This is a genomic window from Donghicola sp. (assembly GCF_025210255.1).
Lineage (GTDB): Bacteria > Pseudomonadota > Alphaproteobacteria > Rhodobacterales > Rhodobacteraceae > Donghicola > Donghicola eburneus.
On record NZ_JAOARZ010000014.1, the window covers coordinates 169,935 to 213,769 of the forward strand.

A 43,835-nucleotide genomic window follows, 5' to 3' on the forward strand; every position below is an offset into this window, starting at 1 on the left:
AGAATTTGCAGGGCACTGTCGTGATGCAGCTGCGTCGGCGTGGCTGAGATGGCGGCGCAGGTGGCAGCAGGGGCATCCTCAATGGTTGCCACGGCGGTCAGTCCCATTTGGGCCAGCTCTGCGCGGCGCGCGTCAGAAGGCTCAACGATGCAGGTCAGATCGACTTTATCCGACGTTTGCGCCACTTCCACGTGACGCATGCCGATCGAGCCTCCACCAATGACGCAAAGTGGTAAACGGGCCATTACATCACCGCGCCAACCTGCCATGGGACGAATTCGTAGTCCCCAAGGCCCAGCTTTTCCGATTTTGTTTGCTCGCCCGAGGCCATGCGGAGCCACATTTCGTAAATTTCGCGGCCCACGTCCTCGACGGTTTTGCCGTCGGAAATGATCGTTCCCGCGTTAACATCCATGTCCTCGTGCAAGCGGTTGTACATCTCGGTGTTCGTCGCGACCTTCATCGAGGGCGAAGGTTTTGCGCCGAAGGCTGATCCGCGGCCCGTGGTAAAACACACGAGATTACAGCCACTTGCGATCTGTCCGGTCACGGATGCGGGGTCGTAGCCGGGGCTGTCCATAAAGGTGAAACCCTTGGCCGTGACGGGTTCTGCGTACTTGTAGACACCGGTTAACGGGGTCGTGCCGCCCTTGGCTGCGGCGCCGAGGGACTTCTCGAGGATCGTGGTTAATCCACCTTTTTTGTTGCCGGGGCTGGGGTTGTTGTCCATGGAGCCGCCATTGCGGTCTGTGTAGCCCTCCCACCATTTGATCAGATCGATCAGCTTGTCGCCAATCGCGCGATCAGCGGCGCGGGCGGTCAGCAGGTGTTCTGCCCCGTAGATTTCGGGGGTTTCGGCCAGAACGCCGGTGCCGCCTTGGGCCACTAGCAGGTCACAAGCGTAACCGACGGCGGGGTTGGCGGTGATGCCGGACCACGCGTCCGAGCCGCCGCATTGCAGGGCGACCATCAGCTCGGAGGCGGGGCATTCCTCGCGTTGTGCCTTGTTCACTTCTGGCAGCATGGCGGTGATTTGTTCGATGCCAATCTCAACCGTTTTGCGCAGGCCGCCGTGGTCCTGAATGTTCATGGTCTGGAACAGCGGGCCGGGGGTCAGACCGTAGGCTTCGATCAGCCAGTCAATCTGCATCATCTCGCAGCCGAGACCCGCCATGAGTACGCCGCCCACATTCGGGTTTTTCGCGTAGCCCCAGAGGGTTCGCTGCAATAGCTCGAAGCCGGTGCCGTCGCCGCCCATGGCGCATCCGGTGCCGTGCACAAAGGCCACAACACCATCGACATTGGGGTAGTTGGCCATCACCTCGGGGGTGAAGTGTTGGGCGATCATGCGCGCCGCTGTGGCCGAGCAGTTCACCGAGGTCAGGACCGCAATATAGTTGCGGGTACCAACGCGCCCCGAGGGGCGGCGATAGCCCATAAAGGTGTCCTGCTGGGGCGCGGGGGCGACAGGGCGCAGGTTGGTCGAGAATTCGTAGTCCGTGTCCACATTCCGAAATTCGAGGTTGTGGGTGTGGACGTGCTGCCCCGCCTGAATGTCGGTGGCCGCGTAACCAATGAGCTGCGCGTATTTCAAAACAGGGGCGCCCGCAGGAATATCACATGTGGCCATTTTATGCCCGCGCGGGATCAGCTGTGTCGCGCCATCTTCGCCGATTTCGAGGGGGGTTTTGGCGGTCACAACGTTGTCGGCTTCGGACAGGCGGACGGTTTTCATGGTTAATTCCTTGACCTTCACAGCGCCGAAACGGCGCGAAAATCGGGGTATGGCTGGCGTCTGGTTCACGTATGGCAAACGTCATGACGTTGCGCCGGTGCTTGCTTTGGGGGTCCGGGGCGGCGTCGTGCGTCGGGCCGGACGAAAATCTGGGGGATCATACCCGATCCCGAGGGGGTAGGGACCGGGGCGGCAGCATGTCCGCCCCGGCCGAGTTTCAAAGACCTCTTCCTAGAGGAACAAAGTCACGATCGGGGGCCAAATCAGGAGGACCGACAGCGCAATTAGCTGGATCGCGATGAAAGGAAGGAAGCCTTTGAAAATGTCGGTCAGCGAGATGTGCGCCGGTGCGACGGACTTCAGGTAGAAGGCCGCAGGACCAAAGGGCGGCGACAGGAAGCTCACCTGCATGTTCATACAGAACACAACGCCGAACCAGATCGCGACGTGGCGGGGTTCGAGGTGGCCAAGGACGCCGATCTCTTCGACCGGAAGGCGCAGCACGATGGGCAGGAACACGGGCATGATCAACAGAACGATACCAACCCAGTCCATGAACATCCCCATGATCAGGAAGATGAACATCATCACCAGAATGACACCCATGGTCGGCAGGTCAGAGCCCACGATCATGTTCGCCACATAGGTCGGACCACCTGCCAGCGTGTAGGCTGCTGCCAGAGCGGCCGCACCGATGGTCACCCAGATAATGGTGCCGGTCGATTTCAGCGTGCGCATCAGGCTGTCCCAGACGATGTCAAAGGTCATCTCGCGGCGGACAAGGCCGATGACGAACACGGCGACCACACCCATACCAGCGGCTTCGGTGATGCCGGTGATGCCACCGTAGATCGAGCCAAGAACCACGCCGATCACGATGATCGGTGCCACGAGGCCCTTGGACATGTCCCAGCCAGCCTTGGAGCGATCTTTGCCAACCAAGAGGTAGACAACCAGCGCCGACAGGACAAAGGCCGCGATCAGGTAGGGCAGGTCCGATACCATCCCGAGGAAGATCGGCTCGACCCCTTCGGTTACGGCGTTGTCGCCGGTGACGGTGAAGAACAGGTTACGGGCGATCAGCACGCCGGTGATCCACATGGACAGACGACCCAAGAAGCCAAGGAACATGAGGCCCTTTTCTTTGCCTTTGGGATCGGTGGGATCTTCGGGCGGCAGGGGCGCCATCTCGGGGTTCATGAGGCTACGGAACAGGATGTAGATCATGAAGAACGAGGCCAGCATGAAACCGGGCAGGAAGGACGCGGTGAACAGCGCCTTGATCGAGGTTTCGGTGACCAGACCGTAGAAGATCAGAACGATCGACGGCGGGATCATGGTGCCGAGCGAGCCCGACGCACAGATGGTGCCGATCGCGAGGTTCTGGTTGTAGCCCAGACGCAGCATCTGGGGCAGGGCGATCAGACCAAGCAGAACGACTTCGCCGCCGATGATGCCGGACATGGCCGCCATGATCACCGCCATCAGCGAGGTCACAAGGGCAATACCGCCACGGGTGCGCGACAACAGCTGGTTCAGGGCCGAGTACATGTCCTTGGCGATGCCGGATCGTTCCAGGAGCGCGGCCATAAAGATGAACAGCGGGACCGAGATCAGGACGTAGTTCGTCATCTGGCGGTAGACCGCCTGCCCGAGGACCGAGAACGGTCCGCGGCCAAAGGTGTTGAACAGGATGTCGACGTCGAATTTGAGGACCAGCGTCACCACCGCAAGGAAGGCAGACGCAAAGCCCAGCGGCATGCCGATCGCCAGCAAGGCAAACATGCCAAGCAGCAGGATCATGCTGAGGGTACCGATATCAACCATAACTTATTTGTCCTCCAGCGTACGACGCAGGGTTTCGATCTCGTGCTCGTCGATATCGTCGTGGCCGTGGTGTTCGGGGGCTTTGTTCCAGTCGGCGATCAGGTTGGATACGGCCTGAACTGCCACAAGAACGATGATGATCAGGATCGCGGGCTTCACGGTGCCCGGAAGGGGCGGATCCCACGCGGTGCCAAAGGTCTCCATCCGCAGCATCCGGGTCCAGGCGTCGTTAAAGCCGCCCCAGACGAGGGTGAAGGTAAAGAGCAGGATCAAGAGGACAGAGATCACATCCGCGGTTTTCTGGAACGCGCGGGGCATCATGTCGTAGATCACATAGATGCGGATGTGGCTGCGCTGCTGCATCGCATAGAGGCCCGCGAGCAGGAAGATGAACGACGCGATCCAAAGGGACAGCTCGTTCGCCCACAGGGTCGGACGGTTGAAGGCGTAGCGCGAGACGACCTCGTAGAACATGACCATCACAACAAAGGCGATCGAGATCATGGCGAGGCGCGAGGCCACAAGCGAAATGTAGTCAAAGAAACCGCTGGGGCGCTCTTCGATCGGGCCGACGGTGTCGGACAAATAGATCGAGGCAAAGAGCAACGCTCCGGCCAGCGAAAAGAGCATCAGCATCGCAAGAGGACGGCCCGCGGGGCGGATCATCTCGTACATGCCGATAGGCTCGGCAGAAACAAACTGGCTGACGATCAGGATGACAAAGGTGAGCAGGGCGAGGCCGGTAAAGCCGATCATCCCCAGTCGCACTGGTCCCCTGAGACCCCCGAGCCAAACGCTCTGGTTCTCCATGTTGAAAACTCCTTGCCTGAATCCCGTTTGAGTAGTCTGCGGGTGGAAAAAAGGCGGGCCATATGGAATAGGCCCGCCCGATTGTCAGGCTATGTTCACGTTAAGTGATTATTCGGCGATCAGGCCGAGCGAGCCGAGGTACTCGCGGTGGCTTGCAACCAGCGCTGCAGCCTCGGGGGTCTTGGCGGCCCAACCGTCCCATGCCTTCTGAGCAGCCTTGCGGAAGTCTGCACGATCCTCAGCGGACCAGTCGTGCAGGGTCACGCCGTTTGCAGCCAGTTCAGCAGCAGCTTCGGCGTTCTTCTTCTCGTTCGACAGAGCAGTGTGCAGGGTCAGTTTCTGCATCGCGGTGTCGATGATGCGGCGGTGCTGTTCGCTCAGGCCGTCCCAGACGTCTTTGTTACACGCCAGGTGGTCCGACGGCATCGAGTGGAAGCCGGGGTAGGTGGCGTGCTTCACGATGTCATAGAGACCCAGACCAACGTTGTTGTAGATGCCCGAGGCGTCTGCACCGTCGATGATGCCGGTTTCCAGCGCGGTAAAGATTTCGGTGAAGTCCATCACGATGGGCGACGCGCCCATTTCGGTGAAGATTTCGGTTTCCAGACCCGGGGGCGAACGGAACTTCCAGCCCTTCAGGTCTTCGGGGCCCGCGATGGGCTTGGACGAGGACAGGGATTCCTGACCATAGAGCCACCAGCCGATCAGCTGCATGCCGTTCGCGTTGTACAGTTCCTGAGCCGCGTCATAACCGCCGCCGTAGTACAGCCACGAAATCTGCTGCCAAGGGGTGTCGTAGCCGCCCATGATGTCGCCAACGAACTGGAACGCTGGGTTTTTACCGGTCTGGTACGCACCGCCGGTCATGTCACAGTCGAGGATGCCGTTGACGGCCGCGTCCCAAGTCTCGGTGGTCGCAACGACCGACGAGCTGTAGAACATTTCAATCGCGATTTCGCCGCCCGACATGGTCTGCACGTCGTCGATGAACTGGGCTGCCAGCTTACCCGAGGGGTGCTCGGTCGCGTAGTGTGTCTGGATGCGCAGGGTTACGTCCTGAGCCGATGCTGCGGTTGCCGCGATTGCGGTCAGGGCAGCAGATGCAAGAAGCTTGCTGATTTTCATAATTATATGTCCTCCCTCGGCGGCCTCCTCTTGCCGCCGTTCCTTCGTATGGTCGGTTCCACCCGACCAGCGAACAGATGGTATACCATCCTGAATCGACGCTATCCAAAGCGAACTTCACTTTCAATCATTTTTGGTATACCAAATTCAAAAAAATCATCTAATGTGATTACGGCCCATAGGATGGGTTCGGTAAGGGCTAGAAATATAAGGGTTTTAAGACGGGGATGGCCGAAGAGACTTTGCCGGAACAGATTGCGCGGCAGCTGCGTCGCGACATTCTGAGGGGGAAACTGCCCCCTGGCACGACGATCAAAGAACGCGACAATGCCGCAGAGCTGGGGGTCAGCCGGACCCCCATGCGCGAGGCGATCCGTATTCTGGCCCAAGAGGGTCTGGTCATCCTGCGTCCGGCCCGAAGTCCGATCGTGGCACAGCCCTCGATCAAGGAGATTTCCGATCAGGTGACGGTTCTGATTGCCCTTGAGAAACTGTCACTGGAACTGGCCTGTGTGCATGCCACCGAGGCCGAGATCGATGATCTGGCGGCGACCATGGATTACATGGATCAGAACTTTGAAACCGCTGATCCGCTCGACATGTTCGAGGTCGACATGGGCTTTCACCATGCTTTGGCGGTCATGTCCCATAACGATGTGATTGCCGAATTGCACCAGACCCTGATGGAACGCCTGTGGCGGGCCCGCTACATGGCCGCGCGCCGCCGCCGCAACCGCGAGCGGGTGATCGTGCAGCACGGCGCGATTGTGGATGCCCTGCGCGCCCGTGACCGCGCCGCCGCGCTGGTCGCGATCGAGGCCCATCTGGGCCATCTGGACCGAGATATTCGGAACGTCCTCGAGCAAGAAGCCGAGGCCGCTCTGGTCACCAAATGATTTGGAGGAGAAATCAATGAAACTTCTACGTTTTGGCCCCGCAGGTCAGGAAAAGCCCGGCATTCTGGACGCCGAAGGCAATGTGCGGGACCTGTCGGGCAAGTGCCCCGATTTCGCGGGTGCGGGCGTGTCTCTGGAGGCGTTGGACGCCATCCGTGCCATCGACGTGGACAGCCTGCCTGTAGTGGCAGAGCCCGGCCGGATCGGATCGTGCGTGGCGTCTGTGCCGAACTTCTTCTGCATCGGTCTGAACTACGCCAAGCACGCCGCTGAAACCGGCGCGGAGCCGCCCAAGGAGCCGATTATCTTTAACAAGGCGACTTCGGCGCTGTCGGGTCCGTTCGATGACGTGGTGATTCCCAAGGGATCGGTGAAGTCGGACTGGGAGGTCGAGCTGGGTGTCGTGATCGGCAAAGAGGCCAGCTATGTGTCCGAAGAGGACGCGCTGTCCTACGTGGCCGGCTACTGCGTGATCAACGACATGTCCGAGCGCGAGTTCCAGATCGAGAAGGGCGGTCAGTGGATCAAGGGCAAGTCGGCCCCCACATTCGGCCCGACCGGCCCCTATCTGGTGACCGCTGAAGAGGTGGGCGATCCCCAGAAACTGGCGCTGTCCTTGGATCTGAACGGCGAGACTGTGCAGGATTCGAATACCGATGACATGATCTTTAGCGTCAAAGAGATCGTTAGCTACATGAGCCAGTTCATGAAGCTGCAGCCCGGTGACATCATCGCGACCGGCACGCCGTCTGGTGTGGGGATGGGCATGAAGCCCCAGCGCTTCCTGAAGCCTGGCGACAAGATGACTGTGCGGATTGAAGGCTTGGGCGAGCAAGAGCAGACAGCTGTGGCCTGCGAGTAAGGGCTACCGGACTGGGAATGGGTGAGGGCGTCCTGCGGGGCGCCCTTATTTGTTTGTGGGGTGTTTGGTTGGCGTTGGTGAATTGGGTATTTTTGCCAAGAAAGAGGGAGCGGTGGCTTATTCGGCAGTGCGGCGCAGCAGGTAGATGTCCATGCACCAGCCGTGGGCGGTGCGGGCGGCGGCGCGGGTTTCGATGATGTCTGCTTGGACCTCGGCAAGGGGGCCTGCGCGGCGGATTTCGTTTTCCATCCCGGCGTAGGCGGTCCAGTAGATTTGGATGCCCGTGGGGTCAAGGTGCTGGAAGGAGCAGGCGCCGTCTAGCATCACGACGGCCGTATCCGAGCCAGCGGGGAAGCCGTTGTCGCGAATCTGGCGGCCGGTGGTGATGGTCACGGGGCCGTTGATTTCATTGAGCGGGATGGCGTGGCCTGCGGTCAGGGTCTGGATCGAGGTGATGCCGGGGATGACCTCGACCGTGATTTCGGTGGTTTTGGTCAGGCGGTCGGCGATGCGCAGTGTCGAATCATAGAGGCTGGGGTCGCCCCAGACGAGGAAACCGACGGTGCCCCCCTGTGGCAGGGTCGCTTGCATGGTTTGCAGCCAGATATCGGCGATAGCGTCGTGCCAATCGTTGACCTTTTGCCCGTAGTCGCTGGTGGATTCGTCGCGGATGGGCAGGGCGAAGTCGGCGATTTTGGGCTGGGTCGTCAGAACTTGGGTACAGATTTCGTGGCGCAGGCCCGCCAGATCGTCTTTGCCCGCGCCCTTGGTCGGGATCAGGATCGCGTCGACACCGTTCAGGGCGTCGATCGCTTGGAGGGTCAGGTGCTTGGGGTTGCCCGTACCGATGCCGACGAGTTTCAGATGATACATCGGTCAGTCCGCCAAGGGGCCATAAAGGATCAGGGCGGGCTGGGTGCTATCGGCCCCTTCGAGGCTGTCGGCGAGGTCGCGGATCGTGCTGCGGGTCAGCTCTTGTTCCGGTTTCGAAACGCCTTCGCACAGCATGGCGGGGGTTTCGGGGGGCATGCCTGCCGAAATCAGCCGATCCACCATTTTCGCGAAGGTCCGTTTGCCCATGTAGACCGCTGTGGTCGCCATAGGATCGGCCAGCGCGTCAAGGTTCAACTGTTCGGGCAGCGCGCCGGTGACATCATGGCCGGTGACCAGTTGCAGGCGGCGCGCGGTCATCCGGCGGGTCAGCGGAATGTTCGCAGCGGCCGCAGCGGCCGAGGCTGTGGTCACGCCGGGCACGATATCAAAGGGGATACCCGCAGCGCGCAGGGCGGTGGTTTCCTCTTCCAGACGGCCAAAGATGCCGCAATCGCCGGATTTCAGGCGGACGACCTTGATCCCTTGGGACGCGTAATCGACCAAGAGCTGGCTGACGTGTTCCTGTTTGGGGCTCGGGCGGCCTGCGCGTTTGCCGACGCCGACGAGTTCGGCTTCGGGCTTCAGGTCCTCGAGAATGGGGGCAGCGCCGAGATCGTCATAGAGGATGGCGTCGGCCTCTTTGATCAGGCGCGCGGCCTTGAGCGTGAGCAGTTCCGGATCGCCGGGGCCAGAAGATACGAAATGGACAAAGCCGCTCATGTGGCCTCCGAAATCAGGTGGAAGAATGTGCCCGTCGCGTTGCCACGTACCGAGCCGGTTTCGGGCACGTCGGCGCCGTTGGCATCGGTGACGCGGGCCAAGGGCGCGTCGGGCTGGTCAAGAATGGTGGAATAGTGGAACTCGTGGCCGCGCAGGCGGGCGGCGGCGGAATAGCCGGGCATTGGCGCAGTCAGATCGGCCAGACGGTAGCCAAGGTGCATCTTGCGCTTTTCATAGCTGGTCACGAGGCCGAGGAGGCCAGCCATTTCGTGACGCTCTCCGGCTTTGTCGATCAGGGCGGTGCCCATGGCCATGTAGCCGCCGCATTCGCCATGGACGGGACGCGTTTCCGCAAATGATTTCAGTCCGTTGCGGAAGGTTGTTGCAGCGGCGATTTTGCCCGCGTGCAGCTCGGGATAGCCGCCGGGCAGCCATGCGACATCGGCGGATGCATCGGGTGCTTCGTCGTTCAGGGGGCTGAATGGCAGGATCTCGGCCCCCGCTTTGCGCCATGCGGTCAGCTGGTGCGGATAGACAAAGCTGAAGGCCGCGTCGCGGGCCAAGGCGATCCGCTGGCCGGGGGGCGGACAGGGGTTCGGGTCGATCGCGGGGGGCGTGGTTTGCGCGGCGGCAGCGCGCAGGGCGTTCAGGTCCACATGCTCGGCCACAAAGGTCGCGGCTGCGTCGAGGATGCGGGTGAGTTCGCTGTGCTCTTCGGCTTGGACGAGGCCAAGGTGCCGTTCTGGCATCTCGATCTCTTTCATGCGGGGCAGCGCGCCAAGGACGGGGATGCCGACTTGGTTCATACCCACGCGTACCAAGGCTTCGTGACGGGGCGAGGCGACGCGGTTCAGGACCACACCCGCCAGCTGGACGTCGGGGCGCATGGCGGCAAAGCCTGCGGCGACGGCGGCAGCGGATTGCGCTTGGCCGGATACGTCAATGACCAGCACCACGGGCCAGCCCATGAGGGCGGCCATGTCGGCGCTGGCGCCGGTGCCGGTTTCGCCGGGGCTTGCCACGCCATCGAACAGACCCATAGAGCCTTCGGCCAGTACCAGATCAGCGCCGTCTGCGGCTTGGACCAGATCAGCCAGCAGGCCACGGGGCATCGCCCATGAGTCAAGGTTCACCGACACGCGGCCCGCTGCGGCGCTGTGGAAACCGGGGTCGATGTAGTCGGGGCCGCTTTTGAAGGGCTGGACGGTCACGCCCGCTTGGGTCAGCGCACGGCACAGGCCCAGCATCAGGGTCGTCTTGCCGGTGCCCGACGCGGGGGCAGAGATCAAAAGGCCCTTGGGCAGCATCATTCGGTCCCCTCGGGGAAGCGGGGATCGGTGCCGATGGGGCGGTAGCGGCGGTCGTAGTCGGCGGCATAAAGGCAGGATTCGTCGAAATCCGTCGCCCCTAGAGCGTGGCCGACCATGATCAGGGCGGTGCGACCGCGCTCGCCCTCGGTGGCTTCGATGACGGTGCCGAGGGTGGCTTTGATGATCTTCTGATCCGGCCACGTGGCGCGCCAGATGATCGCGACGGGGCAATCGGAGCCATAGGACGGGGACAGACGCGCGACCACCTCTTCCAGCACGTGGACCGACAGGTGCACGGCCAAGGTCGCGCCGGTTTTGGCGAAGTTTTCCAGCGTTTCGCCATCGGGCATGGAGCTAGCGCGCCCCGAGGTGCGGGTCAGGACCAGCGATTGCGCGACGCCCGGCAGAGTCAATTCTGCGCCCAAGGCAGCGGCGGCGGCAGCAAAGGACGGGACGCCGGGGGTGACGTCGTAGGGGATGCCTTCGGCCCGCAGGCGGCGCAGCTGTTCGCCCATCGCCGACCAGACCGACAGATCGCCGGAATGCAGGCGGGCGACGTCCTGGCCCGCATCGTGGGCGGCTTTGATCTCGGCGATGATCTCGTCCAGCGACATAGGGGCAGTGTTGATGATCCGCGCGCCTTCGGGGCAGTGGTCCAGCAGGGCTTCGGGCACCAGCGAGCCCGCATAGAGGCACACGGGGCAAGACGCGATCAGGTCGCGGCCGCGCAGGGTGATCAGGTCGGCGGCGCCGGGGCCTGCGCCGATAAAATGGACGGTCATGCGTCTGGTCCTTCAGCAATTGCGGCGGTGGCCATGCCATCGGTCGAAGTTACGCGGCGGTCTAGCAGATGCGCGTTCTCTCCGACAGCGGCAAGCGCGGCAGCTTCGGCCAAAGAGCCGGTGCCGTAGCGTTCCGCCACGCGGGGGGATTGGGTGATAGTGATTTCTTGTTTCAACTCGTCGAGCGGGACGGCGATCAGCGGCACGCCGAGGATCTCGGCGAGTTCTGTGATCTGGGGCGCTTGGGCTTTGTCGGCGGCGGTGGCTATGGCGTCCACTGCGTGGCCCGTCTGGCTCAGCGCATCCTCTAGCGATGCAGTGGGAGCCTCGGCGCGGAAGCCTATGCCGGCAATTTTCATCGGGTGACGCTCCACTGTAGGATCGGGCGGGCGGCATTCCAGCCGCGCATCCGGCCCAAAGGCGCGGTTTCCGAGAGTTCCGCACGGAGCAGGTGCCCGCCCTTGGCCGCGTGCCAGTTCATCAGCAGGCATTCGGTTTCCAGCGTAACGGCGTTGGCGACGATGCGGGTGCCTTCGGGCAGAGTTTGCCACAGTTCGGTCATCAGCATGGCGCTGTTGCCGCCGCCGACGAAGACGGCATCGGGTTTGGCGTGGCCTTTCAGGATGTCGGGGGCCGCGCCGTGGACGGTTTGCAGGCGGTGGGACAGGCCAAAACGCTCGGCGTTCTGGCGGATGTTGGCGCAGCGGGTATCTTTGGGCTCAAAGCTGGTGGCGGTGGCGTTCGGAGCCGCCAGACACCATTCCAGCGCGATGGAGCCGGAGCCGCCGCCGATGTCCCAAAGATGCTCGCCATAGCGGGGCGCGAGGGCAGAGAGGGTCAGGGCGCGGACGGGGCGCTTGGTCATTTGGCCGTCGGACAGGAACATGCTGTCGGGCAGGCCAGAGGCGCGGGGCATCCCCTTGGACCCTGCGCAGTCGATGGCGACGGCGACGGGGGCTTTGATATCGGTTAGGTCGAAAGCTTGGGCTGTGGCGTGGCGCACGCGCTGGCGGGGGCCGCCGAGGCATTCCATGACCGTTATCTGGGACGCGCCAAAGCCGTTCTCGGTCAGATAGGCTGCCAGTTTCGCGGGGGCGTCGCCGTCGCGCACGGTGCAGATGGCGCGGACGCCGCGGCCGAGGGTCGGGGTGAGACGCTCGAACGGGGCCGCATGAAGCCCGAAGCAAAGTGCTTCTTCGAGGCGCCAACCTTGGGTATTTGCCGCCAAGGCGAAGGTGGAAGGGGTGGGCACGCTGACCCACTCGTGGGATTGCAGATGCGGCAGGAGCGAGCCGCCCGCGCCGAACCAGAAGGGATCGCCCGAGGCCAGCACCACCACGGGTTTGCCGCGCATGGCCAGAACGGGAGCGATGCTAAAGGGGACGGGCCACGGGTGGCCTTTGGTGCCGGCCCCAACCAATTCCAGATGGCGCGGGCCGCCAAAGATCGCCTCTGCGCCCGCCAGCAATTTCCGGCTTGTCTCTGTCAGGCCATCCAGTCCATTTTCCCCCAGACCCAGAATGCTTAGCCAAGGTTCAGACATGACACGCATCCTTGTTCTCGGTGGAACGACCGAAGCCATGAAACTCGCCGCGACGCTTTCCGATTGGGGCGTGGATGCGGTGTTCAGCTATGCGGGGCGAACGAACAATCCGACCATGCCCGCACTGCCCGTGCGGATGGGCGGCTTTGGCGGTGTGCCGGGGCTGGTCCAATACCTGTGGGACGAGGGGATCACCCATGTGGTCGACGCTACGCACCCCTTTGCCGCGCAGATGAGCAACAACGCGGTTGTGGCCTGCGAAGAGGCGGGCGTTGAACTCTGTGCCTTGGAGCGTGGTCCGTGGCGCAACAAACCCGGCGACAGTTGGAGCCATGTGGAGGATATGGCGGGCGCGGTCGAGGCGCTCCCGGGTAGCCCGCGCCGGATTTTTCTGGCCATTGGCCGCCAGTACCTGAGCGACTTTGCCCCGAAGCCCCAGCATTTCTACCTGCTGCGTCTGGTGGATGCGCCCGAGGGCGAGCTGCCCTTGCCGAACGCAGTGGCTGTGCAGGCGCGCGGACCGTTCACCGTGGCGGGCGACAAGGCCCTGCTGCAAGAGCATAAAATTGATCTGATCGTCGCCAAGAACTCGGGCGGCGTTGGCGCGCGCGCCAAGCTGGATGCCGCGCGAGAACTGGGTATCCCGGTCATTCTGATCGACCGTCCCCATATCCCGACGCGCCCCATTATGCGGACCGTCACCGATGTGATGGACTGGCTGGATCATGCGCTCTCGGACGAAGTGGGCGCGTAACGCGGGGTATAAACGTGGGGGCCGACGCGGCGCGTGTCGGCGTTCCCTACGATGACCACGGTGCGCATGTCGGCCATGTCTTCGGTGGCCTCTCCGAGCGGGACGGTCAGCAGTTTTTGGCCGTCTTTCGTCACGTCTTTGCAAAACGAAATCAGGACGTTATCCCCCAGTTCTTCACGTAGAATGGTCAGAGCCTGACCGAACTGGAAGGGGCGCGATTTGCTGCGCGGGTTGTAGAAGGCCATGGCGAAACCGGCTTGGGCGGCAAGGCGCAGCCGGCGTTCGATCAGGCTCCAGGGTTTGAGGTTGTCGCTGAGGTTGATCGCCGCGAAATCGTGGCCCAAGGGCGCACCGAGTTTCGAGGCCGCCGCCAGCATCGCGGTGATGCCGGGTAGCACGCGGATGTCCAGAGCGTGGTATTCGGGGTGGTTTTCCAGCGCCTCGAACACGGCAGAAGCCATGGCGAACACGCCCGGATCCCCGCTGCTGACCACGACCACATGGCGCCCTTCGGCGGCCATTTGCAGGGCGTGAGTGGCGCGGTCCACTTCGACGCGGTTGTCGGACCCGTGCAGGGTCAGGCCTTCGCGGGGTTCGACGCGGGCTACATAGGGGAAGTAGCCGACGATGTCCGTGGCTACGTCCAGCGCGGCGCGCACTTCGGGCGTCACGAGGTCTTCGGCGCCCGGCCCGAGGCCTGCGATAACGACGGAACCGGTCATGGGCGTCTCCCGTTGCCGTGGACGATGGCGATGCTAAAATAGGGGACGGTGTCACCGACCTCGGTCAGTTTCTGGACGGTCTGATCGGGCATGGTGCCCCGTTCAACCAGCCACGCGTCTTGCAGTTTGCCAGCGGCCTCTAGGGCGCGTTTGACCTTGAGCAGGTTGCGGCCGATCTTCATGAACACCAGCGCGTCGGAGTCTTTGGCGCGGCGGGTCAGCTCGTCTTCGGGCAGGGTTGCCATGCAGACGGTCAGCACGTCGTCGCCCCATGTGATCGGCTGGCCCGTGGCGGTCCAGCAGCCGGACATGCCGGTGATCGCGGGGATCACATCGACATCGCAGCGCGGTTTAAGTCGCGTGTATAAGTGCATGAAACTTCCGTAGAAAAACGGATCGCCTTCGCACAGGACGACCACGTCGTCGGTGGAGGTTAAGGCGTGCAGGCGGTCGGCCCAGTCGTCATAGAACTCGGCCAGAACGCGGTTGTATTCGGGGTCGCTGAAGTGGATCTCGGTGGTGACCGGATACTCCATGGCGTGCTCGGTCACGGCGTCGGGCAACATGCCTTCGACGATGCGGCGGGCTTGGCCTTGGCGGCCTTCCTTGCGGAAATAGGCCACGTGGGTGGCAGTGCGGATCAGGCGATCCGACTTCACGCTCATGAGTTCGCGGTCGCCGGGGCCGAGGCCGACGCAGATGACCTTGCCCATCGTTATTCCTTCCAGCTGGCCAGCGCGTTCACGGCGGCCACGGTGATGGCAGAGCCCCCCAGACGCCCTTCGACGATCATCGAGGGCACGGGCAGGTCAGCCATCAGAGCATCCTTGGATTCCCGCGCGCCGACAAAGCCTACGGGGCAGCCGATGATGGCCGCGGGGCGCGGGCAGTCGGGGTCTTCGAGCATGTTCAGCAGGTGAAACAGTGCGGTCGGGGCATTGCCGATGGCGACCAGAGCGCCCTCAAGATGCGGGCGCCAAAGTTCCACGGCCGCGGCCGAGCGGGTATTCTGCATCTTTTCAGCCAGTTCGGGGACCTGCGGGTCCTTGAGCGTGCAGATGATCGCGTTGTCGGCGGGCAGGCGCGGGCGGGTGATGCCTTCGGACACCATGCGGACGTCGCACAGGATCGGCGCGCCGTTCGCCAGCGCGGCGCGGGCGATCTCAGCCATGCCGTCGGAGAAGCGCACGTGCTCTTCCAGACCCACAAAGCCAAGGGCGTGGATCATGCGGACCACGACGGATTCTTCATCCTTGTTGAAACGGGCGAGGTTGGCCTCGGACCGGATGGTCGCAAAGCTTTCCTTGTAGATGGCGGCGCCGTTGGTCTCGTAAACGTGGGGCATTCAGGCTCTCTTGGTCGTCAGAAGGTCGGGATGGAGGATCAGCGCGTCGGATGCAAGGCCGGTTGCAAAACTGTTAGCGCTGGCTGTGCCATTGTGGATCAGGTCAAAGGTGTCCGGGGCCGTGGCGGTCAGGGTGATCGGCGCGGCGGAGGGGTGCGCACAGCCCTTGGCGCAGCCGGACACGTGCAAGAGCTGCGGTGTGTGCGGGGCCAGTTGGCGGGCCAAGGTGCGCGTGTCGCTCAGGGCTTGCGGGCAACCGGGGGCACCGGTGCAGGCCACGACATTCAGGCGCGGATCGGTGGGATCGGTGATCAGGCCGTCGATCTCGGGCAATGCGGTCAGGTTCTCGAGCAGCAGCATCCGCCACGGGGTCAGGCGGATGGGGGCCAATTTCGCCAGCGCGGCGAGGGTTTTCGCCTGCATCTGCCCGAATTCGAGGCCCACAAGGGTGCCGTTGCTGGTGCGTCCGATCTGCGGGTTGTGCTGCGCGGGCTGCGCCGGAGCAGTCTGGTATTCAGCGGGTAATTCGTTAGTTTTCAGGTGGCGGGCCATGCGGCCTCGGCCTTCGGGTGCACCGCCAGAGGTCAGGAACCAGCGGGCGATTTCCAGCGCGGTTTCGGCGGCGGAGTCCACGGTCACTGGGATGCCCATGTCGCAGGTGTCGGCGCGGACGATCAGGCCATTTTGGCCCCGCTCGATGCGGATATCGGCGCTGATATCGGTCATCACGGGAGTGTCGCCGCAGTCCACCGCATAGCCGAACTTGCCCGGCGTGGCGGGGGCGTTATCGGACGACAAAGCCAGCATCAAAGTGGTCGCGATGCGGTGGCTTTCATCGCCAGCGGTCCAATAGGGCGTCAGGACGATATTCCGGCGGGTCTCAGTAGCGATGTCGCGGTCGATCAACCCGAGCATGCGCAGTCCGTCGATCAGGGGGGCGTGGGTGGCATCGGTGACGCCCCGGATCTGCAGGTTCGCGCGGTTCGAGATGTCGATCAGCCCGTTCCCGTAGATCTGCGCCAGATCGGCGATTTTGGCGGCCTTGTCCTGCGCCAAGCGGCTGAGGGGGGCACGCACGCGCACCACCAGGCCGTCGCCCGATTGCATGGGGCGCAGGGCACCGGGGCACCAACCTTGGATGATGGGGGCGCTCATGTCAGGGCCTCCAGTTCCGCGATGATCGAGTTGCGGCGCGTGACCCAAAGGCCCGCGTCCATCAGTGCGCGGAAGCGGTCCTTGAGCGCCTGAAGGGCCTGTGGGTTGGCGTCCGCCATGAACTCTGTCAGGTCGGCGCGGCCCAAAGTGGCCTCGAAATACTGGTCGAACAGGTGGGGACCAACGACCCCTGCCAGATGGGCAAAGGCGGCCATGTGGTCGAGCGTGGCGGCGATTTCGGCCGCGCCGCGGAAACCGTGGTTCATCATGCCGTTGGCCCAGTCGGGGTTGGCGGCGCGGGCGCGGACGGTTCGGGCGATTTCTTCGTTCAGGCTGCGCGCGCGGGGGCGGTCCGGTTGGGTCGCGTCCATGTGGTAGAGCGCGGGGGCCTCTTGGCCTAGGCGCTTCATGGCGGCGGCGAAACCGGCCTCGTGGGCGGCGTAGTCGCTGGCCATCAGGACGTCGGTTTCCGGCAGGTCCTGTAGGTGGACAAAGCTGTCGGCGGTTTGCAGGCGGGTTTCGAGGGCCTCGCGGGCTTCGTGGACCTCGCCTTTGGCGTCGATTGCGTGGGAACTGGCGGCGAGCCATGCCTCGCCAGCGGCGGCGCGGGCTTCTTCGCTGTAGTCGTCCAGTGATGCGCCCATGTTGAGGCCGTATTGTCCCGGTTTGGGGCCAAAGACGCGGGGGGTGCGGGCGGCGTAGGGGTTGTCCTCGGGCGCCTCTTCGCGCTCGGCCAGCTTGTCGGCGGCGCCTTCGAACATCTGGGCTAGGCCGGGGAAGACGTCGCGGAAGAGGCCCGAGACGCGCAAGGTCACGTCGATGCGGGGACGGTTTAGCAGGGCGAGCGGGATGATCTCGAACCCGCTGACACGTTCGGAGCCGTCGTCCCATTTCGGCGCGAGGCCCGCGAGGTGCAGGGCCATGGCGAATTCCTCGCCTGCGGTGCGCATGGTGGCGCTGCCCCAGAGGTCGATCACCAGCCCCTTTGGCCAGTCGCCGTGGTCCTGAAGGTGACGGCGCAAGAGTTCCTCGGCCAGCTTGACGCCTTGGGCGTGGGCGGCGCGGGAGGGGACCGAGCGGGGGTCGGTCGTAAACAGGTTCCGGCCTGTGGGCAGGACGTCCGAGCGGCCTCGGTATGGGGAACCAGAGGGGCCAGCGGGGACGAAGCGGCCGTTCAGGGCAGCGTGAAGGCCCGCGTTTTCCTGTGGTCCGTAGTCGCCTGCGCCAAAGATGTGCAGCCCCTCGCCGTACTGGCTTTCTTTGATGTCGCAGACAAAGCGGTCAATGCGGGTAATGGCTTCGGCGGCAGAGGCGTCGTGCGGGATGCCAAGGTCCTCTTCGACGCCAGTGCCTTGGGCCTCGGCGCGGATGTCGGCGATTAGGCGGTCGCGGCGGGCGGGGTCAAGGCCGTCTGCGGTCGAGTATTCGTCCAGCAGGTGTTCCAGGCGCCCCATTCCCACGGGCAGTTTGGTCTGCGCCATGGGGGGCGGCAGGTGGCCGATGGTGACGGCAGCGATGCGGCGTTTGGCTTGGGCGGCCTCGCCCGGGTCGTTGACGATGAACGGGTAGATGACGGGCAGGTCGCGGATCAGCGCCTCGGGCCAGCAGTCACCGGACAGGGCCACGGATTTGCCCGGCAGCCATTCCAGCGTGCCATGGGCCCCGATGTGGACCAGCGCGTCGGATTGGGCGCGGAGCCAGAGGTAGAAGGCGACGTAGCTGTGGCGCGGGGTGCGGGACAGGTCGTGGTAGTCGTCGTCGCGGGTCTGGACGTCGCCGCGCTCGGGCTGGAGGGCGACCAGCGCATTCCCTGCGTCAATGGCGGGGAAATGGAACGCACCATCACGGAACAGCGGGTCGGTGTCGGGCGTGCCCCAAGCCGCGATTAGGTCAGCGCGGAGGGGGTCGGGTAGGGTGTCTAGCGCCTGTTCGTAGGCCGCGAGCGGATAGGTCAGGGTTTCGGTGGTCAGGCGCTGGCCCAGGTTCGACTGGGGGCGTACGGTGTGGCCGCTGGCATTGAGGTCAACCAGGATTTGCTCGGCGCTGGCAAGCGCGTCCATGCCGACCGCGTGGGCGATCTGGTAGGTCTTGCCGGGGTAGGTGGACAGCACGAGCGCGATCCGGTTGTCTGCGGCGGGCAGGGTGGACAGGCGGTGCCACTTCTGCACGCGGTCCGCTAGGGCGTCGATGCGGGCAGGGTCCGCACGGTGGGCAAAGCGGGAATATTCGAGGTCTGGATCCTTCTTGCCCGGCTGTTTGAAGCTGGCGACACCGGCAAAAATGCGGCCGTCGACTTCGGGCAGAACCACGTGCATGGCAAGGTCGGCGGGAGAGAGGCCGCGGTCGGCGTCATTCCAGTCCTTTTTGCGGGCGGTCGAGAGGGCAATCTGGAATACGGGGCAGCCAGCGGCATCGAGGGGCGAGGGTTCGCCATTGCGGCCTTGGGCCGAGAAGGCGGTCGCGTTCACGATGGTGGCGGGTTTCAGGGTCTCGATCTCGGTGCGCAGCCAGTCGGCAGCGGCAGGCGCTTTGAGGCTGCTGGCAAAGGCTCCAAAGGCTTGGAACCCGCGCTGCTCCAAAGCCGCGATCATGGCGTCGATGGGCGAGGTGTCCGCCGATGTCAGGTAAGAGCGATAAAATGTCACCAGAGCCAGCGGGCGGTCGTCGCGCTGCGGATCGGTGACAACGCCCGTGTCGGGCAGGTAAAAGCCCGCATCCGGCACGGTTTTTGCGCCCATCACGGGGGCCGCATAAAGGCCAGCGGCCAGCGCCAGTTGGGCGAGCGCGGCTTGGGCCGCAACGGCGCCGCCAGCGTCGCACAGCTGCTGAAGACGGCGCAGGGTCGAGACGGGCAGGGTGCTGAGCTGGTCCAGCCGGTCATCCTGACGTCCGTCGGCGGGCAGGACGGCCAGCGCAATCCCCTTGCGCCGCGCCAAGTCCTGAAGGGTCGCCAGACCGTAAGACCAGTAGCTTTCGCCGCCGATCAGACGGACCAGAATGCCCTTGGCCCCCTCGAGCGTTTGTTCGGCGTAGACGTCCACGGACAGAGGATGTTTCAGGGCCACAAGGTTCGCCAGACGCACGGTCGGCAAGGTCCCCTTGGCCCGATGGTAGCCCGCCGCGAAAGCGCCAAGGTCCGAGTCCGAGAACGACAGCACAATCAGGTCTGCGGGCGTTTGCCCCAGATCCATCGGCGTATCGCTCTGGTCGAGCCCGTGGCTTTCGCGGAAGACGACGTGCATGGGATCAGACGCCCAAAGCCGCTTTGATTGCGGTCTCGTCGATGTGGTCGTGTTCAGCAATTACCACCAGCAAGGACGCGCGGGGACGGTCGCCCCAAGGCTGGTCGTACTGCGCACGAATGCGCGTGCCCACCGCCTGCACCAGATAGCGCATGGGTTTGCCCTTGACCGCGACGTAGCCTTTGACACGCAAGATATTCTGGTCCTTTGCCATTTTCACAATGGCATCTTGCAACGCCTGAACGTCCTCGACTTCGCCAAGATCGACCACGACGCTGTCGAAATCGTCATGTTCATGGTCATCGTGGCCGTCGTGGTGCGAAGGCCGGTTCTCCAGATCATTCTCGGCAGCCGCCTCGAGACCGAGGATCACGCGGGGATCGACCGCGCCATCGGTGATTGCGATGATCGGCAGTTTGCGGGGGGCTTCGGCCTCGACCACCTCTTTGGCCTTGGCGATGCCAGCCTCACCGGCCAGATCGGCCTTGGACAGCAGAACGATGTCGGCGCAGCTGATCTGGTCTTCGAACACCTCGGACAGGGGTGTTTCGTGGTCAAGGCTCTCGTCCGCCTCGCGTTGGGCCTGAACGGCGTCCAGATCGGGGGCGAACTGGCCACTCGCCACGGCCTCGGCATCGGCCACGGCAATCACGCCATCCACGGTGATGCGCGACTTGATCGCGGGCCAGTCGAACGCCTTGAGTAAGGGCTTGGGCAGGGCCAGACCCGAGGTCTCGATGATGATGTGCTCGGGCGTTTCGGGCAGAGCCATCAGCTGTTCGATGGTCGGGATGAAGTCATCGGCGACGGTGCAGCAAATGCAGCCGTTCGCCAGCTCCATGATGTTGTTTTCGGGGCAGTTTTCATCCGCGCAGGATTTCAGGATGTCACCATCCACACCAGCGGTGCCGAATTCGTTGACCAGAACGGCCAGACGCTTGCCCTGAGGGTTCTGCATCAGGTGACGGATCAGCGTGGTCTTGCCGGAACCGAGAAAGCCGGTGATCACGGTCACGGGGATTTTGGACAGGTTGGACATGGTTACTCCTGCGGGGGTATGCGGGCGATTGATTGTTTGCGAAAGGCCTGAGGGCGCTCGCGCCAGGGGACGATCCCGTCTGTGGTTTGGGCATAGGCCCGCACGCCGGTCAGGATCTCCTCTACCTGTGTGTCGGGGTCCATGTCGCCGTAGACATAGGTCCAACGGGCGGGGCCACCGGTCAGGGCGATCGAGCAGCCGCGCGAGCAGGCGGACAGGCACTCGGCGGATTTCAGGCGGACGTTTTCGGGCAGGTCTGACTGAGTCAGGGTTTCATACAGGCGCGCACCGGGGCGCGGCTCGTCCGCGACAGGCTCTCCGCCCGCGATGCGGCGGCAGGTGGTGCAGACGGTCAAGGTGACCTCGGCCATGGGTGCCTCCCTAAACTGGCTGGGAAAACGGGGGATCACTGGCCATCGGGCACGGGGAAACGCGCCTGTCAAAGCCGGCCGCGACACACCCCGGTCGCCCGTACATTTCATCGTGCTGGCAGGTCTCCCGGCTTGCGGAGCCCGAGGGGATCCTCGGCTGGCCCGATCCTTCCCGGCAAATGGATGCCAGTGGCAACGGGGCCTCTCCGGTCACGGTCGCGGGGGCGGCTGCGTTTCGGCTGCGATTTTGGTCGCAAAGCGGTAGCGCATTCCCTCTTCGCCTGTCATAGACAGGAACCAGCGCCGCCCACCTGAGGGAAGGCACCCCACCTTGTCAAGCGTAAGGATCGTCCTATGAGCGATAAGCCCCAAACCGATGAAGCCCGTCACGCGGCCAAGATGGCCAAGAAGAAAGCGGCGCGGGACAAAATCATGGCCACGAAAGAGGGCGAGAAGGGCCTGATCATTGTCCATACAGGGCCGGGCAAGGGTAAATCGTCATCCGGTTTCGGGATGATCCTACGCTGTATTGCGCACGGGATGCCCTGCGCGGTGGTCCAATTCATCAAGGGCGCGTGGGAGACCGGTGAACGGACCCTGATTGAGGCGAACTTCAGCGATCTGTGCCAGTTTCACGCCATGGGCGAAGGGTTCACTTGGGAAACCCAGGACAAATCGCGCGATATCGAAATGGCGAACAAGGGTTGGGAAAAGGCGAAAGAGCTAATCCTTGATCCCGAGATCAAGTTCGTGCTGCTGGACGAGATCAACATCGCGCTGCGTTATGACTATCTGGATGTCGAAGAGGTGGTGCGCTTCCTGAAGGAAGAAAAGCCGCCCATGACCCATGTTTGCCTGACGGGCCGGAACGCCAAAGAGCCGCTGATCGAGGCCGCAGATATGGTGACCGAAATGACCTTGGTGAAGCACCCCTTCCGCTCTGGGATCAAAGGCCAGAAGGGCGTTGAATTCTAAGCCTGATGGGGGCGCTGCCCCCTCTTGCCGCTCCGCGCCAATTCACCCCTGGGGTATTTGGGCCATGATGAAGATCTGTATGGCCTTCATCTTGGAGATAAATACCCTCGCCGAAGGCATTCGTGCGCAGCGCGGAATGAAAAAGGGCCCAGTTGGGCCCTTTTGTGTGTCCGAAGGTCGAAGCTGTCAGATCGCGAGGTATTCGGCGCGCAGCTCTTCGTTCGCGAGTACTTCGGCGGCAGAGCCATCGTAGACGATCCCACCGGTGTCGAGGATGATCGCACGGTCAGCAATTTGAAGAACGCGGACGGCGTTTTGTTCCACGATGACGGTGGTGATGCCCTGTTCCTTGATGTGCATCAGGGTTTTCTCGATCTCGTCCACGATCACGGGCGCGAGGCCTTCGTAGGGCTCGTCGAGGAGGAGGACCTTGATGTCGCGGGCCAAGGCGCGGGCGATGGCCAGCATCTGCTGTTCGCCGCCCGAGAGGGTCACACCCTCTTGCTTGCGGCGCTCGCCGAGGCGGGGGAACAGGTCATAGAGGCGGTCGATGGACCAGCCGATGGGCGGAGCGATTTGGGCCAGTTGCAGGTTTTCCTCGACCGTTAGGCCGGGGATTATGCGGCGGTCTTCGGGGACGAGGCCGAGGCCAGCCGCGGCTGCCTCGTAGCTGGTCATGTTATGCAGCGGCTGGTGGTCCAGCCAGATCTCGCCGTGGGTGACCTGAGGGCTGCCGGTGCGGGCGATGGCGCGCAGGGTCGAGGTTTTGCCAGCGCCGTTGCGGCCCAGAAGCGCGAGGATCTCGCCTTCGTGGACGTTAAAGTTCACGCCCTGCACGATGTAGCTTTCGCCATAGTAGGCGTGCATGTCCCAGACCGACAGGAAGGCGGGTGCCGTTTCTGCGTGGTTCGAGTTCTTGGAGAAATCGGGTCTTACGTTCATGGGGAAATCTCCTGATTAGACCTGCGCTTCGCCAAGATAGGCTTCGCGGACCTTTGGGTGGCCTTTGATGTTCTGCGGGGTGTCTTCGACCAGCGGGGTGCCTTGGGCCAGAACGGTGATCCGGTCGGCCAAAGAGAAGACTACGTGCATGTCGTGTTCGATGATGCACATGGTGATGTCGCGCTTGGTCTTTATCTCTTTGAGCAGATCGATGGTGTTGTTGGTGTCGGCGCGGGCCATGCCAGCTGTGGGTTCGTCCAGCAGCAGCAGACGCGGCTCCTGAACCAGACACATGGCCATTTCCAGACGGCGTTTGTCTCCGCGGGACAGGCTGCCTGCGTGCAGGTGCGCTTTGGACAGCATGTTCACGTCGTCCAGCATGGTCTCTGCCTTTTGCAGCATGTCGGACTCGTTCACGACAGAGCCAAAAGCATGCATGCGGAACGAACCGTCACGGCGGGCAAAGCAGGGGATCATCACGTTTTCTAGAACCGTCAAATCCGCGAAGATTTCAGGTGTTTGGAAGACGCGGCTGATACCCATCTGGTTGATCTCGTGGGGGGAGCGGCCCAGAACCGATTGACCGTCGAACATGACGCTTCCGGTGTCGGGGATCAGCTTGCCCACGAGGCAGTTGAGCAGGGTGGATTTACCGGCCCCGTTGGGACCGATAATGGCGTGGACGGTGTTTTCCTGAACGCTGAGGTTCACATCACCGAGGGCTTGCAGACCGCCGAAGCGTTTCCCAACCCCTTTGACTTCGAGAATACCCATCGGTTGCTCTCCTTATTCCGCGGGGGTGGTTTTGGCGGCAGCGCCGTCTTTGTCGGACTTGTCTTTCTTGAAGAGGCGCGAGATCCGCTGTCCCCCTTCGACAAGACCGCCGGGCAGGTAGATCACGACCAGCATGAACAGGATGCCGAGGGTCAGGTGCCAGCCTTTGCCGATGAAGGGATGGATGACAAAGACAACGAAGTCTTCGATCCCGTCGGGCAAGAAGCCGAACCACTGGTGCAGAACGTTGTCGTTGATTTTCGAGAAGATGTTTTCGAAGTACTTGATGAAGCCTGCGCCAAGAACGGGGCCGATCAGGGTGCCTGCACCGCCAAGGATGGTCATCAGAACGACTTCGCCCGATGCGGTCCACTGCATACGCTCGGCGCCTGCCAGCGGGTCCATGGATGCCATCAGGCCGCCCGCCAGACCGGCATACATGCCAGAGATCACGAAGGCCGCCAAAGTGTAGGGACGGGTGTTCAGGCCGGTATAGCGCATACGGTTCTGGTTACACTTCACAGCGCGCAGCATCAGGCCAAAGGGCGAGCGGAAGATGCGGACCGCGATGTAGAACGACACCAGCATGATGATCGCACACAGGTAGTAACCCGCGCTGAACTGGAAGTTCCATGCGCCCACGGCCATCTCGTAGGTCGAGCGCATTTCCAGACCGAACAGACTGGTCACGGGGATCGAGCCGTCAGCGGTCGCCGAGACACCCAGAATACGGGGATCGTCGAGGGTCAGCTGCAGGCCGGTTTCACCGTTGGTGATGGGCGTCAGAACCGAGTAGGCGAGGTTGAACGACATCTGCGCGAAGGCCAGCGTTAGGATCGAGAAGTAGATGCCCGACCGGCGCAGCGACACAAAGCCGATGAGCAGTGCGAACAGGCCCGCCACGATGACCGACAGGATGATCGCGGGGATGACGTTCATGCTCAGCAGCTTGAACATCCAGACTGCCGAGTACGAGCCCACACCCAGAAACGCCGCGTGGCCAAAGGACAGGTAGCCGGTCAGACCGAACAGAATGTTGAAGCCCACCGCAAAGATGCCAAAGATCACAAAGCGCTGCATCAGGTCGGGATAGCCCGCGTTGAACTGCGCCAGACCGCTATCGGTGGGGAAAGGGTTCAGGATGAACGGCGCGAAGAGTGTCAGCGCCGCGACGACCAGCAAAAGAGAGGTGTCTTTTTTGTTCAGACCAAACATGGATTAGTCCTCCATCACGCCCTTGCGGCCCATGAGGCCCCGTGGACGGGTCAGCAGAATGATGATGGCGACGACGTAGATAATGATCTGGTCGATACCGGGAATGATGGACTTGATCTCGTTCATCGAGGCAAAGCTCTCGAGAATACCAAGCAGGAAGCCAGCTGCCACAGCGCCGGGCAAGGAGCCCATGCCGCCGACAACCACAACCACGAAGGACAGCACGAGGAAGTCCATGCCCATGTGGTAGTTCGGGCTGTTGATCGGCGCGTACATCACGCCAGCCAGACCGGCGACTGCCGCAGCAAGGCCGAACATGAAGGTAAAGCGCTTGTCGATATTGATGCCCAAGAGGCCAACGGTTTCGCGGTCTGCCATACCTGCGCGGACAACCATGCCAAACGTGGTGAACTGCAAGAAGCTGAACACGCCGCCGATGATCACAGCCGCAAAGCCAAAGTAGATCAGACGCCAGTAAGGATAGATGATCGCGTTGGGATCAAAGCCGAGCAGAACGCCGAAATCAAAGCTGCCACGGAACGCCTCGGGGGCGCCTGTGGGGATCGGGTTCGCGCCGTAGAAATACTTGACGACCTCTTGCAGAACGATGGCGAGGCCAAAGGTCACAAGGATCTGGTCCGCGTGGGGACGCTTGTAGAAGTGCTTGATCAGGCCGCGTTCCATCGCGAAACCGACAAAGATCATCACCGGAATGGCGAACAGAATTGCCAAAGGAACGGACCAGTCGATGATCGAACCGCCCATCTCGGGTCCGAACCATGCCTCGACATAGGGGACTTTGACCTTGAGCGGATTGCCAAGGAAGTCTGTCTGGGTGGCGTCAACCACTTCGTAGCTTAGGTTCAGGATACGCTGGAGTGTCACAGCGCAGAAGGCACCGATCATGAACAGCGCCCCGTGGGCAAAGTTCACAACGCCGAGTGTGCCGAAAATCAGCGTAAGCCCTAGCGCAATCAGCGCATAGGCCGAGCCCTTGTCGAGCCCGTTTAGGATTTGCAGTAGGATCGCGTCCATGGTTCCGACCGTCTTCTCAATAGGATGCTAGGCCGGTCCGAGCGATGTCGGACCGGCTGATCAACCGGCCAGCGCAGAGGCTGGCCGGACCGATTGTGGCGGGGGATTATGCGCCCGGGTTACAGGTACCCAGCGCACCACCCGCGAACATCGGGTGATCGGGTGCGTACTCGACCTGAGCGCGCGGCGTGACCTGAACAACCTCGAGAAGGTCGAATTCCGAGGTCGGGTTCTCTTTACCGCGCACAACCAGAACATCTTTGAAGCACTGGTGGTCTTCGGCGCGGTACAGGGTGGGACCGTTGCCCAGACCGTCGAATTCGAAGCCTTCGAGAGCTTCGGCAACGGCGCAGGGGTTGAACGAGCCAGCACGAGCCACAGCGTCTGCGTACAGGATGGTCTGGACGTAGCAGGTGTGTGCAGCCTGCGACGGCGGGAAGCCGTACTTGGTGCCGAACGACTTGACGAATGCCTTGGAGCCTTCGTCCTGCAGCGACCAGTGCCAGTTGGTCGAACCAAGAATACCCTTGATGTTTTCGCCTGCACCACGTGCCATCAGGCGCGAGAACAGAGGAACAACGATCTCGAAGTTCTTGTTGTTGATGGTCTTTTCACGCAGGCCGAACTGAACCGCGTTGGTCAGCGAGTTCACCATGTTGCCGCCGTAGTGGTTCAGAACCAGTACGTCCGCACCCGAGTTCAGAACCGGTGCGATGTACGACGAGAAGTCAGTCGCTGCCAGCGGGGTCAGAACGTTGTTCACGGTCTCCCAGCCCAGAGCCTCGGTCGCGGCTGCGATCGATTCCTGCTGGGTCCAGCCCCAAGTGTAGTCTGCGGTCAGGTGGTAGGCTTTACGGTCGTTGCCGTAGACGTCTGCCAGCACGGGTGCCAGAGCTGCGCCCGACATGTAGCCGTTGAAGAAGTGACGGAAGCCGTTCGCTTTCTTGTCTTTGCCGGTGGTGTCGTTCGAGTGGGTCAGACCCGACATGAAGATGACGCCAGCTTCTTGGCACAGGCCCTGAACCGCGATCGCCACGCCCGAAGACGAGCCGCCGGTGATCATGACAGCGCCGTCTTTTTCGATCATCGACTTGGCCGATGCGCGGGCTGCGTCCGATTTGGTCTGAGTGTCGCCGGTGACGTACTCGACTTTCTTGCCCAGAATGCCGTTCCCTTCGAGCGCCTTGGAGCTGAAGGTCGGCAGCATGCCGCCGTCGCCGCCGCCGTTCAGGTGCTCGACCGCCAGCTCGTAAGCGCGCAGTTCGTCTGCACCTTCGTCCGCGTAGGGACCGGTCTGGGGCACGTTGAAGCCCAGAGTTACGGTGGACCCTGTGGGTGCGTTAGTGAAACCTTCGTGACCAGCAGCGCGCAGGTAGGTGGGCAGCATCAGGCCGCCGCCGGCAACCGCACCGGTCTTGAGCACGCCGCGGCGTGTCACATCCATCTTCGACATGGATTTCCTCCCAATTTTTGTAGGTGCTCGGTGGGGCTCCTCTTCCCCAGTCGAGCGGCACTATCGTGCAAACTCAGTATCAGGGAGGGTTGTAAAATTACGCAACAACCCTGTTGCTTGTAATGATTATTTTGTAAAGCTATACACAATGCGACTGCATACACTGTAAAGTATTTTTCTCGCGCCTGCAGAAGGGTGCTGAAAAGTAAGGGGAATTTTCATGTCGCGAAGTGCGTTGACAGGCAGCCGGATCCGCGAGCGTCGCAGCATGATGGAGATGCGCCAAGCCGATCTTGCCCGCCATGTGGGAATTTCCGCCAGTTACCTCAATCTGATCGAGCATAATCGGCGCAGAATCGGCGGCAAACTGCTGATGGATATCGCGTCCGCTTTACAGATCGAACCCGCTGCCTTGAGCGAGGGAGCAGAGGCGCACTTGGTCGCCCGTCTGCGCGAAGCGGCGGCAGATGGCGGCAAACGGACTGAAATTGAACGGGTGGACGAGTTCGCAGGTCGTTTTCCCGGTTGGGCAGAATTGGTCGTTGAAAAGCAACGGCGCATCGCCGCGCTGGAACGCACGGTCGAGGTTCTGACCGACCGTTTGACCCACGATCCGTTTTTGTCTGCGGCGCTCCATGACATCCTGACAGCGGTGGCTTCGATCCGGTCGACCTCTTCTATTCTGGTAGAGACACCGGAACTAGAGCCCGAATGGCGCGGCCGGTTTCAGCGCAACATCAATGAGGACAGCCAACGTCTGTCCGAAGCCTCGCGCTCTTTGGTGAGTTATCTGGACGGGGTAGATGACATCGACGCCAGTTCGACCTCTCCCCAAGAGGAGTTGGAGGCGTTTCTTGCGACGCACGACTTCCATTTCCCCGATCTCGAAGAGAGTCCGACCGAAGAGACCATCAATCAGTTGATCCACGGCGTCGATCTGTTGCGCTCGACTTCGGCGCAAGCTTTGGCGGTCTCGCACCTGACGCAATACGTACAAGACGCGCAGCGCTTGCCCCTGACGCGGTTGCGGTCTGTGCTGGGGACCTATGGGCTCGATCCTTCGGCATTGGCCGCAAACACAGGGGTGGATTTGCCGCTGTTGTTCCGCAGATTGGCTGCGCTGCCCAAAGAACTGGAGTACGGCCCGATCGGTCTGGTGGTCTGTGATGCGTCCGGCACGCTGATCTTCCGCAAGCAGATCGAGGGCTTCCCCCTGCCAAGGTTCGGCGCGGCCTGTCCCTTGTGGCCGCTGTTCCGTGCGCTGAGCCAACCTATGATGCCGCTGATGATGGACCTGACCCAAGCGGGCCGAGGTGCCGGACATTTCCGCAGTTATTCAATTGCACAAGCGGTTGGGGACGTCAGCTTTGGGAAAAGCATGCGGTTTGAAGCAAGTATGCTGGTCATCCCCGAGGAAGCTGGAGTAGAAAAGGATTACGAACTGGTTGGTGTCAGTTGCCGCATTTGCCCCAGCGCAACCTGCGGCGCCAGAAGAGAGCCATCTATTTTGGCAGAGGGGTTTTGACATTCAATTGCGCTATGCGCGATACTCTCTGGATATCAGTGCCATATCCAGGGGAGGGGGTTAGGCATGGGGAAGCGAGTTTTGCTGATCGAGGATGAGCCTAACATCATCGAAGCAATCAGTTTTATCTTGTCTCGGGACGGATGGGATGTGGACACCCATGCCAACGGAATCGACGCCGTTGACAAGGTGATCGCCCGTCAGCCCGACTTGGTTATTCTGGACGTCATGTTGCCGGGCCGCAGTGGCTTTGACATCTTGCGCGACCTGCGGGCCCATGACGGGACCGCGGAGTTGCCGGTGTTGATGCTGACCGCACGCGGCCAGACCAAAGACCGCGAGACCGCCAAAGCTCTTGGGGTGTCTCGCTTTATGACCAAACCGTTTTCCAATGCGGAAGTACTGGAAAGCGTTCGGAGTTTGGCCAACGGTGTCGAAGCGCCTCAGTAATGGCCCGCAAACCCGAAAACCCGATTTTTCTGGAGCGTGAACGGTACAGGATGCGCCGGCTGATGGACGCGGCGCGGTTGGCCCCGGTGTTGGCCGCATTCCTGTTTCTTTTGCCCCTGATGTGGTCCGCAAGCGAAGCTGTGAAAACCGCCAGTGTCCTTGTCTACCTGTTCGCGGCATGGGGGCTGCTGACAGCGGTGACGGCGTTTCTGTCGCGGAAACTGCACAAAATCCCGCGAGATAAGTGGCAGGAGCGTCCCTAATGGGAATGCTGAACGTGCTGGTCACGGTGTCGTTGGCCTATGTGACCTTTCTGTTCATGGTTGCGTTCTTTGCCGATCGTGCTGCGGCGCGGGGGCGGTCCAAGTGGCTGCAGAGTCCACTGATCTACACTCTGTCTCTGTCGATCTATTGCACGGCTTGGACGTTCTACGGGGCCGTCGGCTACGCCGCGCGCTCTGGGGTGGAGTTCCTGACCATCTACCTAGGTCCGTCCATTGTGATGATCGGTTGGTGGCTGATCCTTCGTAAACTTGTGCGAATTGGGCGCAGTCAGCGTGTCACTTCTATCGCGGACCTCATTTCGTCGCGCTTTGGTAAGTCCAACAGCTTGGCCGTGGTGGTGACGGTGATCGCTGTGGTTGGAACGACCCCGTACATCGCGCTGCAACTCCAGTCTGTCACATTGGCGCTGGATGCCTTTGCGGGCGAAGAGGTAACGCCGAGTGTCGGGCCATCGGCCACGGCGCTGTGGCTCGCCGTGGGGCTTGCGCTGTTTACCGTGTTGTTCGGCACCCGAAATCTGGATGCGAACGAACGCCACGATGGTGTTGTTATGGCGATCGCGGTCGAAGCGGTGGTCAAGCTGGTCGCGCTGGTCGCGGTTGGGCTTTTTGTGATCTGGGGTATTGGCGGCGGTATCGGCCCCACGATGGAGCGGATATCCCAGTCCGAAATCGCGCGATGGGATGTGTCGGCGGGGCGTTGGATGGGGCTGATGTTCCTGTCTTCGGCCGCGCTGCTGACGCTCCCGCGGATGTTCCAAGTTATGGTGGTCGAGAACGAAGACGAACGCCATCTTGCGACGGCGAGTTGGGCCTTTCCAGCGTATCTGCTGCTCATGAGCCTGTTCGTGGTGCCGATTGCGGTGCTGGGCCTAGAATACATGCCCGACGGCGCGAACCCTGACCTTTTCGTTCTCACCTTGCCCTTGGCCGAAGGGCGAAACACGCTGGCGATGCTCAGCTTCTTAGGTGGTTTTTCGTCGGCGACCTCGATGGTGATCGTGGCGGCAATCGCCCTTTCGACGATGGTGTCGAACCACATTGTCATGCCGATCTGGCTGTCGGCCCAAGGCTCCACGGCGATGGTTGCGGGCGATGTGCGGCATGTGGTGCTGCTCTCGCGGCGCCTGTCGATTATGGGTGTTCTGACCCTTGGCTATTTGTACCACCACACCACAGGCGGCGGAGAGGCGCTGGCGTCCATTGGTTTGATCAGTTTTGCGGGTGTCGCGCAGACCTTGCCTGCGCTGCTTGGCGGAATTTTCTGGCGCGGCGCAACGCGGGTGGGCGCGCTGATGGGGATGGTCGTGGGTTTCGTCCTATGGGCTTATACCCTGTTCATGCCGAGCTTTGGTCCAGAAGTCTTTATGTCCGAGACGTTCCTGCGCGAGGGTCCATTTGGTTGGGGCTGGCTGCGTCCAGAGGCCTTGTTCGGCATCGCCTCGAGTGATCCAGTGGTGCATTCGGTGGTCTGGAGCATGTCTCTGAACACCTTCACCTTCTTTATCTTTTCCCTGATCAGCTTCCCCACACCGCTCGAGCGACTTCAGGGCGCGCAGTTCGTAAATGTGTTTGACCACTCGGCGCGGCCGGGCAGTTGGTCACGCGGATTGGCCGAGGCCGAAGACCTGCTTGTCATGGCGCAGCGCATCCTTGGCCCGTCCGAGGCGCAGTCGCTGTTCCGGTCCGAAGCTGTGAGCCAAGGCATCACAGGCTATCTGCCCGAAACCACGCCCGAATTCTTGCAGCGACTAGAGCGAGAGATGGCCGGTAGCGTGGGCGCCGCAACGGCGCATGCGATGGTGGGGCAAATCCTAGGGCGGGCGTCGGTCACGGTCGAGGACCTGATGGCGGTGGCGGATGAAACTGCGCAGATCATGGAGTACTCCAACCAGCTTGAGGCAAAGTCAGCCGAATTGACCCGCACCGCCCGCCAACTCCGCGCAGCGAATGAGAAGCTGACGCAAATGTCGGTGCAAAAGGATGCCTTCCTCTCGCAAATCAGTCACGAATTGCGGACGCCCATGACCTCGATCCGTGCGTTTTCTGAAATCTTGCGCGATGGGGGTTTGGACGATGCCGCGCTCGCGAAATACGCAGGGATCATCCATGACGAGGCGATCCGCCTGACACGATTGCTGGATGATCTGCTGGACTTGAGCGTGCTGGAGAACGGGCAGGTCAGTCTGAACGAGCGGGTGGGCAAAATCGGGGATGTTCTCAATCAGGCCGTGGCTGCGGCGGGGATTGAGAATAGCCGCCTGCGCGTTGTGCGATCCAAGGTGCGCGAAGACCTGATGATCTACACTGATCTGGACCGGCTTTCGCAGGTCTTTATCAATCTGATTTCCAATGCGCTGAAGTATTGCGATGCAGCACGGCCACGGCTCGAGGTGTCGATCCGCGATTTGGGAGACACGCTGGCGATCGACTTTATCGACAATGGCAGTGGCATTCCCATGGCCTCGCAGGATGTGATTTTCGAAAAGTTCTCGCGGGTGGGCAGTGATCAGGCAGCGGGGGGTGCGGGTCTGGGGCTGGCCATCTGCCGAGAGATCATGCACCGGCTTGGGGGCACTGTGTCTTATTTGCCGGGACAGGGCGGGGGTGCCTTTCGCGTCATCTTGCCACTCACTGTGGTGCGATCGGGGCGCTGATCGTAACCCTTCGGTAACCGTGATGGGGCTAGGGTCGGCGTAAACCCCTTTGAATTGCGCGGATGCTTATGCCCGAGTCAGCTCTGGAACGAAAACTGCGGTCCGGTCCGAAACCAGCAGAAACTTTGGACGCCTTTGCGCGGGCCTGCGAGGTCGGCATCGGGGCAGCGCTGAATTATCCTGTGCAGGTTTCTGGATCAGAGCAGGGGGAAATGACCGCGCGCGATGCAGTTCAAGAGATGGCAGAGGGCGGTATGGTTCTGCTGCTGGACGCCCCTGACGGGGGACTTGGTGCGCTGATCATTCCGCCCGATTTGGCTGCTGGTTTGATCGAGCTTTTGACCTTTGGCGCGCTCTCGACCCATCCGGTCTCGCATCGGGCCGCAACGGCGACGGATGCAGCTGTGATCGAACCCGTCGTGCGTGCGTTGCTTGGGGAAGTCGCGGCGCGGCGCGAGGGGGCAGAGGCCCCCATGCAATTCGGCGCTCTGTTGTCGGCTCAGCACTTCGCGCGGGTCATGCCCGAGGGCGCGCTGGATGCTTACAGTGTCGAGGTGATGATATCGCCGGAGCGGGCAGGGCGGCTTTGGCTGTTGACAACCAAGCCCATTCCCAAAGAGCCGGAGCCCGACCCCGAAGCGGACGCCCGCTGGCGCGGCGGCATGGCCGAGAATGTCACAGGTTCGACCGTGCGTGTGGACGTGATGCTGGGGCCGCTTCAGGTGTCCCTGGCCGAGATGTCGGAATGGCAGATTGGAACGGTCCTGACCCTGGGGATTGAGGCGCTAGAAGCAGCCGAGGTCCAGATCAACGGCTCAGAGGCCTTGGGCCGCGCCCGCGTGGGGCGTTTGGGCGGTCTTCGTGCGATCCGGCTGGAAACTGACGGAGACGCCTCCGACCCGACTGCGCCGCCCGAAGAGCCCGCTCTGCCGACTGTCCTGCCGAGCGAGACGGAGTGGGACAACGAAAATGGGGAAGATGTTCCCATCTCCCCCATCTGATCACCTTCGATGATCGCGTGCCGTCAGGAGCGTGCCAGCATCTCTAGCTGGGGGCGCAACTGTCCCAAGGCGTACCCCGCCTTTTCGGTCGCAGCCAAAATCTCGTCTGCGGGCATTTCCTTGGCCATCGCAAAGCTCCAGAGCACCGAGCAACGGGTGCCAGAGGCGCAATAGGCCAGCACGGGGCCGGAAGCGGCCGCGAGCGTGTCGTGATGGCGGGCAATGACCTCTGGGGTCATGGTGCTGTGCGTGACCGGATGGACATGGAATTCCAGTCCGGCTGCTTCTGCCGCCTTGCCGACTTCCTCGGCCCAGAGTTGGGGCGGGTTTTCGGCATCGGGCCTGTTGCAGATCAGAACCTTGTAGCCGGCCTCCGCAATCGCGGGGACGTCTTCGGGGCTGATCTGCGGAGAGACCGAATAGTGGGGTGTAATTACGCGGATATCCATCCGCTTGTCTTACTCTGCCGGAACGGCGCGGTCCAGTCTCGCGCGTAGGCTTGGCGCAGCAAACATACCGAGCGCCATCGCGCCTACGAACACCACGCCGCCAAGCCCGTTAAATGTCAGCGAAGCCATCGAGGGACCGGGGCACAAACCGGCCAAACCCCAGCCCATACCGAACAGAACCGAGCCCAGAACCAGATTGCGGCCAAGGCGCGCCTCGGGCTTTGGAGGGAACTCTCCGCCCGCAAGGGGCTTGCGGCCACGGGTCAGTTGCCATGCGATCGCCATGGGGACAATCGCGCCGCCCATAACAAAGGCCAGAGTCGGGTCCCAGTCGCCGAAAACGTCCAACCAGCCTTGGACCTTGGCGGTGTCAACCATTCCCGAAACCAGCAGGCCAGCGCCGAACAGCGCGCCCGAAATCAGTGCAAAGATAGTGCGCATCAGATCACTCCCAGCATGTGGCGGAAAAACACGACGGTCAGACCACCCGCAAGGATGTACATCACTGTCGCGACGATGCCGCGTAGGGACAGGCGAGAGATTCCGCACACGCCGTGGCCCGAGGTGCAGCCGTTGGCAAAGCGGGTGCCCACGCCCACCAGGATACCGGCGGCGGCGATGACCCAAAGGTTGTTGGTCAGGTGGGTGTCGACCTCTGTGTAGATCGGCAAGAGAACGGCGGGAAACAGGATCAATCCCCCAAGGAACGCAATGCGCTCTTTGGCGGTGCTCCATCCGCTGCCATCCACAAGTCCACCAATGATGCCGCTGGCGCCCATGATCCTGCCGTTCGCAAGCAGGTAGACGGCACCGGCAAGGCCGATCAGCAGTCCGCCGATCAAGCCCATGATCCAGTCTTGTTCCATGTCGTTTCCTATATGTCCTGTGTGCGCGGGGCGCGTCCGGAGGGGGACCGCCCCGCGTTACTCGTTAGATTTTATTGACGGGTACCTTGAGGAACACGTCGCCCTTTTCGTCAGGCTCGGGCATGTTGCCCGCGCGCATGTTCACCTGAAGAGAAGGGATGATCAGGCGGGGCATCGCGAGGGTCGCGTCACGTTCATCGCGCATGCGGACGAAATCCTCTTTGGCTTTGCCTTCGCCCACGTGGATGTTCAGGCGCTTCTGTTCGCCCACGGTGGTTTCCCATGCATATTCGTCGCGGCCCGGTGCCTTGTAATCGTGGCCCACAAAGATGCGGGTTTCATCGGGCAGGGCGAGGATCTTTTGGATCGACGCATACAGGGTTTCCGACGAGCCGCCGGGGAAGTCACAGCGTGCCGTGCCGAAGTCGGGCATGAACAGGGTGTCGCCCACAAACGCCGCGTCGCCGATCACATAGGTCAGGCAGGCGGGGGTGTGGCCGGGGGTGTGCATGACGTCGCCACGCATCTGGCCGATGTGGAAGCTGTCGCCCTCTTTGAAGAGTTTGTCGAACTGGCTGCCGTCCCGCTGGAACTCGGTCCCTTCGTTAAAGACCTTGCCGAAGGTGTCCTGCACCACGGTAATGTTGTCACCGATGCCGATCTTGCCGCCCACGCGTTCCTGAATGTAGGGCGCGGCGGACAGGTGGTCCGCGTGCACGTGGCTTTCCAGAAGCCACTCGACAGTCAGGTTGTTGTCCTGAACGAATTTCACAATGGCATCGGCCGAGCGGGTGTCGGTCCGGCCCGATGCGTAATCGAAGTCGAGCACACTATCCACGACAGCGCAGGCGCTGCCCTGAGGGTCGCGAACCACATATGAGATGGTAAAGGTGGCTTCGTCAAAGAAGGCTGTCACTTCGGGGGTCATGGCTATGTCTCCGGGTGTTCTGTTTCGCTACATATATAATATCATGAATATGAGATGCAAGTATTTTCGCCTTGATTTGGGTCAAGGTTTAAAAGGGTGCGCTTCGATACAATTAAGAGTGGAAGAATCCTCTTCAGAAAGGTGCGAAAAATGAGCATTCATGAGCTGAATCGCGCCAAGTTGCAGGAACGTTTGCAAGAGCTGACCTCAAGGCTTGACGCATGTGAAACTGGATCGGAAACTTGGACCCAGCGGATTGGACCGGATGATGGATCCGTCCGCCAAGGGGGAGAGCTTCTTGTATGTGCCGACCAGACCCCAGAGACGATGGCGGAGGTGCCTGCCGCTCTGAGCCGGTTTGATTCGGGGACATACGGTCAATGTATGTTGTGCGGCGAAACGATCTCTGCCGCGCGACTGGAAAGGGTCCCGACCGCAACCCTGTGTGCAGGGTGCGCATCGTCGGTGGCTCGGACACGCGCTTTAGGGGAGGAAACGCGCATGGACATTTATGAAAAGAAAGCTGAACTGCTGGCCCGCATCAACGCGGCTGGTGAGGAACGGCATGAGATGCTGCCGGAGCTGCAAAGCTTGGTGAGCGAGTTGGAGAGCCACGGCAATACCATCTCTGCGAACCTGAAATACATGCTGGCAGAGCTCGAAGACGAGGCCCGCGAGGCTGATATGGACAATTTCCCCGTCTAAGGGGCCCGAAGGCCGCAACACTTGCCTCGTCACATGACAGAAAAAACAAAGGGCGCTCCGATGACGGTGCGCCCTTTTTCGCGTCGGATGTGTCGTGCCTTAGCCCAGAGAGATGCCCATAATCACTGACATCAGTCCGATAACGGACACGAACAAGGCGCCCATGTTGATCGGCATGGCCTTTTTGATCCGCTCGCGCAGTTCTTCGTCGGTCAGGTCTGCGCGCTTGGCTTTCCAGACGGTGACGATCGACCAAAGAATGCCCGTCAGGCCCAGTACCGACAGGGCAGCGCCGCCCCAGATCATCCAGCTCATGGTTCATCTCCAAAAAATGCGTCGGGGCAGCGGTAAAACATGCTGGCCCCTGCGGCAAGACCTTGCACCCTTGCAGGTCACGGTCTATCCCGTCCCCCAGCACAAACGCGAGGACCCCCATGAGCGATATGACCGAAAGCGCCGTAGATGCGAACTATCGTGTGACCGCGGACGAGTTGCGTCAGTTTGTCGAACGTTTCGAACGTCTCGAGATTGAAAAGAAAGACATTGCGGACCAGCAAAAAGAGGTTATGGCCGAAGCCAAAGGGCGCGGCTACGACGTCAAGGTGATGCGCAAGATCATCTCGCTGCGCAAGCGCGACCGCGACGACATCGCCGAGGAAGAAGCGATTCTCGAGATGTACAAAGAAGCGCTCGGGATGAGCTGATCCCAAGCGAGCTGCGACAGGTCCAGGCGCGTCCATCAGGGCGCGCCTTTGCTTTTACGGCTGTAGCAGTCGGACACCGGGTAGGGCGGCCACACGCTCCAGATCGGCGGCGTAGTCGGCGCTGACGCGGTCTACGATGTCTTGTGTCAGGCCGGGCAGGTCGAGTTCCTGCTCCAATTCATCCTCGATCGCGAACTTGTCGAGGAAGGCCATGATGATCCGCTGGCGTTGGGCTTCGGTTTGGGGCGGGCGCGTGTCCATATACGTCTTCATCCGCGAGAAGCCGTCTTTGGACATGATATCTTTCAGGATGTCGAATTCACCGACCATTGCAGTGTCGGCCTCGACCCCTGCGATGTCCCGTAGAATATCTCCCCACAAGATCGGCAGATCTTCGTAGCACCAGACGGTGAATTGCGCCTGTGGCACGGCTGTCACCAGCTTTTCAATCATGTCAGACCAGCGCACATCAGCCAGACGCACGCCATCGACGAACTCAGCAAAGCTGGAGCTGCCAGACAGGCGGAAAGTCTCAGCGATAAATGTGACCGGATTGCGGATGGCCATATAGACCTGCAGATCATTGGTCGGCAGCAGACCGTTGATATCCGCCAGTCGTTTGGGCGCGATGGGGTACAGCTTGCCGCGTTCGAAAATTCGGTGGGCGCGGCCAAGGATATTTTCCTGCGACAGAACGATCCGGTCGCAGCCGGAGCTCATTCCGATATCCTTGAGCATCTTGTCGCGGACCCGCTGGTTGACCGCTTCGCCCTTCATCACGTCGGTGAGCATGTCGAGCATGGGTTTGCGGTAGTCATTCACCTGCGGAATGGAAATGCCAGCGGTTTCAAGGCGGTCTGCATTCGCAGACAGACATTGTATCAGGCGATCATTGTCCGTCCCGTGCGCACCGATGTGCAAGGCGATCTGCATTTTATTCAGCCTCTGAGCGTGGTCTTCTTTGTTCCCACTATCATATGGTCTTTTCTGGACAGTTAAACCTCAATCAGGCAGGAACGCCACATGACCGATCTCAGCGTTTCGAATTCCAAGAAAGCCCGTTTCCGCCTGCCGGACCCTTGGTCGGTCGGGGCAATGGTTATCGCGGCCCTTGTTCTGGCCCCGATCCTGTCTGTTTTGTGGATCGCGTTGAACCCGTCCGAGAACATCTGGCCCCACCTTTTGGCGACGACACTGCCGCGTTACTTCGTCACCACGCTTGAGATGATGTTTGCCGTGGGCGCTGTGGCAGCAGCCACGGGCACTGGGGCAGCGTGGCTCGTGGTGCGTTACAGTTTCCCGGGCGTTCGCGTGCTGGAGTGGCTGCTTTTGCTGCCCTTGGCGATCCCTGCGTATATCGGCGCCTACGCCTTGGTTGACTTTCTAGAGTATGCGGGACCGGTGCAGACCGCGCTGAGGGACCTATTTGGCTGGCAAACCTCGCGCGACTACTGGTTCCCCGAAATTCGCAGCCAATGGGCCGCGGTCGTCGTCATGGCAGCGTCCATGTATCCCTATGTGTATCTCTTGGCCCGCGCTGGATTCCGCGAGCAGTCAGGCTGCGGCCACGAGGTTGCGCAGTCATTGGGAGCAGGGGGTGTGTCGCGTTTCTTTCGTATCGGGTTGCCACTGGCGCGTCCTGCAATTGCCGCTGGCACCGCCATCGTGATGATGGAAACCGTCAATGATTTCGGAACGATGGACTATTTCGCGGTCCAGACGCTGACGACTGGCATTTTTACCACGTGGCTCGAGAGTAATAACGCGGGCGGCGCGGCGCAGATCGCCTGTGTGGTGCTGACGCTCGTGATTTTTCTGGTCGCACTTGAAAAGGTTAGCCGAAAGAAGGTCCGCTTTTACGCCTTGTCCAAACGCCATCGTCCGATCCAGCGTATGCCTTTGCATGGCGCGGCGCGCTGGCTGGCCACTGCGGCCTGTGCCGTTCCATTTCTGGTCGGATTTGTGCTGCCTGCGGGGGTTATCCTTGATCATGCGCTGTCGAATATCGATGGCTTCTGGGCTCCGGGTCTTCTGAAAGCGTTCTGGAATACTCTAACCGTCGGCGGGATTGCGGCGCTGGTTACGGTGATTGCGGCCCTCTTTATGGTTTACGGCATTCGCTTGTCGGGCCGCAAACTGCCTGCGATGATCGCCCCGATCACGACCATCGGATACGCGGCGCCGGGCGCGGTACTCGGGGTCGGGATCCTGATCCCCTTGGCCCAAGTCGATCACCTGCTCGCTGACGCGATCGAGGCGATCACCAACGAGCGTGCAAGCCTGATCCTGACCGGCTCTGCCTTTGCGCTCGTTGTCGCCTACTGCGTCCGATTCTACGCGATTGCCCAAGGGGCCACGGACGCCGCAATGGAGCGTGTCGCCCCGAGCCTGCCCATGGCAGCGCGCTCACTGGGCCGCGGCAAGGCCCGCGTTCTGGCCGAGGTTTACATGCCATTGATGCGCGGCTCGATCGGGTCGGCGCTGTTGCTGGTCTTTGTCGATTGCGTCAAAGAGCTGCCTGCGACGCTTTTGCTGCGTCCGTTCAACTACAGCACGTTGGCCACCCGCGTGTACGACCAAGCGAGCCTTGAAAACCTTGGCGATGCGGCGCCCGCGGCTGTCATGGTAAGTTTTGTGGGATTGATCGCAGTCGCAATGCTGGCAAGGGCCAACCGCTAAATTCTGAACTGTCTGAAAAGTGGTGCCCCCACACGCCACCAAAGTACTCCCCGAGGGTGTCTTAAGTTATTGTAATGACGTCGTTTTCTGGTTCTGGATCTTGCATATGTGCCCCAGTTGGTGTGCCAAATGTGTCCCAGAAGTTTCGCCTGATTGCAAGATTCCTAGCGCTTAATCGCTGAAGAAATCCTCATCAATTCGCCGTATGACTAGTGTGTCTTCAACGCGGCAGCCCACGTTGTACCGAACCATCAGTTTCGTCAGAGTTACGTTGTCGATTAATACTATGTGCTTGCTGAGCATTTCTACTGTCTGCACAGCGTCTTGGGTGAAACGCGAAGTAGTGACGAAGACACCTTTCGTCGCCTTGTAACGATCTAGGCTCCCAAAAAAATCTCTAATGGCCCCTGCGCCTACGTTGTTTCCTTCATCGTACCGCTTTGCTGGAATGTAGACCCTGTCTAGGCCCAGTGCGTCCTGATCAATAACGCCGTCGATTCCGCCATCGCCGCTTCGGCCAATCGCTTTCCCAGCATCAGTCAAAGACCCGCCATATCCCATTGCGACAAGAAGATTGACCACGATACCTTCAAAAAATGCCGGAGACGAAGAACGCAGCTTGTCTAGCAACTCGCTCCTTAGCGCATCTTCGACGTCCTTGTGGGCGGCTCTCATGATTTCGTCGGGCGTCTCTGTGCTTTGCACGGTGATGTTCGTCGTGGGAGCGTCAGGGCTGTTGTTGTCGTCATCTGACTTTTTACGGTTCAAGAATGCTTGGAACTCAGGAAATTCCTCCAGCATCTTCTTATCGATGGACTGAGGGTTTTCTCTAAGTAACCTAAGGCCACGCTCAGAAGCTTTAATATGTGCCCGCTTTGTCGGCTCCAGGAGACCTGCTTGTACCAAGTAAGTCCTCGCCCAGTGTATTCGGTTTGCGACCACAGTTTGCTTTCCACTGGGCAAGAGCTCCGCTCTCTGTTCGTCGTTTAGCTCGAAATCATCACTAAGTTTCTTAACGATTGTACCAATGGAGATTTCGCCATCTTTTGCAGTTTTCAGGACGGGAAGCATGAACTCTTGGTAGGTAGGGATGCTCATTATAACCTTTGAAAAATGTGAGGAATTGCTTGCCAATATGGCCGTTTGGAATCCCGCTTAGCAACGAAAATTGGAGCGCGGCTGAGTGGCTCCATGGTATTGTTTGTGGGTCGTTGCTTGCATGCACATAGGGCGATGAAGCGCCGGATAGGGCGAAAGTTTAAGATCAATTCCTAAAGGTCTCCCTGAGGTGGCCCTCAGTAAATCGACTGATTGCCCTATCGGAGCACCAGGCCCAGTCTCAGACTTCTTTAGCCTAACCGCCCCTTGGTGCAGTTATCTTTGGAGGCGATCTATGGTTCTTTTCACCTGAGAAGCCTGCCAGTTGCCGCCACGGGCAGTTTGCACGCCAGCACGGTTCAGTTCAGCGGCAATTTCGCGGAGACTCTTTCCGGATTCGTGTAGTGGCAATATCAGTCCAGCAATGTTCTGTGCTCGCTCAGTCGCTCTTTTTTGCAGCTCTTGGTTTCGCTTGAGGGTCTTGTCACGGGCACCTCCGAGCTTCACTCCTCTAGCCTTGGCTTCTTTGAGCGCTGCTTTCGTTCTGATCGAAATGAACTCCCGTTCCTGTTCCGCCAGCGCGGCATAGATATGGAGTTGAAACTTGTCTGCCTGGGGCATTGCAGCGACGCGAAGTTGAACCTTTCGGTCTTCCAGCAGGGAGGCGATGAAAGATACCTTGCGGGAGAGGCGGTCCAGCTTGGCAACCAGCAACTCAGCACGGTGTTTTCTAGCTAGATCGAGAGCTCTTTTAAGTTCTGGCCTGTCATCTTCGGAACCAGACGCAACCTCAGTGAACTCCTCAATAACGTCGAAGGGTTGGTCGCTGTAGCTCTCCAGATACAGACGGATGTCCCTGTCTTGTGCATCCAAGCCTAGCCCAGACTTCCCCTGTTCATTGGTCGATACGCGGCGATACACAACATAGCTTTTCATTTGAACTACTCCCGACTGGTTGATGAAGGGGTAGTTGTGTGTGTTGCAAACGTCAACGGTTGTTGTGGGTGTAACAAAAGGGTTTGAGTGATTGGTGAGGAGACCCAGGGAAATTGCTAAATTGGGACGGGGGCGGAGGGGGGTAAATTGAGGAAGCCACTATATTGATCGGCCTCCACAAATTTTTTCCAGTTTTTTGCTCCGTTCGTTCTAGTAGGATAAGACTTATACAAGCCGCTTTTGCTGGACAGGGTGGTTGCTCGGAAGTGTCCCAAGTTTCTGTTGGTTGATGAACTCCTCTATCGAAATGCCAAGGAATTTTCTCGTGTAGGCATTCCCAGCCATCGCGATATTTAATTGCCCCGCGTATCTGCGAGACGCTCCAAGGAGTTTTCGATCAGTGAGGATTGCTCTAAGTTGAGCGTCGCTGGCTGCGTGTTGCAGTATCTCACGCATTATGCCTAAGCGCTGTTCTGGGACGGTTTTATAAACTGTTTCCTGTAATGCACGGGCTCGGTCGTAGTGCGTTTCGCGGCGGCGTCTCTTCTCGACCGTGCGGTCACCTCTTGCGGTGTTGCGTGAAGCCTTCTTCCTGCAGTTTGCGCTGCAGTGCTTTCGATTTGGCCGTGTCTGATGGAAGGGCTCTCCACACGACAAACATTCTACTATCTTCAAAATCCATTCTCCTTTTTGAATATTGAGGAGAACGAGTTGTGTTGCAGACCCAATCTTCTTTGGGGGCCTGCCTCAGTAATCTTATTGCCACGCTATGGGGATTTGTGTCGTTTCCTCATAAGGGTGGGTTATTCTTGTGATGATTATGGGTCGATCAATGAAGATAAATAACTAAGGGTGTGGGTGATGGAGAAATATTAGTTATTGAATGCAAAATGAGGTTCGAGAAACGCTAGCCTCAGGTGGGTCTTAGGTCGAACTAAGGTAAACGTGAGATGCCTTATATATTGTGGAGGGACGTTTTTGTCTGGGGCAGGGCATAAGCCCAAATCACCATTCCATTGTTGCTCCTGTTCAGTGCCTTCTCGAAGTGACTGAGATGGGCTTTCTTCAGGTCTCAGCCGCTCTCAGGCCATCTGTAGCTCCACTGCGTTTGAACTGTAGGGTAGACTAGGTCAGTGGGGAGCTTCAGCTTTGTTGTCTCCTCTGCTGGCGTATCCACTCTTCTGCCAAAAGTACGTTGCCGAAAATTTCGTCGCTGCCATCGACATGTATACTTCCTGCCTTTCTAACGATCCGGTAGCCCTTGAAGCTCTTTATAAGCCCTTCAGGTACCGCGACAGACTGAGGAGAGGAAATTGCTGCTTTGGTGGCGCGGGCCTCGAAATTACTTCCTGTCGGGCGAGCAAGTTTGGGTTCGCGCTCATCTAGCGCTGTCTTGAGTTCACCGATGGCGGCGAAAACTGAACCTGATATCATTGCTCCGACGCCCACAAGCGTCCCTGGTAGATTCGCAACGCGCCCAACAGCGGTTTCGATGCCAATCACGCTGAAAAAGAAACATAGCACTGTCCCAGAAGCAGCAATCACGTACCCATATACACGCATTATGTCGCTTTCCTCCTCGAAATGAAATTTTCATCACTTTCTGCAGCTGGAAAGGTGAAGATTTTCTTAAGATTCGTAGCAGTGCGGGTGCGATAGCGCCCTACAGATCCACTGTTCCAACCCAACCGCTCCGGTTTGTGGGTCGCCTTCGATGCGATAGCTAGCGTTCCAAGAAATGGAGATGGTCAGTGCCCGACCATGTATAAGTCTGCCGTATAGGCCCGCCTCTAGTAGCTAGGCTTCTTTCTGCGGTATCGCTGCCCATCTTGTTTGGCGGCTTCTGTGCCTGCTCTCTGGCCCTCTCTTGTGGATTCGCTTGGGGCTAGGCCGTAACGGCTCCATTAGGACCGCCTGCCTGAGTTGGGCCTGATGTCTTAAGCTATGTCATTATTGGCGTCGTTACTGACGTCATATGGAGCTGCTTGCGGAACCGTCAGACTTCTTGCGCGCTCGGGGCGATCCAGTTCCATGGGAGTAATTCGTCC

General features: G+C 60.7%; 44 protein-coding genes and 1 riboswitch (1 of these 45 only partly in view). Of the genes, 12 read left to right on the plus strand and 32 right to left on the minus strand.

Translation table 11 applies throughout. The features are described 5' to 3' along the window. The 5 genes from N4A58_RS04545 to N4A58_RS04565 all read right to left on the minus strand — a co-directional run. Nucleotides 1-245, minus strand: the 5' end (the start) of a protein-coding gene (locus N4A58_RS04545; protein ID WP_293708147.1) for a Gfo/Idh/MocA family oxidoreductase. Its footprint begins 811 nt before the window's first position; 245 of the gene's 1,056 nt are visible here — the first part of the coding sequence; its start codon is at nt 243-245; the stop codon falls past the left edge of the window. Then, the gene (locus tag N4A58_RS04550; protein WP_293708148.1) at nt 245-1,735 is read right to left on the minus strand and encodes a UxaA family hydrolase; all 1,491 of its coding nucleotides are present in this window, start codon (nt 1,733-1,735) and stop codon (nt 245-247) included. The genes N4A58_RS04545 and N4A58_RS04550 overlap by 1 nt, the downstream gene beginning before the upstream one ends. A 231-nt stretch (nt 1,736-1,966) precedes the next feature. Next, nucleotides 1,967-3,562, minus strand: coding sequence for a TRAP transporter large permease subunit (locus N4A58_RS04555; protein ID WP_293708149.1), 1,596 nt, complete (start codon nt 3,560-3,562; stop codon nt 1,967-1,969). Nucleotides 3,563-3,565: 3 nt separating this feature from the next. Continuing rightward, nucleotides 3,566-4,372, minus strand: a complete 807-nt coding sequence (locus N4A58_RS04560) for a TRAP transporter small permease subunit (RefSeq protein ID WP_293708150.1) — start codon at nt 4,370-4,372, stop codon at nt 3,566-3,568. A gap of 108 nt (nt 4,373-4,480) precedes the next feature. Then, the gene (locus tag N4A58_RS04565) at nt 4,481-5,497 is read right to left on the minus strand and encodes a TRAP transporter substrate-binding protein (protein WP_293708151.1); all 1,017 of its coding nucleotides are present in this window, start codon (nt 5,495-5,497) and stop codon (nt 4,481-4,483) included. Between the two features lie 227 nt (nt 5,498-5,724). On the opposite strand from N4A58_RS04565, the gene N4A58_RS04570 reads away from it, so the two are divergent. Continuing rightward, complete coding sequence (locus N4A58_RS04570) at nt 5,725-6,393, plus strand: GntR family transcriptional regulator (protein WP_293708152.1); 669 nt, start codon at nt 5,725-5,727, stop codon at nt 6,391-6,393. A 16-nt stretch (nt 6,394-6,409) separates the two neighbouring features. Further along, nucleotides 6,410-7,255, plus strand: coding sequence for a fumarylacetoacetate hydrolase family protein (locus N4A58_RS04575; protein ID WP_293708153.1), 846 nt, complete (start codon nt 6,410-6,412; stop codon nt 7,253-7,255). A gap of 117 nt (nt 7,256-7,372) precedes the next feature. Here the strand turns inward: N4A58_RS04575 and cobF are convergent, their stop codons facing one another. The 6 genes from cobF to cbiE are packed head-to-tail and all read right to left on the minus strand — an operon-like array spanning nt 7,373 to nt 12,483. Beyond that, nucleotides 7,373-8,128: a precorrin-6A synthase (deacetylating) gene (gene cobF, locus N4A58_RS04580; protein ID WP_293708154.1), complete on the minus strand. Its 756-nt coding sequence runs from the start codon at nt 8,126-8,128 to the stop codon at nt 7,373-7,375. Nucleotides 8,129-8,131: 3 nt separating this feature from the next. Then, nucleotides 8,132-8,848 (minus strand): uroporphyrinogen-III C-methyltransferase, encoded by a 717-nt coding sequence (gene cobA, locus N4A58_RS04585; protein ID WP_293708155.1) that lies wholly within the window; start codon nt 8,846-8,848, stop codon nt 8,132-8,134. Then, the gene (locus tag N4A58_RS04590) at nt 8,845-10,155 is read right to left on the minus strand and encodes a cobyrinate a,c-diamide synthase (protein WP_293708186.1); all 1,311 of its coding nucleotides are present in this window, start codon (nt 10,153-10,155) and stop codon (nt 8,845-8,847) included. Before N4A58_RS04590 ends, cobA begins: the two co-directional genes overlap by 4 nt. Continuing rightward, on the minus strand, nt 10,155-10,940 hold the full coding sequence (gene cobM, locus N4A58_RS04595; RefSeq protein ID WP_293708156.1) for a precorrin-4 C(11)-methyltransferase: 786 nt from the start codon (nt 10,938-10,940) through the stop codon (nt 10,155-10,157). Before cobM ends, N4A58_RS04590 begins: the two co-directional genes overlap by 1 nt. Beyond that, a complete protein-coding gene (locus N4A58_RS04600) occupies nt 10,937-11,299 on the minus strand; it encodes a cobalamin biosynthesis protein (protein ID WP_293708157.1) in 363 nt (120 codons plus the stop codon). Before N4A58_RS04600 ends, cobM begins: the two co-directional genes overlap by 4 nt. After that, nucleotides 11,296-12,483, minus strand: a complete 1,188-nt coding sequence (gene cbiE, locus N4A58_RS04605; protein WP_293708158.1) for a precorrin-6y C5,15-methyltransferase (decarboxylating) subunit CbiE — start codon at nt 12,481-12,483, stop codon at nt 11,296-11,298. The genes N4A58_RS04600 and cbiE overlap by 4 nt, the downstream gene beginning before the upstream one ends. Between cbiE and N4A58_RS04610 the strand changes: the two genes are divergently transcribed. Then, nucleotides 12,482-13,237 carry a cobalt-precorrin-6A reductase gene (locus N4A58_RS04610; protein ID WP_293708159.1) on the plus strand — a complete coding sequence of 252 codons (756 nt, stop codon included), beginning with the start codon at nt 12,482-12,484 and terminating at the stop codon, nt 13,235-13,237. The genes cbiE and N4A58_RS04610 overlap by 2 nt on opposite strands. On the opposite strand, the gene cobJ is transcribed toward N4A58_RS04610, so the two are convergent. From cobJ to N4A58_RS04645, 7 genes are read right to left on the minus strand one after another with little or no spacing between them, the layout of a single operon-like run. After that, entirely contained in the window at nt 13,207-13,959 is a 753-nt protein-coding gene (gene cobJ / locus N4A58_RS04615; protein ID WP_293708160.1) for a precorrin-3B C(17)-methyltransferase, read from the minus strand. The two genes, N4A58_RS04610 and cobJ, sit on opposite strands and share 31 nt — an antisense overlap. Then, entirely contained in the window at nt 13,956-14,672 is a 717-nt protein-coding gene (gene cobI, locus N4A58_RS04620; RefSeq protein WP_293708161.1) for a precorrin-2 C(20)-methyltransferase, read from the minus strand. The genes cobJ and cobI overlap by 4 nt, the downstream gene beginning before the upstream one ends. Nucleotides 14,673-14,674: 2 nt before the next feature. After that, nucleotides 14,675-15,304, minus strand: coding sequence for a precorrin-8X methylmutase (locus tag N4A58_RS04625; protein ID WP_293708162.1), 630 nt, complete (start codon nt 15,302-15,304; stop codon nt 14,675-14,677). After that, nucleotides 15,305-16,459, minus strand: coding sequence for a precorrin-3B synthase (cobG, locus tag N4A58_RS04630; RefSeq protein WP_293708163.1), 1,155 nt, complete (start codon nt 16,457-16,459; stop codon nt 15,305-15,307). It abuts the gene before it with no gap. Further along, nucleotides 16,456-19,701, minus strand: a complete 3,246-nt coding sequence (gene cobN, locus N4A58_RS04635; protein WP_293708164.1) for a cobaltochelatase subunit CobN — start codon at nt 19,699-19,701, stop codon at nt 16,456-16,458. The genes cobG and cobN overlap by 4 nt, the downstream gene beginning before the upstream one ends. 4 nt (nt 19,702-19,705) lie before the next feature. Then, nucleotides 19,706-20,740 carry a cobalamin biosynthesis protein CobW gene (gene cobW / locus N4A58_RS04640; RefSeq protein WP_293708165.1) on the minus strand — a complete coding sequence of 345 codons (1,035 nt, stop codon included), beginning with the start codon at nt 20,738-20,740 and terminating at the stop codon, nt 19,706-19,708. Nucleotides 20,741-20,742: 2 nt separating this feature from the next. Beyond that, nucleotides 20,743-21,111: a DUF1636 domain-containing protein gene (locus N4A58_RS04645; protein ID WP_293708166.1), complete on the minus strand. Its 369-nt coding sequence runs from the start codon at nt 21,109-21,111 to the stop codon at nt 20,743-20,745. A gap of 99 nt (nt 21,112-21,210) precedes the next feature. Then, a riboswitch (cobalamin riboswitch) is annotated at nt 21,211-21,428 on the minus strand. 37 nt (nt 21,429-21,465) lie between these two features. Between N4A58_RS04645 and cobO the strand changes: the two genes are divergently transcribed. After that, nucleotides 21,466-22,086 carry a cob(I)yrinic acid a,c-diamide adenosyltransferase gene (gene cobO / locus N4A58_RS04650; protein ID WP_293708167.1) on the plus strand — a complete coding sequence of 207 codons (621 nt, stop codon included), beginning with the start codon at nt 21,466-21,468 and terminating at the stop codon, nt 22,084-22,086. A gap of 186 nt (nt 22,087-22,272) precedes the next feature. Here cobO and N4A58_RS04655 read toward each other — a convergent pair whose 3' ends face one another. From N4A58_RS04655 to N4A58_RS04675, 5 genes are all read right to left on the minus strand, one after another. Then, a complete protein-coding gene (locus tag N4A58_RS04655) occupies nt 22,273-23,028 on the minus strand; it encodes an ABC transporter ATP-binding protein (protein WP_293708168.1) in 756 nt (251 codons plus the stop codon). A gap of 15 nt (nt 23,029-23,043) precedes the next feature. After that, a complete protein-coding gene (locus N4A58_RS04660) occupies nt 23,044-23,802 on the minus strand; it encodes an ABC transporter ATP-binding protein (protein ID WP_072706269.1) in 759 nt (252 codons plus the stop codon). 12 nt (nt 23,803-23,814) lie between these two features. Continuing rightward, on the minus strand, nt 23,815-25,017 hold the full coding sequence (locus N4A58_RS04665; protein WP_293708169.1) for a branched-chain amino acid ABC transporter permease: 1,203 nt from the start codon (nt 25,015-25,017) through the stop codon (nt 23,815-23,817). Nucleotides 25,018-25,020: 3 nt separating this feature from the next. Continuing rightward, nucleotides 25,021-26,052 carry a branched-chain amino acid ABC transporter permease gene (locus N4A58_RS04670; RefSeq protein WP_072706271.1) on the minus strand — a complete coding sequence of 344 codons (1,032 nt, stop codon included), beginning with the start codon at nt 26,050-26,052 and terminating at the stop codon, nt 25,021-25,023. 106 nt (nt 26,053-26,158) lie between these two features. Continuing rightward, entirely contained in the window at nt 26,159-27,505 is a 1,347-nt protein-coding gene (locus tag N4A58_RS04675; protein WP_293708170.1) for a substrate-binding protein, read from the minus strand. Nucleotides 27,506-27,725: 220 nt separating this feature from the next. Here N4A58_RS04675 and N4A58_RS04680 point away from each other — a divergent pair, with 220 nt between their 5' ends. The 5 genes from N4A58_RS04680 (at nt 27,726) to N4A58_RS04700 (ending at nt 33,422) form a co-directional block, all read left to right on the plus strand. Further along, nucleotides 27,726-29,030: a helix-turn-helix transcriptional regulator gene (locus tag N4A58_RS04680; protein ID WP_293708171.1), complete on the plus strand. Its 1,305-nt coding sequence runs from the start codon at nt 27,726-27,728 to the stop codon at nt 29,028-29,030. A gap of 66 nt (nt 29,031-29,096) precedes the next feature. Then, a complete protein-coding gene (locus N4A58_RS04685) occupies nt 29,097-29,480 on the plus strand; it encodes a response regulator (protein ID WP_293708172.1) in 384 nt (127 codons plus the stop codon). Next, on the plus strand, nt 29,480-29,743 hold the full coding sequence (locus tag N4A58_RS04690; protein ID WP_072706275.1) for a hypothetical protein: 264 nt from the start codon (nt 29,480-29,482) through the stop codon (nt 29,741-29,743). The genes N4A58_RS04685 and N4A58_RS04690 overlap by 1 nt, the downstream gene beginning before the upstream one ends. Next, a complete protein-coding gene (locus tag N4A58_RS04695; RefSeq protein ID WP_293708173.1) occupies nt 29,743-32,421 on the plus strand; it encodes an ATP-binding protein in 2,679 nt (892 codons plus the stop codon). Before N4A58_RS04690 ends, N4A58_RS04695 begins: the two co-directional genes overlap by 1 nt. A gap of 68 nt (nt 32,422-32,489) precedes the next feature. Continuing rightward, nucleotides 32,490-33,422 (plus strand): FliM/FliN family flagellar motor switch protein, encoded by a 933-nt coding sequence (locus N4A58_RS04700; RefSeq protein ID WP_293708174.1) that lies wholly within the window; start codon nt 32,490-32,492, stop codon nt 33,420-33,422. A gap of 23 nt (nt 33,423-33,445) precedes the next feature. On the opposite strand, the gene N4A58_RS04705 is transcribed toward N4A58_RS04700, so the two are convergent. From N4A58_RS04705 to N4A58_RS04720, 4 genes are all read right to left on the minus strand, one after another. Next, entirely contained in the window at nt 33,446-33,871 is a 426-nt protein-coding gene (locus tag N4A58_RS04705; protein WP_072706278.1) for a TIGR01244 family sulfur transferase, read from the minus strand. Between the two features lie 9 nt (nt 33,872-33,880). After that, nucleotides 33,881-34,312 carry a DUF6691 family protein gene (locus tag N4A58_RS04710; RefSeq protein ID WP_293708175.1) on the minus strand — a complete coding sequence of 144 codons (432 nt, stop codon included), beginning with the start codon at nt 34,310-34,312 and terminating at the stop codon, nt 33,881-33,883. Beyond that, nucleotides 34,312-34,737, minus strand: coding sequence for a YeeE/YedE family protein (locus tag N4A58_RS04715; protein WP_072706280.1), 426 nt, complete (start codon nt 34,735-34,737; stop codon nt 34,312-34,314). Before N4A58_RS04715 ends, N4A58_RS04710 begins: the two co-directional genes overlap by 1 nt. 64 nt (nt 34,738-34,801) lie before the next feature. Beyond that, nucleotides 34,802-35,665, minus strand: coding sequence for an MBL fold metallo-hydrolase (locus N4A58_RS04720; RefSeq protein WP_072706281.1), 864 nt, complete (start codon nt 35,663-35,665; stop codon nt 34,802-34,804). A gap of 150 nt (nt 35,666-35,815) precedes the next feature. On the opposite strand from N4A58_RS04720, the gene N4A58_RS04725 reads away from it, so the two are divergent. Further along, on the plus strand, nt 35,816-36,370 hold the full coding sequence (locus N4A58_RS04725) for a TraR/DksA C4-type zinc finger protein (protein ID WP_293708176.1): 555 nt from the start codon (nt 35,816-35,818) through the stop codon (nt 36,368-36,370). 99 nt (nt 36,371-36,469) lie between these two features. On the opposite strand, the gene N4A58_RS04730 is transcribed toward N4A58_RS04725, so the two are convergent. Then, nucleotides 36,470-36,685, minus strand: a complete 216-nt coding sequence (locus tag N4A58_RS04730; RefSeq protein WP_293708177.1) for a hypothetical protein — start codon at nt 36,683-36,685, stop codon at nt 36,470-36,472. 119 nt (nt 36,686-36,804) lie between these two features. Between N4A58_RS04730 and N4A58_RS04735 the strand changes: the two genes are divergently transcribed. Next, the gene (locus N4A58_RS04735) at nt 36,805-37,074 is read left to right on the plus strand and encodes a DUF2312 domain-containing protein (RefSeq protein WP_072706284.1); all 270 of its coding nucleotides are present in this window, start codon (nt 36,805-36,807) and stop codon (nt 37,072-37,074) included. Nucleotides 37,075-37,128: 54 nt separating this feature from the next. On the opposite strand, the gene N4A58_RS04740 is transcribed toward N4A58_RS04735, so the two are convergent. Next, nucleotides 37,129-38,007 carry a hypothetical protein gene (locus N4A58_RS04740; RefSeq protein WP_293708178.1) on the minus strand — a complete coding sequence of 293 codons (879 nt, stop codon included), beginning with the start codon at nt 38,005-38,007 and terminating at the stop codon, nt 37,129-37,131. Between the two features lie 90 nt (nt 38,008-38,097). Between N4A58_RS04740 and N4A58_RS04745 the strand changes: the two genes are divergently transcribed. Beyond that, the gene (locus N4A58_RS04745; protein WP_293708179.1) at nt 38,098-39,753 is read left to right on the plus strand and encodes an iron ABC transporter permease; all 1,656 of its coding nucleotides are present in this window, start codon (nt 38,098-38,100) and stop codon (nt 39,751-39,753) included. A 171-nt stretch (nt 39,754-39,924) separates the two neighbouring features. On the opposite strand, the gene N4A58_RS04750 is transcribed toward N4A58_RS04745, so the two are convergent. The 3 genes from N4A58_RS04750 to N4A58_RS04760 form a co-directional block, all read right to left on the minus strand. Continuing rightward, the gene (locus N4A58_RS04750) at nt 39,925-40,851 is read right to left on the minus strand and encodes a restriction endonuclease (protein ID WP_293708180.1); all 927 of its coding nucleotides are present in this window, start codon (nt 40,849-40,851) and stop codon (nt 39,925-39,927) included. A gap of 276 nt (nt 40,852-41,127) precedes the next feature. Continuing rightward, nucleotides 41,128-41,787: a recombinase family protein gene (locus N4A58_RS04755; protein ID WP_293708181.1), complete on the minus strand. Its 660-nt coding sequence runs from the start codon at nt 41,785-41,787 to the stop codon at nt 41,128-41,130. A 1,143-nt stretch (nt 41,788-42,930) separates the two neighbouring features. After that, nucleotides 42,931-43,350 carry a hypothetical protein gene (locus N4A58_RS04760; protein ID WP_293708182.1) on the minus strand — a complete coding sequence of 140 codons (420 nt, stop codon included), beginning with the start codon at nt 43,348-43,350 and terminating at the stop codon, nt 42,931-42,933. Between the last annotated feature and the right edge of the window lie 485 nt (nt 43,351-43,835).

Excerpts from the sequence above, each read along its gene's own strand:
- N4A58_RS04550 (WP_293708148.1), bottom strand. The coding sequence starts at position 1,735 with ATGAAAACCGTCCGCCTGTCCGAAGCCGACAACGTTGTGACCGCCAAA.
- N4A58_RS04555 (WP_293708149.1), bottom strand. The coding sequence starts at position 3,562 with ATGGTTGATATCGGTACCCTCAGCATGATCCTGCTGCTTGGCATGTTT.
- N4A58_RS04560 (WP_293708150.1), bottom strand. The coding sequence starts at position 4,372 with ATGGAGAACCAGAGCGTTTGGCTCGGGGGTCTCAGGGGACCAGTGCGA.
- N4A58_RS04565 (WP_293708151.1), bottom strand. The coding sequence starts at position 5,497 with ATGAAAATCAGCAAGCTTCTTGCATCTGCTGCCCTGACCGCAATCGCG.
- N4A58_RS04570 (WP_293708152.1), top strand. The coding sequence starts at position 5,725 with ATGGCCGAAGAGACTTTGCCGGAACAGATTGCGCGGCAGCTGCGTCGC.
- N4A58_RS04575 (WP_293708153.1), top strand. The coding sequence starts at position 6,410 with ATGAAACTTCTACGTTTTGGCCCCGCAGGTCAGGAAAAGCCCGGCATT.
- cobF (WP_293708154.1), bottom strand. The coding sequence starts at position 8,128 with ATGTATCATCTGAAACTCGTCGGCATCGGTACGGGCAACCCCAAGCAC.
- cobA (WP_293708155.1), bottom strand. The coding sequence starts at position 8,848 with ATGAGCGGCTTTGTCCATTTCGTATCTTCTGGCCCCGGCGATCCGGAA.
- N4A58_RS04590 (WP_293708186.1), bottom strand. The coding sequence starts at position 10,155 with ATGCTGCCCAAGGGCCTTTTGATCTCTGCCCCCGCGTCGGGCACCGGC.
- cobM (WP_293708156.1), bottom strand. The coding sequence starts at position 10,940 with ATGACCGTCCATTTTATCGGCGCAGGCCCCGGCGCCGCCGACCTGATC.
- N4A58_RS04600 (WP_293708157.1), bottom strand. The coding sequence starts at position 11,299 with ATGAAAATTGCCGGCATAGGCTTCCGCGCCGAGGCTCCCACTGCATCG.
- N4A58_RS04610 (WP_293708159.1), top strand. The coding sequence starts at position 12,482 with ATGACACGCATCCTTGTTCTCGGTGGAACGACCGAAGCCATGAAACTC.
- cbiE (WP_293708158.1), bottom strand. The coding sequence starts at position 12,483 with ATGTCTGAACCTTGGCTAAGCATTCTGGGTCTGGGGGAAAATGGACTG.
- cobJ (WP_293708160.1), bottom strand. The coding sequence starts at position 13,959 with ATGACCGGTTCCGTCGTTATCGCAGGCCTCGGGCCGGGCGCCGAAGAC.
- cobI (WP_293708161.1), bottom strand. The coding sequence starts at position 14,672 with ATGGGCAAGGTCATCTGCGTCGGCCTCGGCCCCGGCGACCGCGAACTC.
- N4A58_RS04625 (WP_293708162.1), bottom strand. The coding sequence starts at position 15,304 with ATGCCCCACGTTTACGAGACCAACGGCGCCGCCATCTACAAGGAAAGC.
- cobG (WP_293708163.1), bottom strand. The coding sequence starts at position 16,459 with ATGAGCGCCCCCATCATCCAAGGTTGGTGCCCCGGTGCCCTGCGCCCC.
- cobN (WP_293708164.1), bottom strand. The coding sequence starts at position 19,701 with ATGCACGTCGTCTTCCGCGAAAGCCACGGGCTCGACCAGAGCGATACG.
- cobW (WP_293708165.1), bottom strand. The coding sequence starts at position 20,740 with ATGTCCAACCTGTCCAAAATCCCCGTGACCGTGATCACCGGCTTTCTC.
- N4A58_RS04645 (WP_293708166.1), bottom strand. The coding sequence starts at position 21,111 with ATGGCCGAGGTCACCTTGACCGTCTGCACCACCTGCCGCCGCATCGCG.
- cobO (WP_293708167.1), top strand. The coding sequence starts at position 21,466 with ATGAGCGATAAGCCCCAAACCGATGAAGCCCGTCACGCGGCCAAGATG.
- N4A58_RS04655 (WP_293708168.1), bottom strand. The coding sequence starts at position 23,028 with ATGAACGTAAGACCCGATTTCTCCAAGAACTCGAACCACGCAGAAACG.
- N4A58_RS04660 (WP_072706269.1), bottom strand. The coding sequence starts at position 23,802 with ATGGGTATTCTCGAAGTCAAAGGGGTTGGGAAACGCTTCGGCGGTCTG.
- N4A58_RS04665 (WP_293708169.1), bottom strand. The coding sequence starts at position 25,017 with ATGTTTGGTCTGAACAAAAAAGACACCTCTCTTTTGCTGGTCGTCGCG.
- N4A58_RS04670 (WP_072706271.1), bottom strand. The coding sequence starts at position 26,052 with ATGGACGCGATCCTACTGCAAATCCTAAACGGGCTCGACAAGGGCTCG.
- N4A58_RS04675 (WP_293708170.1), bottom strand. The coding sequence starts at position 27,505 with ATGTCGAAGATGGATGTGACACGCCGCGGCGTGCTCAAGACCGGTGCG.
- N4A58_RS04680 (WP_293708171.1), top strand. The coding sequence starts at position 27,726 with ATGTCGCGAAGTGCGTTGACAGGCAGCCGGATCCGCGAGCGTCGCAGC.
- N4A58_RS04685 (WP_293708172.1), top strand. The coding sequence starts at position 29,097 with ATGGGGAAGCGAGTTTTGCTGATCGAGGATGAGCCTAACATCATCGAA.
- N4A58_RS04690 (WP_072706275.1), top strand. The coding sequence starts at position 29,480 with ATGGCCCGCAAACCCGAAAACCCGATTTTTCTGGAGCGTGAACGGTAC.
- N4A58_RS04695 (WP_293708173.1), top strand. The coding sequence starts at position 29,743 with ATGGGAATGCTGAACGTGCTGGTCACGGTGTCGTTGGCCTATGTGACC.
- N4A58_RS04700 (WP_293708174.1), top strand. The coding sequence starts at position 32,490 with ATGCCCGAGTCAGCTCTGGAACGAAAACTGCGGTCCGGTCCGAAACCA.
- N4A58_RS04705 (WP_072706278.1), bottom strand. The coding sequence starts at position 33,871 with ATGGATATCCGCGTAATTACACCCCACTATTCGGTCTCTCCGCAGATC.
- N4A58_RS04710 (WP_293708175.1), bottom strand. The coding sequence starts at position 34,312 with ATGCGCACTATCTTTGCACTGATTTCGGGCGCGCTGTTCGGCGCTGGC.
- N4A58_RS04715 (WP_072706280.1), bottom strand. The coding sequence starts at position 34,737 with ATGGAACAAGACTGGATCATGGGCTTGATCGGCGGACTGCTGATCGGC.
- N4A58_RS04720 (WP_072706281.1), bottom strand. The coding sequence starts at position 35,665 with ATGACCCCCGAAGTGACAGCCTTCTTTGACGAAGCCACCTTTACCATC.
- N4A58_RS04725 (WP_293708176.1), top strand. The coding sequence starts at position 35,816 with ATGAGCATTCATGAGCTGAATCGCGCCAAGTTGCAGGAACGTTTGCAA.
- N4A58_RS04730 (WP_293708177.1), bottom strand. The coding sequence starts at position 36,685 with ATGAGCTGGATGATCTGGGGCGGCGCTGCCCTGTCGGTACTGGGCCTG.
- N4A58_RS04735 (WP_072706284.1), top strand. The coding sequence starts at position 36,805 with ATGAGCGATATGACCGAAAGCGCCGTAGATGCGAACTATCGTGTGACC.
- N4A58_RS04740 (WP_293708178.1), bottom strand. The coding sequence starts at position 38,007 with ATGCAGATCGCCTTGCACATCGGTGCGCACGGGACGGACAATGATCGC.
- N4A58_RS04745 (WP_293708179.1), top strand. The coding sequence starts at position 38,098 with ATGACCGATCTCAGCGTTTCGAATTCCAAGAAAGCCCGTTTCCGCCTG.
- N4A58_RS04750 (WP_293708180.1), bottom strand. The coding sequence starts at position 40,851 with ATGAGCATCCCTACCTACCAAGAGTTCATGCTTCCCGTCCTGAAAACT.
- N4A58_RS04755 (WP_293708181.1), bottom strand. The coding sequence starts at position 41,787 with ATGAAAAGCTATGTTGTGTATCGCCGCGTATCGACCAATGAACAGGGG.
- N4A58_RS04760 (WP_293708182.1), bottom strand. The coding sequence starts at position 43,350 with ATGCGTGTATATGGGTACGTGATTGCTGCTTCTGGGACAGTGCTATGT.